A 57,671-nucleotide genomic window follows, 5' to 3' on the forward strand; every position below is an offset into this window, starting at 1 on the left:
GGCGTTGCCGATTTGGAGGGTAGCGCCACTGTTAATCGTGGTGGTACCGTAACTGTTATCTGCGGTCAAGGTCACGGTGTCGGTACCAGCCTGCACCACACTACCGCTACCACTAATCGCATTGGCTACCGTCATCGCATTGCTGCGATTGAAGGTCAAGGTACCGTTATTGGTAACAGCGCCACTGCCTAAGGTGCCGGTGGTGCTGGCGTTACTGATTTGCAAGGTAGCGCCACTATTAATCGTGGTGGTGCCATAGCTATTATCTGCGGTCAGAGTCACGGTATTAGTACCAGCCTGCACCACACTACCGCTACCGCTAATCGCGTTCGCTACCGTCATGGCATTGCTACGATTAAAGGTCAAGGTACCGTTATTGGTAACGGCGCCACTGCCTAAGGTGCCGGTGGTGCTGGCGTTGCCGATTTGTAATGTAGCGCCACTATTGATGGTGGTGGTACCGGTGTAGGTATTGGTTCCAGTAAATAATTCAGTGCCTGAAGTAATCACGAGAGCACCACCAGTACCGTCAATTGCGCCAGCAAATGTTCCGGCAGCATTGCTCAGGGTTAAGGTTTTTGCGCCCAAGGCAACAGTGCCTGCGCTATTGCCAGTCAGACTAATCACCGTAATGCCCGAGCCACTCGCACCACTGATATCGAAGTTTGCATTGTTATTGACCGTACTGTTGGTGATCGAGCCACTGCCACTGATGCTCAGAGTACCTGCAGTAATCGTAGTGCTACCGGTATACGTATTGGTATTCGTGAGAGTTACAGTATTTGCGCCCACTTTATTCAAGTTGTACGCATTGCCACCATCACCAATTGCGCCACTAATCGTGAAGTCGTGGGTACCGCCCAAGGACGTATGCCCCGTGAATGTGAGGCTACCGCTTGCCACACCGGTCGTGCCGCTGGTGCTGGTGAGTGCGCCAACCGTGGCACTGGTGCCAGTACCAATCAAGTTGAGATTATTCGCAACGGTATACCCTGCTAAATCTAAAGTGGCGTCACTAGCAATCGTAATTGCACCGGTACCAAACGCGCTGGTGCTAATCGAGCCACCACTCATCACACTGCTAACTCCAGCCTTGAGCGTTCCGCCATTAACAGTGGTACCACCGGTATAGGTATTGTTAGCCGCCAAGGTTTGTGTTCCAGCAGTAAGCACGATGCCGCCACTACCACTGACCACACCGCTGAGTGATCCACTTGCACTAGCAATAGTCAGAACCTTGCTACCGAGCGTAGTGGTACCGGATCCCGCAATACTCGTCACAGTGGCGCCGGATGTGCTCGCACTAATGTCAAAGTTGGCGTTATTGGTGAGGCCACTCGAGCTTGCAATACTTCCCGATCCCGACAGCGCTAAAGTACCATCACTGATGGTGGTGGCGCCATCAAAAGTATTGATATTGGTAAGCGTGAGCGTGCCTGCTCCCGATTTTGTGAGGGTTGCGGATGTGCCTGCCAAGATGGCGCCAATTGTGATTGGATTAGCTACGTTGTTGTTAATGGTGAAGGCGGTACCCGTTAATACGCCCGAGGTGCTTAGGATTTCACCGGCACTAATCGTGAGGTTACCCGCGTTGAGGTTGGTTGTACCCAAATCCAATTCACCACCCGCAATCGTGACATTACCACCCGTGGGCAAGACACCGCTGCCCGAGAGAACGACTCTACCGGCGTTAATGGTGGTAGTGCCGGTATAGGTGTTCACGCCTGTGAGGGTTACGGTACCAGTACCATTGTTGACCACATTGGTGCTGCCACTAATTGCCCCAACGATTTGGTTAGAGGTGCTCGACGAGTTCATGGTAAGTGTTGCAACATTCGCAACCGTACCGCTCATGGTGATCGCACCAGAACCTGTTTGGATACCTAAATTGCCATATGTCGCTGAGCCACCCGTTAACACGATTGAGCTCACCCCACCAATACCCGAAGAGATATTAAATGAACCGCTCGTAAAGGTTTCACTACGACCTACGGTAACTTGATGCTCCCACACGGTTGCTGAGCCATTCGATACCCTGATGGACTGAGCGCGATCATTCCAAACAATTCCAGATACAGGACGATCAAAGTATGGGTTGTAGTCGTAACTGCCAGCACCAGTAAAGACATAGGTATTACCGGTTTGATTTAAACCATCATACAAAGTCACTGAAACCGTTCCAGATGAAGCAAGTGTGGCAATCACATTACCCCCCACCGTCACCGCACTATTGGTGGTGTTAAGGTTGATGTCTGCTCCAGTGAGTGTGAGATTGCCGCCGTAGTTTTGAACACCCGTGGTGGTCACATTACCAGCGAGCGATGTCGCACCACTGCTGGTGAGGCTTGCTAGAGCTTGGGTAGCACCTACCGTACTACTGAAGGTGGTGCTACCAGTACCGGTAGTGGTAGTGAGGCTGTAGTTGTTGCCACTATTACTGTTGACCGTACTACTAAAGGTAATCGTGCCATTGCCAGCACCACTATTGGAGATGAGGCTGGTGTTCGCCAGTAAGGTGCTTGCACCGGTATAGGTTTGATCACCACTCGTGGTGATCGTGCCGGCTAGGCTCGATGTGCCATTGACCGTGAGGCTTGATGTACCAGTGCTATTGGTGATGGTGTTGCCACTAGCGAGCACCAGATTCGCCACCGTGAGGCTCTTTTGTAGATCCAGCGATGCCGTGCCACTCAAGGTGAGATTGTTCGTGCTGGCACCTAAGCTACCGGAACCACTCACAACCACCGTACCGGCATTGATGGTGGTGCTGCCACCGCTGTAGGTATTGGCACCGGTGAGGTTCAAAGTACCGCTACCGGCTTTGGTGAGGCTATACGCACCACCGATGGCACCCGAGAGGGTTAAGGTACCATCAGCAGTGATGGTGCTATCACTACTGAGGGTGATGGTGCCAGCAATCGCACCCGTACCGGCGGTGGTTTGTAAGGCACCGCCACTGAGGGTAATCGGCTCAGACCCGATGTTGGCTTGGAGATCCAAGATACCGCCACTCACGGTGGTACCGGTTCCCGTACCACCCAAGGCGTTGTCATGGGTAACGACTAAAGTACCCGCGCTCACGGTGGTGAGTCCCGTATAGGTATTGGCGACCGAGAAGGTGGTGCTACCACTACCGGTTTGATTGACGGCACCTGTACCACCGATCGCGTTCGCTACCGTCATGGCATTGCTGCGATTGAAGGTCAAGGTACCGTTATTGGTAACGGCGCCACTGCCTAAGGTACCGGTGGTACTGGCGTTGCCGATTTGGAGGGTAGCGCCACTGTTAATCGTGGTGGTACCGTAACTGTTATCTGCGGTCAAGGTCACGGTGTCGGTACCAGCCTGCACCACACTACCGCTACCACTAATCGCATTGGCTACCGTCATCGCATTGCTGCGATTGAAGGTCAAGGTACCGTTATTGGTAACAGCGCCACTGCCTAAGGTGCCGGTGGTGCTGGCGTTACTGATTTGCAAGGTGCCAGCACTAATGGTTGTGGTTCCAGTGTAGGCGTTATTGGTGTCGATACGTAAAGTACCTGGGCCTGTTTTTGCGAGTGAAGTCGCACCGCCAATGCTACCTTCCATCGTACTGGTTGATGTCGCCTTATTCGTTTGGAAGGTCAGTACCTTACCCGTACCCAAGGTAATCGATGTGCCACTGTACATATAGATCGTCGAGTGCGCGAGGGTCAAGTTGCCAAGCACGTCGGTCGCCGCAATCGCGATGTTATGAGTGACTTGCATAAAACTGTTTTCACCACAATCGCTTAGGCAACCGTAGGTCAAGGTATTGCTCGCACGTAAATTACGCAGATCGCTCAAGTACAAACCGACTGTATCGTCGTATTTAAGTCCCAAGAGAACGTTCCAGGGTCCTACTGAAACTGTGATGTTGGGGGCGGTCACACCGCGATTAGCAAACTTCAGATGGTCGTTCGATAAATTACCATTGGGCGCAGCTGTGAAGGTAATCGTGCCGTTGGTCGAACTTGCTATATCGCCAGAGCCACTGCGAATATAGATGTATCCCGTGCCACCCGTGACGTTAATCGCTCCACTGCTACTAGTGAGACTTGCACCGGAGGTCAAATCAACGGTTGTGGCAGCCACTACATTAATGGCATTCGAACTCTGAGTGCTAATGGCACTGTTAACGGTAATGGTGTCGCCATAGAGCGTCACTGGACCGGTAATATTGATGGCGCTCGAGAGGGTCAGGTTCGAGGTATTCGAACTCTTACCGAGGGTTACGCCCGCCAAGGTACTATCAAAGGTGATGCCACTGACGGTCAGGGTGCCACTGAAGCTGGTACCGACTGGTTCAATTGTGAGACTACCTGAACCCGAATACGTACTGGTGGATAAGCTTGGGGCATTGTTACGAATAATGAGTGCACCACCACTAATTGTCGTGGCTCCTGAATAGGTTTGGCTACCGGTTAAGGTGAGCGTATTGCTACCGAGTTTGCTCACAGAACCGGTGCCACTGATATTGCCTGTATACGTTTGGCTATCCGAGCGGTTCAATTGCAACACTGAATTGTTCACAATATGACCGGCCACAGAGCCAACAGTACCGCCCGCACCCAATGTGAGCGTTCCAGCACTAATGGTGGTGCTGCCGGTATAGGTTTGATCGGCGGCAAAGATTAAGTTGCCGGTACCGGTTTTCACCAAGGTGCCGCCGGAACTGGTGAGCGCAGTAGCTAAGGTCACAGTCTCACCATTGGTATCAATCGCATAGGCTTGATTGGCCGCATTACTAAAGCGTGCCGAGTGATCAGCGGTGTAGCTTGCGGTGTATTGCAAGGTACCGCCAGCAAATGAGATCGTACCGGTGCTACCTAGTGCGGTGTTTGCAGCGATGCGTACTGTGCCACTACTTAAGATGGTGTTGCCATAGGTGTTATTGCCCCCAAGCACTACGGTGCCAGTTTGACTGTTGCCGTTGATAGTGAGGGCATAAGTACCACCCGTAATATCACCTAAGTAGGTGAGCGTCGCTCCAGAAGCCGCTTGCAAGCCACTCGCAGCGGTCAACGTGAGTGCACGATTGGCATGCAAGGTGAAACTTGCATTCGCTAAAAGTGCGCCACCGTTTAAGGTAAGGCGACCGGCACTAGCACCGAGGTTGGTATCAGCGCCCACCGAGAGCACTCCGCTATCGACTGTGATTGCACCCGAGAAAGAGCTATCGTTTGCAGCGCTCAGGGTCACAGTGGCAGAGCCGATGAGCGTCAAGTTAGCCGAACCCGTTAACGCGCCACTCATGAGAATGTTGCCAGCGCCACCGACTGAGGCGTTGGCGGCTAAGGTCACCGTGCCACTAGCCACACCCTCTGCGCTCGTTACGGAATTGGTAAGCGCACCAATGGCACCATAACTACCCGATAAGTTGAGTGCATTACCAATCGTCTTGCCATAGAGATCAATTGCACCGCCACCGGAAACGGTAATGAGGCCCGTTCCAAATGGACCGCTGGTGACAGGCGATCCCGTTGAGTTATCGCCCGCTTGCAAAGTACCCGCGGATACGATGGTGCCGCCCGAGTAGGTGTTGGCGTTCGTTAGCACTAAGATACCACTACCCGTTTTGGTGACGGAGCGACTACCACCCGTTTCACTAATCACGCCAGAGATTGTCAAGGTACCGCTCGCCACATCAAAGGTGGTATTCGTTGAAAGCGTTAAGGCTCCCGAGAATGCGCCCGACCCCGAGGAGGTCGCAAGCGATCCGCCATTGAGAATAATCGGCTCTGCACCAACATCCGCCTGCAGATCCAAGATGCCACCATTCACGGTAATGCCTTGGCCGCTGGAACCTAAGGCAGAAGCATTGGTTACGATGAGCGTGCCCGATGTGAGCGTCGTTAAGCCTTGATAGGAGTTCGTACCCGACAGGGTATAGGTTCCAGATCCAGCAAACTCCACCGTACCCGTTCCAGAAATCGCGCGACTAATGGTTTGTGCGCCCGCTAAATTAAAGACGAGGTTGCCATTATTCGTAATCGCACCCGTGCCCAAGGAGTTGGTACTGCCACCATTGCCTACTTGTAAAGTACCGCCACCAATGGTGATCGTACTCGCGCCATTGGTGCCCGTTAAGATCACGGTGCCCGTTTGACCGGCGCCATTGATCGTGAGCGGATTGTTACCAGTAATCACGCCGCCGTAGGTTAAGGTCTTTGTCGCACTTGCCGCGAGTCCGCCACCAGAAGTTCCCAGCGTAATGCCACGATTGCTATCTAAGGTAAATGTTTCGCTGGCTTGTAAAGCGCCATTGTTGAGTGTGATCGCAGCCGCATTCAACGTACTAATCGTACCGAGTGCAGCATCCGCATGAATCACCACAATACCGCCATTAATCGTGGTTGCGCCTGTAAAGGTGTTGTTCGCGCTCAAGGTTAAGGTACCGTCACCCGACTTGGTCAAGGTACCACTGCCAGTGGCAATACTTGAACTAATCGTGGTGTTGCCTGCACCACTGATGGTCAGATTTTTGTCACTGCCACCCACTGCGCCTGCAATGGTGAGTGTGCCGCCAGTGTTCACACTGAGAGTCGCAGCACTACCCAAGGTGATCGCGGTATTACTGTCACCCAGCGAACTGGTTCCGCCCAGTACGAGACTGCCATTGACGGTGATGCCCGAAGGTGCGACGGCAGTCAAACCATTGCTGTAAGTTTGCGAACCACCGCTTGCTCCCAATGTCAGCGCACCAGTGTTACCAAAGGTCACCGTATCCGTAATCGTGCCAGTAGCTCCTAATAACTCAAGATTATTAACGCTACTTGCCACAGTCAGAGCTTGTGCAGTGATACCTCCTGTAAAGCTCGTTGTACCACCAATGTTCTCAAGGGCTAAGGCTCCAGTGCCCGAGAAGCTGGTACCAGTCACACTTGCGCCTGCCGCACTACTTCCAGTTGACAGGGTTAAGTTATAGGATGAGCCAGTGACTGCACCCAAGGTAATGCCGGCTGTATTAGCGCTTGCATTGGTGTTAAGAACGGTATTTGCGCCCAAGGTAACAGCACCGAAGGTCATCGAGCTATTGGTGCTGTTAATTGTTCCCTTTAAGGTCGTGGCCGATGGACTCGTTGCAGTTATTCCACCAGCATAGGTTTGTGTGCCACCCGATGCGCCCAAGGCGAGTGTGCCGGTATTGTTAAATACCACTGCATTGGTAACGCTTGTATCACTTGCATTTAATGCAAGGTTGTAGCTTCCCGTAGCAACGCTTAAGGATGGTGTGCTTAAGGCACCATTAAAGGCGACTGTGCCAGTCGTGGCGCTGATCACGACGCCGCTCGTTACGGTGACGTTGCCACCAAAGGTTCCGCCACCGGAATTGGTCAGAGTGAGAGTGCCGATATCAGTGCCAATCGCCCCGGTAATGCTTACTGCACCGGTCGTATTAATCACAACATTTGAAGGCAATCCACCCGCTGTGCCCGTAATCGAGGCCACCGTAATCGCCCCCGAATTACCACCGCCTAAATTGAGTGTGACACCGTCGCCCAATATCACATTATTGAGCGTGATCGATGAGGTACCAAAATCAAAGGTGCTAGTTTGATTGAGGAAGCTTGTCGTTCCGCCCATATTGAACGAGCAGTTCACGCTACTGGTACATTGTGTGGGATCGCCCGCAGTGAAGGTACCCGCGAGAATATTATTCCCCGTGGTATGTGTAATACCGCGTGAGAAGGTTAAGGTATCACTCGTGCTATCGCCAAAGTACACATCACCGGTAGTACTCAGAGTCACAGCACTCGTCACATCGGTCACCGAACCAAAGAACTTAATATTAGCCGTGCCGCCAGCGTTACTCATAGCGCCGGCATAGAGGTTATTGCTAAATTCAATAGTGCCGGAGCTCGTGGTCAATGCAAGCGTTGAGATGCGATCACCACTACCACCAACGGAGCCGCTAAAGGTGACGCCGCCCGAGTTGGTAATAGTGAGGGTACCAATGTCCGTGCCAATGCTGCCACTTAAAGTAACCGCATCACTGGTATTGATCGTGATGTGCGATTTAGCACCAGCGGCAGTTCCAGAAATCGAACTTAGGGTCATAGGTGTGGCCGCACCAGCACCAAGCGTCAAGGTGGCGCCATCATCCAAAGTCACCGCCCCTAAGGTAATTCGGCCCGTGGTGGGGCTTAGGGTTGTGCTTACCTCAAAGCGAACTGGCACATTGATAAACAACTCACTGGCAGTAGCTGAAATTGTCTGGGCTTTAATCGTAACGGCAGAAGCATTGGCGATCGATAAGCCGCCCACAAAACTAAAGGTATCTGTCGCAAAATCACCCAACCGAATCGTGCCTGTGTTGTAGAACGTGGCAGTTGTTGTAATAGTTGTAGCACCAACTGCTAAGGCAATATTGTTTAGCATAATGGCAAAAGCATTGGAACCGCTACTTGCACCAACGACCAGAGCTTGTGCAACGATGGTGCCATTGACCGTAATGGTTCCAGTCTGACTAGCATCGCCCAATGTAAGAGTACCAATTCGGGTGGAAGACCCGATCACACCAGAGAGCGTGATCACTCCGCCTTTGGATTTAAGAGTAAGCGTCTCAACCCCAGCGGTAGTTCCTTGAATCGGTCCATGGATCGTAATCGCTGCACCGGCGCCTGCATTGGCGTAGGTATTGATCGTGGTGTTTGCTGCTAAGGTGGTGGTAACGGCCGTCGCGCCAATCGAAACCGCCGCACTATCGGTATTGATCGTTCCAGCCATTGTGATAGCCGATGGTGCAGTAGCGGTTAACGCAGCACCAAAACTGAGTGTTCCCCCACTCGCACCAAGCGTTAAGGTACCGGTATTACTAAAGGTGACCGCATTGGTGATCGTGCCACTCGTGCCATTGAGCGCTACGTTATACGCTTGGGCTGCGGTATTGAGTGTGGTCGCAGTCAACGCACCATTAAATGCGATCGTGCCAACAGTGTTGGTTAGTGTTACGGTAGTGGCACTCACTGTACTGCTAAAGGTCGTACCGCCCGAGTGAGTGATCGTGAGTATTCCCACGTCAGAGACCGACGAGCCACTAATTTCTGCGCCAGCTACACCACCAGTTACTAAGGTGAGGTTATATGTTGCACCAGTCACTGCACCGATGGTGAGATCAGCGACGTTGGTGGTGGCATTCGTATTGAGCGTCGTCGCAGCACCTAAGGTAATGGAACCAAAGCTCATGGCCCCATTGGTGCTACTAATGGTTCCTTTGAGTGTTCTTGAACTTGGTGCGGTCGCTGTTAAACCACCGGTGAAGGCTAAGGTCCCCCCACTCGCGCCAAGCGTTAAGGTGCCGGTGTTACTAAAGGTCACCGCATTGGTGATCGTGCCGGTGGTAGCGTTGAGCGCCAGGTTGTACCCTGCACTATTGGTGTTCAGGGTAGTCGCAGTGAGTGCACCATTGAAGGTGATCGCACCGGTGGTATCGGTCAAGGTGACGGTGGTGGCATTCACAGTGCTACTGAAGGTAGTGCCACCCGAGTTGGTAATGGTGAGTGTGCCGATGTTGGTACCAACGGCACCACTGACAGTGACTGCACCCGTAGTGTTAATGGTGAGGTTTGCGCTACCAGTGGATGGTCCAGTCACGGTAGTGAGGCTAATCGGTATAGCCACACCCGTACCGATGGTGAGGTTGTTATTGAGATTAATCGCACCGGTGGTAATTTGACCGGTCGAAGTACCGCCAATCGTAGAGGTACCACCAATGGTCAGTGCGGTATTGCTATCACCTAAGGTGATGACACCAGTACCGGCTGCACTCACCGTACCGTTGACAGTAATGGCACTTGGGGCGGTTGCGGTGACGCCACCGGTAAACGCAGTGGTATCACTACCATTACCCAAGGTCACTGTACCGGTATTGGCAAAGGTGGTTGCACCGGCGATGCTATTACTTGAACCATTGAGTGCGACGTTATAAGCCGCAGAGCCAGCACTGACGGTCATGCCGGTACTAACGGTGAGGTTGTCACTGAAGGTGATGGTGTTTGTAGCGGAAGTACTAGTGATGGTAAGTGTTGCGATACTCACCGTACCACTCAACGAAGTACCACCCGAGTTGGTAATGGTAAGCGTACCAATATCGGTGCCAATCGTGCTCGAGACGGTGACAGCACCGGTGGTATTAATCGTCAGGTTCGAACTCGTACCATCTGCAGTACCCGCAATTGAGGAGAGGCTAATCGCGTTGGCAATGCCCGTACCAATGGTGAGGGTCACACCATCAGCGAGCGTAGTGGCGCCTAGGGTAATGGTGCCGGTGGATCCCCCTCCCAATGCCGTATTGGCCAAAACACTCACTGGGGTCGTGCCCAAATTGAGCGCGCTGGTACCGTAAGTAATCGAAATCGTTCCCGATAAATACTTGGTACTTGGTGCGATGGCCGTGACGCCGTAACTAAAGACTAAGGTTCCCCCACTCGCGCCAAGCGTTAAGGTACCGGTATTACTAAAGGTGACCGCATTGGTGATCGTGCCACTCGTGCCATTGAGCGCTACGTTATACGCTTGGGCTGCGGTATTGAGTGTGGTCGCAGTCAACGCACCATTAAATGCGATCGTGCCAACAGTGTTGGTTAGTGTTACGGTAGTGGCACTCACTGTACTGCTAAAGGTCGTACCGCCCGAGTGAGTGATCGTGAGTATTCCCACGTCAGAGACCGACGAGCCACTAATTTCTGCGCCAGCTACACCACCAGTTACTAAGGTGAGGTTATATGTTGCACCAGTCACTGCACCGATGGTGAGATCAGCGACGTTGGTGGTGGCATTCGTATTGAGCGTCGTCGCAGCACCTAAGGTAATGGAACCAAAGCTCATGGCCCCATTGGTGCTACTAATGGTTCCTTTGAGTGTTCTTGAACTTGGTGCGGTCGCTGTTAAACCACCGGTGAAGGCTAAGGTCCCCCCACTCGCGCCAAGCGTTAAGGTGCCGGTGTTACTAAAGGTCACCGCATTGGTGATCGTGCCGGTGGTAGCGTTGAGCGCCAGGTTGTACCCTGCACTATTGGTGTTCAGGGTAGTCGCAGTGAGTGCACCATTGAAGGTGATCGCACCGGTGGTATCGGTCAAGGTGACGGTGGTGGCATTCACAGTGCTACTGAAGGTAGTGCCACCCGAGTTGGTAATGGTGAGTGTGCCGATGTTGGTACCAACGGCACCACTGACAGTGACTGCACCCGTAGTGTTAATGGTGAGGTTTGCGCTACCAGTGGATGGTCCAGTCACGGTAGTGAGGCTAATCGGTATAGCCACACCCGTACCGATGGTGAGGTTGTTATTGAGATTAATCGCACCGGTGGTAATTTGACCGGTCGAAGTACCGCCAATCGTAGAGGTACCACCAATGGTCAGTGCGGTATTGCTATCACCTAAGGTGATGACACCAGTACCGGCTGCACTCACCGTACCGTTGACAGTAATGGCACTTGGGGCGGTTGCGGTGACGCCACCGGTAAACGCAGTGGTATCACTACCATTACCCAAGGTCACTGTACCGGTATTGGCAAAGGTGGTTGCACCGGCGATGCTATTACTTGAACCATTGAGTGCGACGTTATAAGCCGCAGAGCCAGCACTGACGGTCATGCCGGTACTAACGGTGAGGTTGTCACTGAAGGTGATGGTGTTTGTAGCGGAAGTACTAGTGATGGTAAGTGTTGCGATACTCACCGTACCACTCAACGAAGTACCACCCGAGTTGGTAATGGTAAGCGTACCAATATCGGTGCCAATCGTGCTCGAGACGGTGACAGCACCGGTGGTATTAATCGTCAGGTTCGAACTCGTACCATCTGCAGTACCCGCAATTGAGGAGAGGCTAATCGCGTTGGCAATGCCCGTACCAATGGTGAGGGTCACACCATCAGCGAGCGTAGTGGCGCCTAGGGTAATGGTGCCGGTGGAGGCTCCACCAACGGTGGTGTTGTAATTGACCGTAACGGGTGCACCCAGATTAATCACACCGGTTGTTGCGCTGACCGTACCACCTAAGTAAATACGACTTGGGGCAGTAGCAACGACACCGCCCGTAAATGCACTGGAATCGGTTGCACTATTTCCGAGGGTCACCGTACCGGTATTGGCAAAGGTAGTGGTGCCAGCAATCGTATTACTAGAGCCGTTTAGTGCAACGTTATATGCGGCCAAGCCAGCACCCACGGTCATACCGGTGGTTAGGGTGAGATTGTCACTAAAGGTAATGGTGTTTGTAGCGGTAGTACTGGTAATGGCAAGCGAAGCTGCGCTTACTGTTCCACTAAAGGTCGTACCACCCGAGTTGGTAATGGTAAGGGTGCCAATGTCGGTACCAATCGTTGTTGTCACACCTACCGTACCCACTGAATTAATCACTACATAAGACGGTGTTCCGCTTGCAGTACCGGCTATGGAATTAATCGTGATCGTGGCTGGGCCACCATTACCGAGTGTAAGGGTGACACCATTGGCTAAGGTAATGTTGCCTAATACAACCGCATCCGATGGGTTAATGTAAGTTGTGTCCGCACTCAGCGTTAAGCCACGGTTCGCACCCAAGTTATAGCGATAGGTAGTATCGATACTTCCGACCACTGTATTGCCTGTGCCAGTGAGGGTTAATTCATAGAGCGCGATCGTGCCACCAACATTTCCAAGCGTAATGGTTCCGGAACCGTTGGCGATACTTAGCGAATAAGTTCCCGCAAGGGTTCCAGTTCCGCCATCAACGGTCCCAGCAGTGACGTTGGAATTAGTGGCGGTGATGGTTGGACTAAAGAACAGTTGGGTAGTACGTGAGGTACCCTTCAAATCAATCGCACCAGTAGTAGTTAAATTACCACGCAGCTGGTTAATACCGGTGCCATATAGAGTCAGGCTAGCAAGGCTTGTGCTATTTCCGACATTGGCCAAATCAATCACGCCAGCACCATTACTAATGCTGAGAGCATAAGCGCCGTTCGTATCACCTAGAGTAATGGTGCCTGCTGAATTACTGGTAAGCGTTGTCGCGGCTGCCAGGGTATTGGTTCGTGAAGTTCCCTTCAGATTAATCGCGCCAGTTGCGGTGATTGCGCTCGGTAGGGTATTGACTCCGGTTCCCTGTAAGGTAAGGGAACTAATGGCAGTAGTGCCGCCCACAACCCCACCAAAACTAATCGCTCCAGAACCAGGATTGATGGTGAGCGCTTGTGCGCCATTAATGGTAGTGGTCGAACCGCTAAAGGTAATAGTGGTATCGCTCGCCGTCAGAGTAATAGCTCCTGTAGACAGAGTAATCGGACCGGTGTAGGTTTGCGTGCCGCCCGATGCGATGTTTTGTGCGATGGTGTAGCCAGCCGTACCACTCAAAGTTAAATTACCGGTGGTGGTGATACCCACGGTCGTCACGGTGCCCACGGTGTACGCTGTATTTTGGGCAAACGTTAAGACACCGGTATCGGCTGCTAGGGTCGTAATCGAATTACTGGTGCGACTTAAGGTGTAGGTACCCGCTCCCAGTAAACGCAAACTACTGGCTGAAATATTTTGACTTTGCGTTACCGTTCCTGCGGTATTGAGTGTCAAATTACTACCAGTGGTGAGCCCCACAGTATTAACGGTACCAATCGCAAAGCCAGAGGTCTCGGCAAATGACACCGTACCGGTATTACCCGCCAATGTGGTAACCGCATTCGCGCTATCAGTGAGGGTATAGGTAGCGCCAGTACCTAACAGTTCAAGACCTGCGGCAGTGAGTGTTGCACCGCTATCTTGGGTCACGGAGCCGGTGGTGTACAGAGTTAAATTGTTAGCACCAACCGAGACCGCGCCCGTAAATTGCAGACCGCCACTGGATGCTCCGTAATTGAGGAGTTGGAGGTGATCCCTAAAAGTATATGCACCCACCGTGATCGTACCGGTCGCACTTGCGCTACCAATCGTAATGGTGGAGAAACCATCTTGCAGGTAATCAAGCTCAGCACTAAGGAGATTCAACGTGCCAGTGGCTCCAGCCAAACCAATTGTCGTGGTTGCGGTACGAGGCGCAATCGTTAAAGTACTCGTACCTGATATATTTGCACCGATACTTATTGCATCGGTGGTAATCGATAGAGCGCTACCTAGCATCCGTATGCTACCACTTGCTCCAGTCACCACTGAGCCAGCAGTAATCGCGGTGGTGCTCAAAATATTCGTACCACCAACGGCGCCGTTCATGCTGACTGTTCCCGAACCCGCATCTACTGTGAAGGTTTTGGCAGTGCTCGTTGCGCTATTGACGGTTGAGCTAAAAGTAATATCGGCATTACTCGCCGTGAGCGTGGTGTTGGTACCAATGGTCAGAGCACCGCTATAGGTTTGTGAACCCGAAGTCGTGATTGCATTGGTGTTAATCGTGGTCGTGCCACTGATGGAGAGATTTTTAGCCGTACCTGTGAGGGATACCGTATCGGCATCCGCATTCCCAAATACCGCATTGCCAGTAATCGCTAAGGCATAAGCCCCGGAGACCGTGCCATTAAACGTGGCGGTGCTCGCTGCGATCGCTGTATCCGCACCCAAGGTGACATTGTTGCCATAGGTTTGTACGCCTCCCGTGGTGCTAACACTTCCTCCATTGAGGACGGTAGTTCCCGATGCGCCATTTTGTACAACGCTCGCCGCATTGACTGTGCCAGTGAACGTAGTAGTTCCGGTACTGGTTAGGGAGATATTGCCAAGTCCTTGAGCACCACCCACTGCGCCTGTAAAGGTGATGTTCGAGGAACTGGAGTTCACGGTTAGATTTCGAGTCTGTCCACTATCACTATTGACCGTACTATTGAACGTAATGTTTCCATTGGGCAATGAAATAATGATCGTGCCCGGTGCACCATTGGTTACCGTGGTGGTTGTATCGGTGACACCGCTCACGATAACTCCAGTCGTAACACCATTACTGCCCCGATTACCTCCCAAGCCTCGCCATTCACCAGCAGGACGTGATCCGAAGGAAGTAGCACCGCCTTGTAATCCGCCACCGCCACCGCCGCTACCGCCACCGTCATAGCAGCAACTTGCAATGGTAAGTGTGGAGGTTTGTCCCGCGCCTGGGCCAATTTGACCGTTATAGGTTCCCGCACTTAAATAATTTCCGGCATCTGCTCCGGTGGTTTCACCATCACCACCCGTATTGTTCGCACCAGCACCACCACCCGCGCCACCGGCAAAAATGTATTTCGTTCCCGTATTGCCAATTTGCACCACCGAGGCCGCACCACCGCCACCGCCACCGCCTGACCATCCATAGGGTCCTGCGCCACCGCCTGAGCCACCATTACCAACACCCAGCGCGTTGGTTCCACCAGCGCCAGCGCATGAGGAATTGGAGCATGAACCACCGCTGCTGCCGCCAGCACCCGGTGCAATTCGAATCACGGTTCCTGGATCAACCGTCACAGTGGCTGTGTAAGATCCAGCGACGCCTGTGTCCATTCCAATATTGCCGTCATCACCCCCCTTACCCCCAGCGGCACCGACTAAAGTCACGGTAAATGAACTGCCACTAATGGTGATTTCTTGCACCGAGGACGAATAGTTATAGGTCGTAGAGGTTGCGCCACTGGTGGTTAACGTCACATTATTGTTTAACTGAACTGGACCGTTGTAGGTTTGGTCACCAGTTGTTGAAATGTTAGCGTTCAAAATAATCGAGCCACTACCGGGAATGCTTAACGATAGTGGTCGTGTAGTTGCACCTACCACCCCATCAATTTGAACCGTCCCCGATCCGGCATTAATCGTGAGAGCCTGCGCCCCATTGATGGTAGTGGTCGAGCCACTCAACGTAATGTTCGCATTGGTCGCAGTGAGTGTGATGCTTCCAGTCGATAGGGTAATTGGGCCGGTATAGATCTGAGTACCTGCACCTGAGGTGATGTTCTTGCTAATCGTCATGCCACCGGTACTGCTCAAGCTCACATTACCGGTGGTGGTTATGCCAGTGGTATTGACAACCCCTACTGTATAGCCTGAGTTTTCGGTAAACGTTATTTCTCCGGTGTTCGCTGCCAAGGTAGTAATCGCATTACTGGTATTCGTCAGTGTGTAAGTTCCACCGGTACCTAAGAGTTCGAGACCCGCAGCACTAATGGCTTGGCTTTGTGTGACGCTACCCGTGCTGCTTAAAGTCAAGTTACCAGTGGTGGTGAGACCTACGGTGTTGACGGTGCCAATCGCAAAGCCCGAGTTCTCGGTGAACGATACGGTACCGGTGCTACCGGCCAAGGTGGTAATGGCGTTACTAGTATTGGTCAGTGTGTAAGTTCCACCAGTACCTAAGAGTTCGAGGCCGGCGGCGGTAATTGCTTGACTCTGTGTGACGGTGCCAGTACTACTTAATGTCAGATTGCCGCTGGTTGTAAGACCTACGGTATTGACGGTACCGATGGCAAAGCCCGAGTTCTCGGTAAACGATACGGCACCGGTGCTACCGGCCAAGGTGGTAATGGCGTTACTGGTATTGGTCAGCGTGTAAGTTCCTCCAGTACCTAAAAGCTCGAGACCCGCAGCACTAATGGCTTGGCTTTGCGTGACAGTGCCGGTGCTGTTTAGAGTCAAGTTACCAGTAGTGGTGAGACCTACGGTGTTGACGGTGCCAATCGCAAAGCCTGAATTCTCCGTAAAGGAGATCACTCCCGTATTACCTGCTAAGGTAGTAATCGCATTACCGGTATTGGTAAGGGTATAGGCGCCACCCGTGCCTAAGAGTTCGAGACCGGCGGTAGTGATATCTGCCCCGCTATCTTGAGTCACTGCGCCTGTGGTGTACAGGGTTAAATTATTAGCACCCACAGAGACCGCACCGGTCAATTGCATACCATTACTGGAGGAGCCGTAATTGAGAAGTTTTAAGTGATCCCTAAAGGTATAAGCACCAACGGTGATCTTGCCAGTGGCACTCGCATTACCAATGGTGATGATTGAGAAACCGTCTTGCAAATAATCCAACTCGGTACTTGTGAGGCTCAGGGTACCGGCTCCTCCGGCAAGTCCAATAGAGGTAGAAGCTGTTTTCGGAGCGATGGTTAAGGTATTAGTACCCGATATATTGGCACCGAGACTAATTGCATCGGTGGTAATCGAGAGTGCGCTTGCGCCCATCGCAATCGTGCCACCCGCCCCGGTTACCACGGAGCTCGCGGTAACAGAGGTCGTACCCAGCACTTTCACGCCACCGACTGCGCCATTAAAAGTAGTAGTGGCTGACCCAGAATTAATCGTGAGCGTTGGCGTAGTGGCCAGCGAATGAGTGTTAACTGTAGAACCGAAGGTGATGGCCGAGTCGGTTGTTGAGATCGTAGTATTTTGCTTAATTAATAAAGCATTGTTATAGGATTGCGTACCTACCGTCGCAACCGTCGGTGTATCAATTACCGTAGTTCCACCAACCCCGGTATTAATTGATGCAGTATTCACCGGGGCGTTAATCGTATATGTTCCGGTACCCTCTAAGGTAAAGATATTTAAATCGTAGGTACTGCCGATCGCACCATTGAATGTCACGCTACCAGCACCAACACTTAAAGTTAAGCTCTGACCATATTCGGTTGTGCCGTCAAGGGTACTATTAAAAGTAACTGCCTGATCAGCTGTTTGTACCGTAACAGTTGTAGCAGTAATAACTACCTTGTCACTGAATGTGAATGCCGATGTTCCGCTTCCAGTTAAGTTTCCTCCCAAATAAATCGCAGCAGTGCCATTAGTATCAAAGGTTACTGGGCTATTAAAGGCTAAATTAGAAAGCGTGCTAATGGCACCTGTAGTTGATGATCCAAAGGTTACCCCACTAAAGGTGGCATTTAAGTACCCTAATGTATTGAGGTAGCCCAATTCAGTCACTGTGAGATCGAGCACTGTATCGGTGTTGTTATTGGTGCTATCTGAGGCACCAAGCACCATTGTGTTGCCAGATGTATAAGGCCTAACAATAAGCGTTGATCCACCATAAATGCTTGCTGTCGGATTAAATTCATCGGCTGTAATTGTTATCGCACCCGATCCAATGGGATGACCCTCACCAATCTGAGCAGTAGTTAAAACCCCAGTACCGGAGATTAACGTTAATGCTTGGTTATAAAGCCCAGAGAGTCGTACCGCGCCGCCCAAGGTTAAATTGCGCGATCCCGATGCGGCCCCAGAGGTATCAATTGTGGTGTCAGCGCTTAACGTAATGGCTGTTCCACTATCACCAATGGAGGTAGTACCATTACTGGTGATCGTTCCTGCAAGAGTGATAGAGCTTGGTGCAGTGGCAGTAAATCCAGCTGAGAAAGTATTGGCGCTTGTACTTGATGCTCCAATTTGCAATGTTCCGATATTGCCAAACGTTGTGCTATCCGTAACCGAGTTACTGCTACCAGTAAGACTTAGGTTGTAGTTCCCAGAGCCTGTCGATAAACTCTTAATCTTGGTGTCATTGCTAAATGTGACCGCCCCAGTCTGCAAATTATTAATTGCGATGGAAATAGGTCTTGAAGAGGCCGTTTCAATGAGACCCCTCATTCGACAACCATCGCAGTCATCCCAACCACCCCTGCTACCGGATTGGTTGATAACAACGGATACCCCATTACTAATGGTGGTCCGGTTTCCTGACTGACCAGCGGTGGCCCACATCCAAGCGCCGCCGTAGGTGCTGCTTGCATTACCATTTGGCTCTCCACCCGACCAGTTCGTAAATGTAAGGGTTGAGCCATCGACCCATCTCCAGTCACCACCGGTTGCGGAGCCGCTATTTAACCGTAAGCCGATCCATAAGCCACTAGCACCACTAAACGTGTCGTAAATATATGAATTTTCTGTAAGGTCGTTAATGGTAACCAGGTGACCCCCAGCAGCAACTGCTGCAGCCTCAGCCTGCTCCCAACTTAAACCGTCGGCGGTTAATTGATAGCTAGACCCTCCAGTTCCCCCAATTGCACCGCTGAATGTAATAGTTGCAGATCCTGCATTAAGGGACAAGGTCGGAATACTCGAATCAGAAGCAGCTTGAACTGTTCCCGAAACAGAAATTGCAGCGCCTGCTGCCCCACCGCTGACACCCAAACCATTGGCAGTAGTATCCAGTGTGACATTGGTACTGATAACAATATTTGAGCCGATTGTGATGGTTGAGGCAGTTAAGATCGTGCCACTAATTGTCACGGAACTGGGAGCCGAGATCGTCAGCGATCCTAAAACGATAAAGGTATCACCAGCAGTGCTATTGATAGTCAAGGTGCCAGTGTTATTAAACGTTAAGGCATAGCTGACTGAGCCAGACGTTCCAATTGTGGTGGTTCCATCCGTACCATTATTTAGAGTTAAGTTATAAGCGCTGCTACCCGTTACTAAACTGGTGGCAGTAATTACTCCATTAACTGTCATTGCTCCTGTTTGCGAACTGGTACCCAATCCCAGCGCACCAATATTATTGAGTGCGGCATTAATCGTGGTAGTGGCACTTCCGCTGTTGATCGTCAGATTGGTAGCATTTCCGGTGATGGCATCACTTGTAGCATCGCCCACGGTAACGATACCGCTGGTACTAGAAACCGTCCGGGTACCCGAACCACCCAAAGTGATATTGCCATTGAGACTAATCAAACCGGTACTGGTGGTAATGTCCCCACCGTTCCAAGTCAGCGGTCCATTGATCGTAAATGCTGCGTTGGTTGAAGAGGCAGCAGCAAGGTTATGACTTAAGGTAAAGGTTCCTGAAGAGGTGAACGTAACCGGATCTTTAAAGCTTAAGTTGGCTTGTGAGCTGTAATTACCTGTATAGCTAGCGCCACCAATCGTAATCGCCGAGAATCCGTCTGCCAGATACCCCAGTTCGGTTGTTGTTAAGTTCAGAACCGAGGTATTGGTTGTATTGTCAGCCGAGCCTAAATAAATATCCCGCGATAGTGTGGCAGGCACAATCGTGAGTGTTCCAGATCCGCCAAAGCTACCGGAGAAATTGATTTCATTGGCTGTTAATGAGGTATTCCCCAGGCCCGAGGCCGTACTACCAAACGTAATAGTGGCTGTACCAGCATTGAGCGTGAGTGTGTAGGTGGCGCCTGTCACTGCACCGCCTAAGGTTAAATTGGCATTTGCTGCAGCGGTGGTAATCGACGTATTAGCTGCTAGAGTAACTCCAGTATTACTATCACCAACACTCCAGGCATTACCACTGGTAAAGCTTCCGGCTAAGGTAATGCTGCTTGGCGCCGTGGCAGTAATACCACCGCTAAAGGTGAAACTGTCGCTTGCCGCATCACCCAAGACTAAGGTTCCGGTATTTGCGAAGGTAACACTATTGGTAACCGAATTTGTTGCGCCAATTAAACGAACATTGTAGGTATTGGCAGTACCGCTGACGGTGAATGTCGCGGTTGTGAGGTTGTCATTAAACGTGACTAAGGTACCCGACGAGCTGTTTGTAATAATAATGCTCGTACCTGTGGTGACACTTCCAGTAAATGTCGCACCGCCCGAATTGGTAATTGTTAGCGTCGATAAAGAAGTTGCTCCAACAGCTCCACTCACGCTGATGGTTCCTGATGAACCACTATTGATCGTTAGTGCTTGAGTATTGGCACTTGCCCCATTGACCGTACTACTAAACGAGATATTGTTTCCAGTAGAAGATGCGCCTGTAGATGCAGCTGTGATGGAGCTGCCTAAGGTCACCGCTCCGGTATAGCCTTGCGTACCACTGGTGGTGATGTCACCGTTAAGGGTAATACCAGTACCGGTGACCGCTAAGGTGCCGGAGGTAATCGTTGTTAAGGTGACTGCCCCACCGCTGCTGATCGTTAGGCTGTTGGTGCCGGTGTTGAGTGCACTAGTGGCGGTGATGGTGCCTGAGCTACTGCGAATAGTCAGTGGATCATTAAAGGTGTAATTGGTGGAAGTGGTATAGGCGATCGCACCAGTACCGGTAGCACTACCCAAGGTGATCGATGAGAAGCCATCGCTTAGGCGAGCTAACTCGGTATCATCAATCGCCAAACTACATACTGCCCCACCACACGAAGTGGAGGTAATACCGCTACCAAGACCAATCGTCGTACCATTACTCTTCGGTTGAATGACCAAAGCGCCGCTACCACTGACATTACCACCTAGAGCAATCGCATCAGTAGTGAGCGTCAGAGCAAAGGTGTTGGCAGCGAGTGTCGAACCAGTGGTGATCGCAGAAGCCGACAAGGTGGTCGCGGCAGTGAGTGTCGCGGCATCGTTATAGGTTTGTGCACCAGTGGTGGTGATGTTGCCACCGAAGGAGACCGTACCACCCGCATCGGTGGTAATCGAGGTGAGATTGGTGGTGGCTCCTACGGTGCTGGCAAATACAGTAGCGCCGGAGGTGTTCACGGTTAAAGTCTGTGCCCCGTTAATGGTCGAGGAGAAGGTGATGTTGCCCGAAGCCGAGCTAGTCAGCGTAGTGGCTGCACCTAAGGTGACGGCATTGCCGTAGGTTTGCACACCACTGGTACTAATCGAACCACCATTGATCGCGGTGGTTCCCGTACTGGAGTTTTGCACCACACTGCTAGCGACTACCGTAGAGCTAAAGGTCGTGGTGCCGGTGCTGGTTAAAGAGATGTTACCGAGTCCTTGCGCACCGCCCACTGCACCCGTGAAGGTGATGTTGCCGGAGCCGACACTGGCGGTGAGGTTGCGTGGTGTACTGCTATCGCTATCGACCGTACTACTAAAGGAGATAGCACTATTGGTGGTTGCCAAAGTCACAGCGGCCCCTAAGGTCACTGCTCCGGTGTAGCCTTGGGTACCGGTGGTGGTGATGTTGCCAGTAATGGTGGTACCCACAGCGTGGGTTGAGGTGGTGGCTAGACTGGTTAGTGCAGCACTATTACCCACCGTACTATTGAAAGTAATGCTTCCCGAACCAGCGGTAATAGTGAGTGCATATGCGCCATTGACTGCTCCACCAAACGATACAGCACTATCTGTGGTTGCCAAAGAGACAGCAGCACCTAAGGTCACCGCTCCGGTATAGCCTTGAGTACCGGTGGTGGTGATATTGCCATTAATGATAGTTCCTGAGCTATGCGTCGACGTAGTCGCAAGACTTGTAAGTGCTGTTCCATTGCCCACTGAGCTACTAAAGGTGATACTACCTATACCTGAAGTGATCGTCAGCGCTTTGGCACCATTGACCGTACTACTAAACGAGATATTGTTTCCAGTAGAAGATGCGCCTGTAGATGCAGCTGTGATGGAGCTGCCTAAGGTCACCGCCCCCGTATAGGTTTGCGTACCACTCGTGGTGATATCACCATTGAGGGTAATACCCGTGCCGGTGACCGCTAAGGTGCCGGAGGTAATGGCCGCTAAGGTGACTGCTCCACCACTGGTAATTGTTAAGCTGTTGGTGCCGGTGTTGAGTGCACTAGTGGCGGTGATGGTGCCTGAGCTACTGCGAATAGTCAGTGGATCATTAAAGGTGTAATTGGTGGAAGTGGTGTAAGCGATCGCACCAGTACCGGTAGCACTACCCAAGGTGATCGATGAGAAGCCATCGCTTAGGCGAGCTAACTCGGTATCATCAATCGCCAAACTACATACTGCCCCACCACACGAAGTGGAGGTAATACCGCTACCAAGACCAATCGTCGTACCATTACTCTTCGGTTGAATGACCAAAGCGCCGCTACCACTGACATTACCACCTAGAGCAACTGCATCAGTAGTGAGCGTCAGAGCAAAGGTGTTGGCAGCGAGTGTCGAACCAGTGGTGATCGCAGAAGCCGACAAGGTGGTCGCGGCAGTGAGTGTCGCGGCATCGTTATAGGTTTGTGCACCAGTGGTGGTGATGTTGCCACCGAAGGAGACCGTACCACCCGCATCGGTGGTAATCGAGGTGAGATTGGTGGTGGCTCCTACGGTGCTAGCAAATACAGTAGCGCCGGAGGTGTTCACGGTTAAAGTCTGTGCCCCGTTAATGGTCGAGGAGAAGGTGATGTTGCCCGAAGCCGAGCTAGTCAGCGTAGTGGCTGCACCTAAGGTGACGGCATTGCCGTAGGTTTGCACACCACTGGTACTAATCGAACCACCATTGATCGCGGTGGTTCCCGTACTGGAGTTTTGCACCACACTGCTAGCGACTACCGTAGAGCTAAAAGTCGTGGTGCCGGTGCTGGTTAAAGAGATGTTACCGAGTCCTTGCGCACCGCCCACTGCACCCGTGAAGGTGATGTTGCCGGAGCCCGTTGTTATATTTAAGTCAAATGTATTAGTCGCTGTGCTGTTTAGCGTGTTATTGAAACTAATTACCCCATTACTTGAAGAGCTATTACTGTTAAACGTTAAATTATTTGTTTGAACCTCTAGTGCTCGATAGGTTTGTGCACCTGCTGTGGTAATTGATGAGCCAATCTTGAGTGAGCTACTTGCGGTTGCGACTAGTGCACCGCTTACTGTCAAGGTGCGAGTTGAGCCCGCCGATCCAATAGTTAATGCGCCGGTGTTATTGAATGTGGTAGCAGATCCAATAGTCGAATTGCTATTTGCAAGACCCAGGATTAATTCATATCCTGTATTCCCTGTTTTTAATTCACTGGTATTGAGAGACCCATTAATCTGAATTTTTCCAGTCTGCGATCCTGAAGAAAACGTTACTGTAACGCCGCCGGAACTCGTTAATATTAATTGGCCATTCCCAGACCTAGATCCCTGAGTATGGCTTACTCCCGTCATGAGCGACGGGCTTGTATAAGAGGACCCCCCTGCGCCACCGGCCCATGTTCCGCCGCCACCGCCATAATAACCACCTCCACCGCCAGCACCACCGCCATTCGTTCCGCCATCGCCTCCTTGACCAAGGGATCCGGATTGGCCCGAGTTGTAACCGCCAAGCGATCCTCCATTACCCCCTGCCGATTGAGTTCCACCAGTTGGCTCTATTGTTGACCCATTATTTCCCTGAGCAGGGGTTGCTCCAGTGAGCCCCCCACCATTACCCCCTGCTGTAGATCCCCCATCATATCCAGCGCCTCCGCCTCCGCCAGCAACTACAACACGATTGCTATAGTCAGTTCCTCCTATTCTGATATCAGAGGCTCCTCCACCACCGCCAGCTAAATATCCGCTACCGCAGCAATTACCACCATTCCCACCACCATTAAAGCCTCCAGTACCCAATGAACCCTGACCACCAATATATATATATAAAGTTTGACCTTGGGTCACACTTATGGTTCCTTGTACCCTTCCGCCTAAACCGGGTGTGCCGCTGTTATAAGCAAGCCCACCACTAGCACCACTTAAATCAATATCAACAGTTGTAACACCAGCCGGGACAACATAAGTTTGCTGCGATCCTGAATATGAAAAAGTCTGGGATATTGGAGCTGTATTTGTGTATGTTCCAAGTCCACCTAAGCCAAAATAACCAAGAGCGGTAGTATTGCCAACGTTACCGCTAATCATAATTTCGCCATTACCACTCAATAAATACAAATTGTTAGCATTGGCATCAGTACCATTAATGTTTCCACCAAAGCTAATATTCGCACCAGTACTTGAATTACCCATGGAGGACAAATTCACATTTGTACCAGTAATCACAACATTACCTGTGTAGGACTGAGTCCCGGAAGTTGTAATATCAGCTGCAATCGAAGTAGTCCCCGAAACACTCAGGATGGTCACACCCGTAATCGCGCCACCAAAGACCGCATTACCAGTAATCGTGAGTGCATTGGTTCCACCAGCAATGGTGGAACTCGTGGTGGCTGTGGTGCCTTGCAGGGTACGGTCACCGCCAGAGAGAGTCACCGCCCCCGTATAGGTTTGCGTACCACTCGTGGTGATATCACCATTGAGGGTAATACCCGTGCCGGTGACCGCTAAGGTGCCGGAGGTAATGGCCGCTAAGGTGACTGCTCCACCACTGGTAATTGTTAAGCTGTTGGTGCCGGTGTTGAGTGCACTAGTGGCGGTGATGGTGCCTGAGCTACTGCGAATAGTCAGTGGATCATTAAAGGTGTAATTGGTGGAAGTGGTATAGGCGATCGCACCAGTACCGGTAGCACTACCCAAGGTGATCGATGAGAAGCCATCGCTTAGGCGAGCTAACTCGGTATCATCAATCGCCAAACTACATACTGCCCCACCACACGAAGTGGAGGTAATACCGCTACCAAGACCAATCGTCGTACCATTACTCTTCGGTTGAATGACCAAAGCGCCGCTACCACTGACATTACCACCTAGAGCAATCGCATCAGTAGTGAGCGTCAGAGCAAAGGTGTTGGCAGCGAGTGTCGAACCAGTGGTGATCGCAGAAGCCGACAAGGTGGTCGCGGCAGTGAGTGTCGCGGCATCGTTATAGGTTTGTGCACCAGTGGTGGTGATGTTGCCACCAAAGGAGACCGTACCACCGGCGTCGGTCGTAATCGAGGTGAGATTAGTGGTGGCTCCTACGGTGCTGGCAAATACGGTGGCACCTGAGGTGTTCACGGTTAAGGCGTAAGCGCCATTGATGGTCGAGGAGAAGGTGATGTTGCCCGAAGCGGAGCTAGTCAGCGTAGTGGCTGCACCTAGGGTGACGGCATTGCCGTAGGTTTGCACACCACTGGTACTAATCGAACCACCATTGATCGCGGTGGTTCCCGTACTGGAGTTTTGCACCACACTGCTAGCGACTACCGTAGAGCTAAAGGTCGTGGTGCCGGTGCTGGTTAAAGAGATGTTACCGAGTCCTTGCGCACCGCCCACTGCACCCGTGAAGGTGATGTTGCCGGAGCCGACACTGGCGGTGAGGTTGCGTGGTGTACTGCTATCGCTATCGACCGTACTACTAAAGGAGATAGCACTATTGGTGGTTGCCAAAGTCACAGCGGCCCCTAAGGTCACTGCTCCGGTGTAGCCTTGGGTACCGGTGGTGGTGATGTTGCCAGTAATGGTGGTACCCACAGCGTGGGTTGAGGTGGTGGCTAGACTGGTTAGTGCAGCACTATTACCCACCGTACTATTGAAAGTAATGCTTCCCGAACCAGCGGTAATAGTGAGTGCATATGCGCCATTGACTGCTCCACCAAACGATACAGCACTATCTGTGGTTGCCAAAGAGACAGCAGCACCTAAGGTCACCGCTCCGGTATAGCCTTGAGTACCGGTGGTGGTGATATTGCCGTTAATTGAGGTGGTGCCCGAGACACTGAGGTTGGTCAGTCCGGTAATCGCGCCACCAAAGACTGCGTTTCCAGTAATCGTGAGTGCATTGGTTCCACCAGCAATGGTGGAACTCGTCGTAATCGTCGTGCCTTGTAAGGTTCGGTCACCGCCAGAGAGGGTCACTGCACCGGTATAGCTTTGTGTTCCCGTAGTGGTGATGTCGGCGCCCAAGTTGGCCGTACCGGAGACTGAGAGATTGGTAATACTGCTGAGCACACCATTAAATACTGCATTACCCGTGATCGTCAGAGCATTCGCACCGCCGGCGATGGTCGAGCTCGTCGTTACTGTTGTGCCTTGCAGGGTGCGGGTAGCACCAGTGCCTGTGAGGGTCACTGCTCCGGTATAACCTTGCGTGCCAGTGGTGGTAATGTTTGCTGCAATCGAGGTGGTACCCGAGACACTTAAATTTCGCACACTGGTGATCGCGCCACCAAACACGGCATTACCCGTAATACTGAGATCGTACGCAGCAGCACTCACGGTCGTGAGCGTGGAGCTGGTGGTCACTGTCGTCGCGGTCAACGTCCGAGAGGCACTTATTTGTACTGGACCAGTTAGGTTGAGTGAAGCACTACCAATACCGGTGAAATTACCCTCAAGATAAATGACGCCTGAGGTTTGCATAGTGGTAGGCAAGGAACTAGCAAGATTTGCCTTCAAGAAAATATTACCGCTTTGCGATGCGCCACCAAAAGTCAAATCACTAAAGCTGGTTCCCAAATTGGCCAGTTCAGCCGCAGTGATATCAAGGATCGTGCTGGTGGCATCGGTCGAGCCATTGATGTGTATTAGATTAGTCGTTGTCGTTGGCTTTAAAGTAAGAGAGCCAGTTCCAGACAGAGTCGAGGACCAATCAATCTTATTACCCGTCAAACTGATGTTCCCCATTCCGGTGATGGCTCCAGTTAACGAAATCGCGCCCGTACCTGAATTAATCGTCATGCTCTTTGTGGCGCCTGCGATAGCCCGAGCCACGGTAATATTTGAATTGCTTGCACTACTGTCTAACGTTAGATCCGAATGCAAGGTCACTGGGATGGTACTACCCAAGGTAATCGCGCCACCAGCAGATGTACTCGTGGTTGTGGCGATCGTGCCGCCAAGACTGAGCGCAGATGGCATAGTGGGCGCAAAAGCGCCGCCGGAGTAGGAGAATGAATCGCTGGCTGAGTCACCAATCGTGACACTTCCTGTGGTTTCAAACGCAGTTGTTGTGGAAAAACTCGCAATCGAATTGCTCGAACCTAAAATGCTCAGGTTATAAGCAGCACTTGCATCGGATTTGAACTGAGTAATTTGTAAGTTACCCGCAAAGCTCACATTACCCGTGGTCTTATTAAGCCATAAAGTACCAATGCGCGTGGTAATGTCACCACTCACGGTCACTGTACCACTATTACTAAAGGTCACATTGGCGTTACTTCCCGAACCCGGTCCCGTAATGCTAGTTACAGCAATATTGCCAGCGCTTGCATCTAAAGTAAGGGTCGAACCCGCCGTGAGATTTATGAGTCCTGCGGTTAAGTCACCGCCAGCACTAATCGTGTAACTTGCCCCCACGTTACTGGTTCGGGTACTACCTAAATCAATGGCTCCCGTACTGCTGATACTGCCACCCACAGTATTTGTTCCAGTCCCCGAAAGTGTGAGGTATGCCAGAGGGGTAATGCCACCAATTGCAACCGTACTGACCGTGCCGCTACCCGCGGCAACGGTCAAACCAAATGCGCTATTAACAAGTCCAAGCGTGACGTTTCCGTTAACAGAACTCGTAGTGATGGTGCGGTCCGCCGAGAAAGTAGAGGAACGTGAAGTGCCTCTCAAATCCACATTGCCTGCAACTACCAGATCCCCATTGAGTGTATTGACTCCGGTTCCAGCGAGGGAAAGTCCAGTCAGCGGTGTGGTGCCGCCAATCGTACCTAAAGTAATAGAACCACTACCATTACTAATGGTCAAACCAAATGATCCGTCAATCGTCGATAAAGTGATAGTGCCATTTGATGTGGAGGTGAGTATGCGGTCAGACCCCGTTAAAGTAACCGACCCGATATAACCTTGCGTACCGCTGGTGGTGATGTTGCCACCGATTGAAGTGGTGCCCGAGACGCTTAAATTAGTTATATCAGTGATTTCCCCACCAAAAACAGCATTACCAATAATTGTCAGTGCATTTGAACCACCAGCAATGGTGGAGCTTGTGGTGACGGTGGTGCCTTGTAAGGTTCTCGTTGCACCGGCACCAGTAAGCGTCACCGCTCCGGTGTACTCTTGCGTACCGCTGGTGGTGATATTGCCACCAATCAAGATGGTGCCAGCAGTGACGCTAAAGGTGGTGGTGTTATCGACCGTACCCAGAGTGACCGCACCACCAGTTCCACTCGTACCGCTCGTGAGCGTAAAGCTACCAGCGCCCATTACTGAAGAAGCACCGATATTGCCCATGGTAATGTCGGTGCCAGCAGTGACGCTAAAGGTGGTGGTGTTATCGACCGTACCCAGAGTGACCGCACCACCAGTTCCACTCGTACCGCTCGTGAGCGTAAAGCTACCAGCGCCCATTACTGAAGAAGCACCGATATTGCCCATGGTAATGTCGGTGCCAGCAGTGACGCTAAAGGTGGTGGTGTTATCGACCGTACCCAGAGTGACCGCACCACCAGTTCCACTCGTACCGCTCGTGAGCGTAAAGCTACCAGCGCCCATTACTGAAGAAGCACCGATATTGCCCATGGTAATGTCGGTGCCAGCAGTGACGCTAAAGGTGGTGGTGTTATCGACCGTACCCAGAGTGACCGCACCACCAGTTCCACTCGTACCGCTCGTGAGCGTAAAGCTACCAGCGCCCATTACTGAAGAAGCACCGATATTGCCCATGGTAATGTCGGTGCCAGCAGTGACGCTAAAGGTGGTGGTGTTATCGACCGTACCCAGAGTGACCGCACCACCAGTTCCACTCGTACCGCTCGTGAGCGTAAAGCTACCAGCGCCCATTACTGAAGAAGCACCGATATTGCCCATGGTAATGTCGGTGCCAGCAGTGACGCTAAAGGTGGTGGTGTTATCGACCGTACCCAGAGTGACCGCACCACCAGTTCCACTCGTACCGCTCGTGAGCGTAAAGCTACCAGCGCCCATTACTGAAGAAGCACCGATATTGCCCATGGTAATGTCGGTGCCAGCAGTGACGCTAAAGGTGGTGGTGTTATCGACCGTACCCAGAGTGACCGCACCACCAGTTCCACTCGTACCGCTCGTGAGCGTAAAGCTACCAGCGCCCATTACTGAAGAAGCACCGATATTGCCCATGGTAATGTCGGTGCCAGCAGTGACGCTAAAGGTGGTGGTGTTATCGACCGTACCCAGAGTGACCGCACCACCAGTTCCACTCGTACCGCTCGTGAGCGTAAAGCTACCAGCGCCCATTACTGAAGAAGCACCGATATTGCCCATGGTAATGTCGGTGCCAGCAGTGACGCTAAAGGTGGTGGTGTTATCGACCGTACCCAGAGTGACCGCACCACCAGTTCCACTCGTACCGCTCGTGAGCGTAAAGCTACCAGCGCCCATTACTGAAGAAGCACCGATATTGCCCATGGTAATGTCGGTGCCAGCAGTGACGCTAAAGGTGGTGGTGTTATCGACCGTACCCAGAGTGACCGCACCACCAGTTCCACTCGTACCGCTCGTGAGCGTAAAGCTACCAGCGCCCATTACTGAAGAAGCACCGATATTGCCCATGGTAATGTCGGTGCCAGCAGTGACGCTAAAGGTGGTGGTGTTATCGACCGTACCCAGAGTGACCGCACCACCAGTTCCACTCGTACCGCTCGTGAGCGTAAAGCTACCAGCGCCCATTACTGAAGAAGCACCGATATTGCCCATGGTAATGTCGGTGCCAGCAGTGACGCTAAAGGTGGTGGTGTTATCGACCGTACCCAGAGTGACCGCACCACCAGTTCCACTCGTACCGCTCGTGAGCGTAAAGCTACCAGCGCCCATTACTGAAGAAGCACCGATATTGCCCATGGTAATGTCGGTGCCAGCAGTGACGCTAAAGGTGGTGGTGTTATCGACCGTACCCAGAGTGACCGCACCACCAGTTCCACTCGTACCGCTCGTGAGCGTAAAGCTACCAGCGCCCATTACTGAAGAAGCACCGATATTGCCCATGGTAATGTCGGTGCCAGCAGTGACGCTAAAGGTGGTGGTGTTATCGACCGTACCCAGAGTGACCGCACCACCAGTTCCACTCGTACCGCTCGTGAGCGTAAAGCTACCAGCGCCCATTACTGAAGAAGCACCGATATTGCCCATGGTAATGTCGGTGCCAGCAGTGACGCTAAAGGTGGTGGTGTTATCGACCGTACCCAGAGTGACCGCACCACCAGTTCCACTCGTACCGCTCGTGAGCGTAAAGCTACCAGCGCCCATTACTGAAGAAGCACCGATATTGCCCATGGTAATGTCGGTGCCAGCAGTGACGCTAAAGGTGGTGGTGTTATCGACCGTACCCAGAGTGACCGCACCACCAGTTCCACTCGTACCGCTCGTGAGCGTAAAGCTACCAGCGCCCATTACTGAAGAAGCACCGATATTGCCCATGGTAATGTCGGTGCCAGCAGTGACGCTAAAGGTGGTGGTGTTATCGACCGTACCCAGAGTGACCGCACCACCAGTTCCACTCGTACCGCTCGTGAGCGTAAAGCTACCAGCGCCCATTACTGAAGAAGCACCGATATTGCCCATGGTAATGTCGGTGCCAGCAGTGACGCTAAAGGTGGTGGTGTTATCGACCGTACCCAGAGTGACCGCACCACCAGTTCCACTCGTACCGCTCGTGAGCGTAAAGCTACCAGCGCCCATTACTGAAGAAGCACCGATATTGCCCATGGTAATGTCGGTGCCAGCAGTGATTGTTAAATTTCCCACGCCGTCAACTGTGCTTAGGTTTATTGCTCCTGTGGTACTTGTCAGAGTCGTGTTTGCTTGAATATTACTTACACCGTTAAAATTTTGAGTACCTGATGTGGTAATGCTTCCGCCTAAATCTGCAGGACCGGATATTTCTAGACTTGAGGTTCCCGCTCCATTGATAATTTGATTACCTGCAGTCATACTGAGGCTTGCAATTGTTTGACTTGTTTGTAAATCCCAAATTGCTGAACCGGTCATTATGATATTGGTGGTAGTTGCGAGACTACCAGTAAGAATCAGAGTACCGGCATTAATCGTGGTCGTACCGGTGTAGGTGTTGTTGCCAGCGAGGACTAGGGTGCCACTGCCAGTTTTGGTCAAGGCTCCGGTACCAGCCATGATGCCGCCATAGGTTAAGGTCGTGGCGCTATCGGTATCAATCGTGCCCCCCGAGCTACCGAGGGCAATGCCACGGTTAGCGTTCAGAGTTAAGCTAGCGGTGGTATTTAAGGTACCACCATTGAGAACTAGGTGACCCGCTGTTGCACTTGAAGGAGCTGTACCTAAATTGGTGTCCGCACTAATGATCAGGGTACCCGCATCAATGGTGGTGGTACCGGTGTAGGTGTTGTTGCCAGAGAGGGTGAAGGTACCAGATCCTTGCTTAACCAGCGAAATCGCTGCAACGGCATTATTAATCACCCCTGAAAAAGACGAATTTGCCGAGGATCCTAACGTTATCGTTGCTGGAGAAATCGTACGATTGACTTCCGTATTTAACGCAGAAATTTGCGCGACAGATAGCGGTCTTGCGTACAGTAAAACAACTCCAACATCACCAAGCATTAGAGAATCTGCTACCCAGTTACTTTCACCAATGAAGTTCGAGCTACGAGCAATATTGGTTGGTACTGTGTTAGTGCCAGTAATAATTGAGCCCCCTGCAGTCCCGTTGACATAAGCGGCAGGAACACCCGCTGCCGATAATGTTGCGGCATAGGTGGTAAGCGTGTTATTGACCACTCCATTAGTAATTACGTAGTCTAGCGATATTGCTTGATTCACGCCGTTATAGACTTGGAATGCTAAATTATTTGTTGTACCAGCGCGTGCTAGGAGAATATTGTTGCTATTGCGGGCATTTCCAATGTCAATAATCCGCTCCCAATCATTTGCCGTTCCAAGATTAACTTTCGAAAAAATGGTGAGGCCGGAGGTAAAGTTTGTTAATCCCGTTGCGCCCACCGTTACAAAGTCATCGCCTGAAAAGGTAATGGTCTTATTAGAGGCGTTATAAATAGGAGTACCAGAAATCGTGCCATTGGATCCAGCGCTACTCAAATTGGTCCATGTGCTGCCAGAGCCTGAGTATGATTGATTATTACCGGCATCAAAATACCAAATCAAACTGCTCATGGAGATATTCAGAGCGTTTGTAATTGTGCCGGAGCCTGATAAGGAACCAACCGTTGCCGAATAGCCAGCAAGATTGAGGGTGCCATTAAGTACTAAATCACTGGCTGAGGAAAGTGCATTATTTGCACCGAGCGCCAAATAACCTGCGGAGATAGTAGTCGTGCCGCTATAGGTATTAAGACCCGATAGTGTCAATGTGGAGTTTGAGTCTGTATCTTTGGTTAAAGCGCCCGTCCCACTAATGGCTCCCAATAGGGTTTGATCAGCGCTTGATGAATACAAAAGGATACCGTTATTTGTGATTAAGCCAGAGTAAGATCCGGACCCTAGTTGACCAGAGCCACTAATTTGAAGAGTGCCCGCACTGATCACTGTGTTACCACTATAGGTGTTGGTGCCAGAGAGAATCAAAAGACCAGTTCCGGATTTGGTCAAGTTGTTACTACCGGAGATCACTCCGCTTAACGTGAGTTGGGTGCCATCCACAGTAACGGTACTGTTTCCACCTAAAGCTATGGTTCCAGAAAGACTACTGGTGCCCGTACTTGTGAGTAAGGTGCCGCCATTAATAGTGAATGCTTCGGCACCTACACTGATATTACGGATATCGAGTGTGGCACCACTCGCAATCGTAGTACCAGCGGCAGTTGTTCCTAGAGCGGATGCATTGGTAATCGCTAAGGTTCCGGCATTAACGGTGGTAGCACCGGTATAGGTATTGGTGCCGGAGAGCGTTAAGGTGCCAGAGCCCTCCTTTATTAGGCTCAGTACCGTTGGGCCGTCAGTGGTAGCTGAATTAGCAATTGCGCCACTAAAAGAACCAGTGCCATTGTCGTTACCTAAGGACAGACTAAGAGCTTTGCCACCTCCGCCGGATGCAAAATCAATCGTGCCGTTTCCGGTAACAGTGCCCGCTCGAATCGTCACCCCGGCTGCTCCATAAAGACGTAGGTAGGTATCAGTGCCGTTGAGGTAAATCGCTGAAGTGCTATTAATTGAAGAACCCTCAAGCCAGAAATTGCCATAATTGGTGACGGTGACCTGGCCTGATGTTGTCGTGTTGCCTCTAAAAATAAACCGATTAGTAAATGTTGTCGTACTGCTACTAGCGCTGTTAATTAACCATGTTCCCGATCCAGAGATTGCGCCATCTAAAAATAGCGAAGAAGTATTGGCTCCCTCGTACTCAACGTTTGCGTTATTTGCAAAATTACCACTCAAAATCATGGTAAATCCAGACGAGGGAGCAAACCGTAGGGTGCCGGTACTAATGGTTGCGGCACCGCTATAGGTGCTGTTACCAGAAAGCGTCAAGGTACCGGTACCAGATTTTGTAAAGTTGCCCGACCCTGCCATGATGCCGCCATAAGTTAAGGTGGTAGCACTATTGGTATCGATGGTGCCGCCAGCGCTGCCAAGGGTAATTCCCCGGTTGGCATTGAGCGTAAAGCTAGCGGTGGTATTCAATATGCCGCCATTGAGGGTCAGCTGACCGGTGGTTGCTGATCCGGGTGCGGTACCGAGGTTAGTATCCGCACTAATAATCAAAGTACCCGCATTGATGGTGGTGCTACCGGTGTAGGTGTTGTTGCCACCCAAGGTGAGGGTGCCATTACCAGATTTAGTTAAAGATGTTGTTTCTGAAATAACACCACCTAAAGAACTATTAACGGAGTTATTGATTGATATTGCATCACGAACTGAAAAAGTCGAAGTACCTGTGATTAACTGACCAGAGGTGATGTTTAATGATTTCAAAATCGAAGTTTGTACTTCAAGAGTCAAACCCGAAATAATTGGATTTTTATCCCCAGTGCCGACTCCCGTGAGTATTAAAGTCGGAGAGGTGGTGGACGCTTGAAATGAGTAAGTCATTCCATATCCAGCATTGCTAAAAGAGCTCCCTTGGGTTGTATATGTATTTAAACTGGATACCAATGATGTTGAATCTAAGAAAACACTAAAAGCACGGTTTGTACAACAATTTTCCCTCCCGAACATTTGAAGCTTGTAGTTAACTCCAACAATCAGACCGGAAAGATTGATTCGAACAGAAAAGGGATCGGTGTTATTAGCATCAGACCAACGTATGGAACTAAGCACTGTTGCCAAAGCTGTATCGTGAGATGAATTAACACTTCCAGAAAGAGTGGGGCTACCCCAACTTCCAGCTAGTATTTCTTTATTTGTATTAATGGTAAGTCCATTAACCGGACTGCCACTTGGAACATTTGTGGAGCTATAACTTCTAAAAACAGCATCCTTGATGGTTACAGCAGAACCACCAAAATTAGCGCCATAAATAAATACGCCTGAAAAATCAGCGCTTGCATCCGCGCTGACTACTTGTCCGGTTGAGGCACTACCCGTAGAAATTAGATTATCTTTACCAACCTCTGAGCCAGAAAATTGAACCTGTCCAGAACCAGCATTAACGGTAAGGGCATTAGCTGTAGCACCAAGAGAATAAATGCTGTTCGCAAATGATATTGCACCGCCATTGGAACTGAGGGTTACATCTTTTCGAAGAAAAACAGTGCCTTCATAGACCTGATCACCGGTAGTGGTTATGTTTGCATTTAAATTGATAAACCCGGTAGTAGTTAGCTTCAAACTTGCAGAACCGCTAGCAACAATATCGCTGTTAACCGATATGAATCCTAGATCCCCCCCATTAGTCCCTGTAGTAATAATAATTTGTACATCATTTTTTAATGCTGCATTTATTGTTGCGACGTTAATGGTTGCTGGACTAGCTGTACCAGTGAATGTCCCAGAATTATTGGATGAATTGCTATCAACTGAACTAATAGTAAGGTCATAAGGGTCAATTAACCACATTCCTCCGCGGCCCGTATTGATACTTCCCAATAGGTTTAAGGTGTGAGCGGACGTTTCAATAAAGCCGCCGAGGTAATTACCAATACCATCATCCAATCCATTGGTACTAATACGTGTCAACGCATCTATGCTTGTATAAATAGAAAACGGCAATGTGCCATGTTGCGCATCATTGCCGATTAGAATTGTTCCACCTTGAATCAAACCACGCGCTTCGATTGTTGCACTCGAAAGAATAGTTTCATTAAAGGCTGCAAGACCAATACTTCCACCGCGACCATTGCCGCCATTGGTTTGGATGAGTGAGTCGTAGAGATTCATATTGCCCGCACGACTCAAGACACGAATAGATCCACCATCGGTGGTGCCATTGGCTTGTAATTGGGCACTGTTGATTTGCAAATGATTCTCAATATCGACGTTGATCGTACCGCCAGGCCCCGTACCACCATTGGTTTGGATGAATGCGCCACTATCGAGTGTTGCAGTATCAGCAGAAATGGCAACAGAACCTCCACTGCTTCCATTGGCAGTCACGGTTCCCGCTAAGTTAATTTGATTTCCAGTAAATGCAATCACGCCACCCGGCCCGTTATTACCATGCGCTTGAATTAAAGACCCATTTTGGGTGTTGATTTGTGGTGCAGAAAAATTAATTGCGCCACCAGTTGTGCCATTCGCACGAATCTCTGCACTACTTGTCACAGTGATGTGTTGTGTTGCGAACAACTCAATCACATTACTGTGCGCATTGGTGATATTCGCATCGTTCGCAGCAATCGTGGCGTACACGATTTCATTGAGATCAAATGTATTGTTTTGTTGTGTGAGGTATTGCGGTAAATCTTCACGGCGTACCACGGTGCCATTAATGGTGAGTGCAGTCGATGTGGTTGATGTATTCGTATTGCTGCTCGTTTGTGTGGTACTTAGACGTCCTGAGATGTAGAGCGCTTGCGCTAAGAGCTCAATCGCAGCACGAATGCTGTTGTTGTTGCTGTTGTTATATCCACCACGTGCGGTGATGTTGCCGTTCGCATAAATCGTTTGTGCTTGTACCGTCACTTGATTGACATCAATACTCGTACCAACATTCAGATATGCAATCGAGCTATTGATGATGACGTTTAGATTCGCTCCGCTGATATTCGCATTGAGATTAAATATGCCCGATGCAGTGAGCGTTAATGTCGTGAGTGTTGTACCTTCTTTAAGGATGTCTGCGCCACTGGCAAGCGTTAAGCTACCAGAGCCATTCTGGGTGCAGCTTCCCAGGCTTGGACACGTATTGCCGTTCACCGCAATACTCACGTTATTGTTAGTCAATGCTGCAGAAATGACATTCGCGGCAGTGCGATCAATCGTGAGATCAATGGGATCTAAAAGCCAACGACCCGTTTGTCCGCGAGATGCGTTGGTTTGCACAGTAAATGTTTTACCAAGGAGTACTTCACCTTTAGAGCTCGTCTCAATAAAGCCACCATTGCCACCATTCTTACCACCGAGTGCTTGTAAGAGTCCTGCAACTGCAGTCTTCGTTTCACTCCAAATCACAATCGAGCCACCATTACCCATGTTGGTTGCCGATGCATTAACACGTGCGCCACTTTCAATCGTGACGGTCTTGGCCATTTGCTTAGCATCACTCGCGGCTTGCGCTTTCGCAAGCGCTGCTGCTTGGAGTTGATCTAAGCGTGATGTTTGTATTTGAGTTTGTGTTTGTGTTTGTGTTTGTGTTGCTGCTGCAGTTACAGCGGTGTTCGCAGAATTATTAATTACATTATTTGCAACGGCACTTGCCAACTGGGTTTGAATTTGGACTTGGGGTGCGCTCGTGACATTCGTTGCAATCGTTTTGCCCACACCGATTTCAATCTGACCACCACCAGCTTTACCGGTTGCCGAGGTCACGGAGTTTGACGCAAGCGTAATAGTCTCGCCGACGATATTGATCTGACCGCCAGTGCTGTTCTCGCCTTTGCCATTGGCGCTCACTCTTCCAGCTTGGGTCACGTTGGCAGCGACGAGTTCAATGACGCCGCCGTTCTCAACCATATTACTAGAAGTAATGACTCCTTTATTGTTTATTACTGAGTTCATCAGGTTTCTAGCAGATCCGGCGGCAACAATGATTAAGCCGCCCTTGGTCTCGACCACGCGCTTGTTCTCGATCAAGGCGTTATAGGTAGGGATATCCACGGAGACACGCATTAAGCGATCCCCCCGAAAATCCAGGGTAATTTGCTCACCGGCAGCCATGGCAATGGTGTTATCGGGACCTTTTTGGGCCAATAAATAGCCTTCGTTACGGACCTCAGGCGCCAGGAGAGCTATATAGCCATTGGGGTCATTGGTACTAATGGTGCCCTGGTTATGGACCTTGCCCTTGCCATTACCCGCATAGGTGGATTTACCCTCCATAAAGTCCTTATTGGCCATATCCATGGTGGTGGCGACCACCCCGGCGGCGTTCACTTGGGCGCCCTTACCAAAGGTCACTCCGTTGGGGTTCACTAAGACCACTTGACCGTTGGCTTTGAGTGCACCATCGATCACCGATGGGCTCGCACCAGTGCTGACGCGATTAAGAATCACTGCACTGCTATTCGGTTGATTAAAGTTCACCTGCGCATTGCTACCAACGTTAAATGAATCCCAATTAATCACCGCACGTTGCGATGTTTGATTGATGTTCATCGTCGCCGATGTCGCATTTGATGTTTGCGAAATCGTTGCCGATCCAGCGACAACCTGTCCACCCGTTGGCAAAGTGTTTGAATTATTTTGCGCGATCGCAAAATGCGTTTGTGAACCGATCAAGAAAACAACAAAAATTTCTTTTTGACGTTTTTTAGAAATTGAAATGGATGAAATGAAATTTGCGACTGAGAATGAATGACTACGATTTGAAGAAAATAAGAGGAAGACATCTCTCGCGCTACGCAGAGAAAAGTGATACGTCTCCATCAGAAAAGTTACAGCGTTTGTCTTCAAATAATTCGTACTTTTGGTTCATTAACTAGATTAAAAAACTCACTGAATTTCGTCCGCAAAACTAAGCTGGATATGGCTTGCTAGCTATTGGGACTACACCCTAAGGTTAACAGAAACGACACGCAAAAGCCATCCCAGTGAAAGGGTAAGCGCTAAGCCTTGTAGTATCAGGTTTGGGCAAATTCATGAGATTTCTAGATGGGGCTGATTTTTGTGAAAAAGGACAAAAACGAGTCCATTAAAGCTGCTTAAAATTTAAGCAAATTAAGTCTTAAAATCAGCAATTTTTTACCCTCATTATTTGCAAAAATGAACGCTATTTTTAGTAAACAAATGAGTTGCTTTATGTAACCGAATCTTTCGCATTGGGTCGAACCGGTTGCGGTATTTTTGGAGGTGATGGTTGCGCCGGAGGCGCTACTTTTGGTACTGCTTTTTGGGATGAAATTTGTAAGGCTTGCGTCACTGCTTGGCGAGCTCCTGACAAACTAAAACGCGCCGTGATGAATTCATTCGACTGCAGCGAGACAGCAAAACTAATTTGCTCACCAATTTGCGTTGCCTGCAAAAGTGCATTAAAGGGCTCCAAAATCAGGAACAATTTATTACCCACAAGTGTGCACTTCATGGTGATGGCTTGCGCTTGAATTTGATTGCGAACCAATGCGGGATAGCGTTGATTGGGTAAGCATGCTGTGGGTTGATGCAGATAAAACATGCATTGATTTGCTGAGCAAAAAATTCCGAAAGTGGTATTGGATTCACTCGTGGTGTACGCCTCGGTGATGATTTCTTTTGACTCCAAGGTCCAACGATCAAAGACGGTTTGAGCGAGTACAAAATCGGGTAAAAACCAGCCCAAAAAGACCAGCAAAAGGGTCAAAATTGACTGCATTTTAGGACTTAAAACTGGTAGCTGGCGGTGACCCAGCCGCGGGGGTTGGTGGTGGTGCCATCGACCGCTACTTTTTGACCAGTATAGGTATACAAGGGGTTTTGGCCAACCTGCCAAGCCACCATAGCGCCTAGGTTCCAGCCCTCATAATTCCATTTGGCTCCAAAACCAGCGCCTTTTAGCCAATAGGTGTTGTTGGCGTTTGTTGCCCCCTGCCAATTCCCGGCAGGGGTATTTTTATATTGTTGGACGACGCCCGCATCAAAAAAAATGGAGCCTAAGACGTTATAGGGCAGTTGTTGGCGCAGCTCAATCGTGCCCAAGCCCCCTTGGGAGCCACCCCCTTGGGCGACCGGATAGGCGCGTACCCCATAAGGCCCACCCAAATAAAATTGCTCTGCAGAGTTCAGATTGACCGATGCCACTTGCCCAGAGATCCCAACATATACCGTGGTTCCGGTTGCGCTACCGAGTTGCTGATTCCGGTTTGCGGAAAATGTCATCTTAGTAAAGGATGTGGGGGTATTAGAGCCATAACCTTGGCCACTGGTTGGCGAGATTGCTAAATTACCAATGACGAAACCAAGCGAGCCGGCACTAATGGCCCCACCACCAAACCCATCGTAGTGGTTACCAGAAATTCCAAAGGTAATGTTTTTGATGTCATACGCACTAATCACGGCATTGGTCAGAAAACTTTTGTTCATGTAACTTTTGATGTCATAACCTAAGGTCGTGTTCACATTGGTGCCTTGGCGACGAATCAGTGGATAGGCTAAATTCACGCCCGCGGTCCAGGCATCACCATATCCGCCATTGGGATAGCCATAGTTACTAACATTTTTATAGTTCAAATAAGTACCCGATGCACCAAGACGCAAACCGGTGCGTGTGACTGGGAGCGAATATGCGCCCTGAACGTATTGCGAGCCCTCGGAGTAGATGCCATTGACTGAAGCCTGATCACCAATCCCCGTGGGGTTATTGAGGTTAAAGGCCACAATCCCTTGGTTCTGGCCAGTACTACGGCTACCGTAGTTGTTCGCCTCGGCCTTCCCCTGTATCAGTGGGCCATCGGCCAAGTCCATGCGTAAGGCGGTATCTCCCGGATTTTGGCCAGGCTCTAATTTGCTCTCGACTATCACACCGGGTGTTTCATTCAGAATCAAGGAGGCCCGCTCAATCGCCTGGGTATTTAATGGTGAACCAATCGGATTCACATCAGTAATATACGCACGCACGCTATCTTTACTAAAACGCGTCGGACCCTTGGTGGTATCGACAATCACGTCGCTTAACTTCGCTTCGGTGATCGCAATGCGTACCACACCATCAGCAATGCGCTGCGGTGGCAAGGTGGCTTGCACGAGTAATCCATTTTGACGGTAAAAATCAACGATCACATCGCAGACTTTTTGCAGTTCATCAAAGGTCAAGGATTTATTGAGGTAGGGTTTCAGAATCGCCTGCACTTTTTCTTCAGGAATAGTTTTGATGCCTTCAAGCACAAACCGTTTTACATCGACCCGCACTTCTTGAGCCTTAGGATCCTTTGGCTTTACAGGCTCTGGTGCGGGCTGCGGAAGCTGCAATGGAGACGGCATGGGTAACTGCCGCTCAAGGCCCTGCTGCAAGGCACCAGCATCAATCGGGGGTTGATTGGCTTGAGCAAACACAAGGCTGCTTCCCAAAAAACTCAGGCAGGCAACTAATTGACATGAGGGGCGGTAGATAGTTTTCATTGGCAGTATGAGATTAAGCATTGATTCTAAAGCTATTCTGGGTATTTTCTAAAGGCAACAATCCCCAATTTGGATCAATTTTCCAGACACTTACAACGATTGAATGATTGGGATTCTAATTTAAAAAGTTTAATTTTTTCAATAGGATACGAAGTTCGTTTTGCAAAAAAGGTGTTTTACTGTGGAATTGCTTACAAAATTTCAAACGATCAGCTACGCTAATTGCTATTAACTTCAATTCATCGAGATCTGCCATGAAAAAAGCAACGGCTATTAAGAGAGTAAGCGGCCCCAATACAGAAAGGGGCAAACTGATTAGCTCCCAAAATGCAATTAAAACGGGCTTGACTGCTAAGCAGCTTTTAAATGAACAGGAGTTCAGGCGCTTTAGTGAAATTAAAGAAAATTTAAACAATTTCTTCTCTGGAGAAAATCCGTTAATTGGCTTACAAACTGAACGGGTTGCGCGCATTCATATTCAGCTAGAAAGAATTCAAAACGCCATTGATATTCTGTACCGAAAAGTTGAATCCAGTCCACCCCAAAATTCATCAAAATTTGATCGTAGCGCTGACATTATTTTTAACTTGGAGTTAAAAATAATGGGAAAAGTTTTGGATAAATCAGTATTGGATGATATTTTGGAATCTTTAATCGCAGAAAAAATTGCCAAACTCTCGTCACAAAACTCCGATGAATCAATATTAGATAAAAACGGTGATGAGATCCCTATAATCACGCAGAAAAGCCTATTAGGCTGCTATTTAGCGTGCGAATCAGAATTTTATAAATTAGATGTGAATGACTATCTGCAGGAAAAAATAAAAGCGATTAAAAATGCAACCGATGCAAAAGAGCTATACAAAGATATTAACTTAGAAGTTTTATATCGTGCAACCAAAAAAATCAAAGCACCCGATCTAAAAGAAAACATTTATCCGGATGATTTTTATGAATACCGCCTTTTTCAGAATTGGTTTGATAAGGAGCTTTCAAAAGTATCCGGATATTTAAAAATTCTGGAGGACTCCATGAATCCCGATCACGAAATCCTAAATATTCCCCTACCAAACTTTGAAGAACTTGATCGACTCATGCGTTATCAAACAACCTTGACGCGACAGCTCTCAACTGCAATTGGCGAATTAAGAATTCTTGCTGCCTAAGAAATAATAAGGCTAGCCAACCTTCCACCGCACCCCAGCACCTGACTCTGGGGTGCCGATGAATTCAATTCCAACCTCTTCAAAAACTTTTTTAACGGTATCAATCGTTTTGATATTGCCCGCAGGTATTTCATTGCCCGCAGATTCCAATCGAACAATTGTAGAAAAAGCTATCTGAGAGCGTTCAGCCAAATCCCGGACGGTCATCTCTGTTAAAGCCCTAGCGGCCCTAATTTGATTACTTGTAATCAAAATCAATTTACCCTAAAATAGGATCAATGAATTTATTTATAGGTTCATTGAATTTATTATGGAGATAAAAAATGCTTAATAATCAAGATTTTACACATAATCGCTCCAGTTTCCTAGGTGGCAGCGACATTGGAGCGATTCTGGGGGTCTCGAAGTACCGCTCAGCGATGGATGTATGGCTCGAGAAGACTGGTAAGCGTATGGATACTAAAGATAGTTTTGCCTTGCGCTTTGGTTCATTTGCCGAGTCCTTTATTGCCGATGAATATGCCTTACTCACGGGTGAGCATCTGATTGAACATTCACAGGGTCTAATTCATCCACAGCATTCCTTTTGCGTGGGACATATTGATCGCTTTGTGTTGGAGAACAAAGAGTTACCCCTCTTTCATTCTGACGGAGGTCTTAATGCGAAAAAGCTTTTGGAATGTAAGACTGCTAATCACTACAGTCAAAGTGATTGGGGTGAACCTGGGACAGACGCCATTCCCCTACCCTACCTCTGTCAATGCTTGTGGTACTTAGGGATTGCCAATCTATCAGAGATTGATGTTGCTGTTCTCTTGGGAGGATCGGATCTACGGGTCTATACGATTACCAGAGACTTAGAGCTGGAGTCCTTATTGTTTGAGAAAGCCGTCCTCTTTTGGACCGAGCATGTTCAAAGGGATATTCCACCCAAACCTCAATCGATTACCGATTGCCAAGCTCTCTTTCAGCGAGCGAGTTCGGGTAAAACGCTGGAAGCTTCCTCGGAAGTATTGAATCTCATTCGAAAGCTCAAAGTCTTAGAGTCTCAAGCCCAGGTGGAGGAGGCGCAAATTGATGCGATTAAGCAAGTGCTCATGGAACGCATGGCGGATGCCGAAGTGCTTACATACCTTGGCAAGCCTGTAATCACTTGGAAAGCTCCCAAACCCAGCTATCGGATTGATACCAAACGCTTGGGTCTTGATCATCCTGAACTCATCAAGGCTTACCAAAGTCCGATTCAGAGTAGTCGGCGCTTTGTGGTGAAGGATTTACCGGAGGAACTGATGCCGCATGAACCAATCCTTAGGGAGAAGACTTTGGAAGGAGTTACCTCATGAAGAAAGCATCCATCCTAGATTTACCCGAGGATCTTTTGGATGAGGATCCACCCAACCCACCCAGCGAACCCACTCTCGATAGATTGGTGACGGAGGTAGCTAACACCCTCGGGATAACTTCCCAGGAACTCAGTCATTGGGCTAAGGAAGCTGTGGTTCCCGAGGAGGTCTTAAATTTGATCTTAAGAACGGCTTTACGCTTAAATCTCAACCCCCTATTGGGTCAGATTGATTGGGAACTCAATTTGGATGGAAGTTATGAAGTCTACATTCCGATTGATGGATGGATTGCCATGATCCACCGGGAACCCAGTTTTAAGGGGTTAACGTTTAGCCAAGCCACTGAAACTGAAGAGGGTGTTCCCCTTTGGATGGAATGCTCCATCTATCGCGCAGATCTTATCCAACCCGTTACCGTTCGGGAATACTACGCAGAACTCAAAACCGACCATCCCATCTGGATGCAGATGCCCAGGCGGATGCTACGACACAAAACCCTACAACAGTGCGCACGTTTGGCGTTTGGGATTAGTGTGCCGGAATTGAAAATACCGATAACACCACCAATGATGGAGAAGACTGCGATGCTGCAATCAAGTCAGAGCGCACCGGATCGTAAAGAGTTACTGAGACAAAAACTAGCTAGCCCGTCTCCCGCTCCAGCAATTGCTCCCAGCGCGCCATTAGCACTTTGAGTTGCGCATCAATCGCCAGTGCCCGCTCTTTGAGTGCAATGCTCGCACTCGGATCGCCCTTGTAAAGGGCAGGGTCAGCCAATTGTTCGCTTAGCATCACTTGCTGCTCTTCAAGCGCCTCAATTTGAGTGGGTAATTTTTCTAGCTCAATTTTTTCCTTACTACTTAGTTTTGGCTTGCTAGCAACGATTGGGGTCGATGATTTACTGGGGGCCTTACTTTCAGCCACTTTCATGAGAGGACTTGGTATCACCGCATCCGAGCGTGCCTTTTGTACTTTGTAATCTTCATACCCGCCCTCGTACTCACGCCACACTCCATCGCCCTCATAGGCAATCATGCTGGTAACCACGTTATCTAAGAAGGTGCGATCGTGACTGACTAAAAAGACAGTTCCCTGGTAATCCTGTAAGAGCTGCTCCAAAAGATCCAAGGTATCAATATCCAGATCATTAGTGGGTTCATCAAGGACCAGTACATTCGCAGGTCTAGCAAAGAGTCTTGCGAGTAACAAGCGATTGCGCTCACCACCCGAGAGGGTTTTGATGGGGGAGTTGGTGCGCTCAGGTGCAAATAGAAAATCCCCTAAATAGCTCTTCACGTGCTTGCGCTGATTGCCAATCTCCACCCACTCGCTACCCGGGCTAATGAAGTCCTCCAGCGTCGCTTCAAGATTAAGGCTCTCGCGCATCTGATCAAAGTAGGCTACCTCAATGCGTGTGCCCAATTTAGCGACTCCGGTATCGGGGGTAATTTCTCCGAGGATTAATTTCAGTAGGGTCGTTTTACCTGCTCCATTAGGACCCAAGATGCCGACCTTATCGCCCCGCAAAATCGTGGCGGTGAAATTTTTCACAATCGGTTTTCCGTAGGACTTGGAGATGGTACCGAGGTCTGCCACGATCTTGCCGCTGCGCTCACCCGATGCAATCGAGAGCTTGACCTGGCCCATGGCATTGCGTCGCTCAGCGCGCATCGCTCGAAGTCTCTCAAGCCGCGCCACGCGCCCTACACTGCGCGTGCGCCTGGCTTCCACGCCTTTGCGAACCCACACCTCTTCTTGCGCGAGTAATTTATCGGCTCGCGCATTGGCAAGCGCTTCGGCGTTGAGCTCTTCCTCCTTAACAAACTCATAACGGCTGTAGTTGCCAGAGTAGCTGCGTAGCACCCCACGATCGAGCTCCACAATACGTGTGGCGACTTGATCTAAGAAGCTGCGGTCATGGGTAATAAAGACAATCGATCCAGCGTACTCATTCAGAAGCCCTTCAAGCCACGTAATCGAATCCAAATCCAAGTGATTGGTGGGTTCATCCAACAAGAGTACATCCGGTTGGGTGACCAAGGCTTGCGCAAGCGCCACGCGTTTTTTAGTGCCCCCTGAGAGAGTTCCAATGGTTTGATCGGCATTGAGATGCAAGCGGTTGAGGATTTCGCTCACTCGCTGCTCCCAGTTCCACCCATGCGTCGCATCGAGCTGGGATTGCAGGGCATCTAAGCGCTCTTGATTGGCTTCGTTCCAATCGGCTTGTGCAAGCGTTTCATACTCCGATCGGATTTGCTTGATGGTGGCCAAACCTTCGGATGCTGCCTCAAAAATACTGCTATTGGTATTTAGGATCGGTTCTTGCGCAACATAGGCAATGCGCAGTTCCTGCTGTACCTGAATCAAGCCATCGTCGAGTTTTTCAATGCCAGCGAGGATCTTTAGAAAGGAGGATTTCCCGGTACCATTTCGCCCAATGAGACCCACACGCTCACCCGCTTCAAGTGCAAAGTTGGTGCGGTCTAAGAGGGGGTGATGACCGAACGCTAGCTTGGCGTCTGTCAGAGTAATGAGTGCCATAACCTGCCATTATCAATGGTTTATTCGTCTATGCGTCTTATAATGATGCTTTTCCTGAGGTGCCTCTATTAACTCCCCCGATTCACCCTCTGCCTTATCCACTTTGGATGAGGTTGCGCGCCGCCGAAGCTTTGCTATCATCTCGCACCCAGATGCGGGTAAGACGACACTCACTGAAAAATTACTGCTCTACGCGGGTGCCATTCAAATTGCTGGCAGTGTGAAGGCTCGCAAAGCCAGTCGTCATGCCACATCCGACTGGATGGAAATTGAAAAGCAACGTGGTATCTCCGTTGCCAGCTCGGTGATGCAGATGGAATACCGCAATGCCATCATTAATCTTCTGGATACCCCCGGTCACCAAGACTTCTCCGAAGATACCTATCGGGTCTTAACTGCGGTCGACTCCGCTCTGATGGTGATCGATGCGGCCAATGGTGTGGAGCCTCAGACCAGACGATTGATTGATGTGTGTCGTGCGCGCCATACCCCTTTAGTGACCTTCATTAATAAGCTCGATCGTGAGGTCAAAAAGCCACTCGATCTCATGGATGAGATTGAAGCGGCACTCGGCATGGCCGTTGTGCCATTCACCTGGCCGGTGGGCATGGGTAAATCCTTTGCCGGTGTGATCGATATCATCAACAATCAAATGCGCCTCTTTAAAGCCGGCGAGGATCGCGTTACCGAAGACTCGAACCTCGTCGTGTCTTTAGATGATCCCATGCTCAAAGAGCGCTTTGGTACGGAGCTCGAAGAAGCTTTGGCTGAAGTTGATCTTGTCAAAAATGCCATGCCTACTTTTGACCGCGAGGCATTCTTAGCAGGCAAACAATCACCGGTGTTCTTTGGCTCAGCCATTAATAACTTTGGCGTACGTGAGATTTTGAATACCTTGGTGGACCTCGCTCCCGGACCCGGATCACGCAAAGCCGTGCAACGCCAGGTCGACCCCCATGAGAAAAAATTTACGGCCGTGGTGTTTAAGATCCAAGCCAATATGGATCCCGCGCACCGTGATCGCGTTGCATTTTTGCGGATTTGCTCGGGTCACTTTGAACGCGGCATGAAACTCAAGATTGTGCGCAATGGCAAAGAGATTCGCACGAACAACGCACTTTCCTTTTTGTCGCAGCGGCGTGATATTTTGGATGAAGCCTTTCCGGGTGACATTATTGGTTTACCCAATCACGGACTTTTACATTTAGGGGACACGCTCACGGAGGGAGAAGAATTACAATTTACGGGTCTTCCCTTTTTCGCTCCGGAGATTTTTCGGATGGTTGAAGCAGCGGACCCCATGCGCAATAAACAACTTCGCACAGGTCTCATGCAACTCGGGGAAGAAGGCGCCATTCAAGTCTTTCGTCCCATGAGTGGCGGCACGATGCTCTTAGGCGCTTTTGGTCAGTTGCAGTTTGAAGTGGTGGCGCACCGTTTGCAATCCGAATATGGCGCTGAGGTGAGGCTATTGCCTGCGCGCTACACCATGGCGAGGTGGGTGACTTCCGAAGATCCTGTGGCTCTGAAAAAGTTCATGACGGAGAATAGTCACCGCATGGCCGAAGATGTGGTGGGCGCCTCGGTCTTTTTAGCTGCTCACAAGTCCGAGCTCGATGTGGCGCAGCAACGCTGGGAACAGATCGAGTTTCATGCGCTGCGCGAACATGCGGGTCTCATCTATCAGACTGAGATGTGAGCATTAAAAACTGCGTATTAAACAATTAGTCAGCCGTTCACCAGGCTTAGTTTTGACTTAATTTAGGCTTAGTTAGTTTTTTTGGGTCCCCCAAGGATCTCTGGGTACTGCAGCTTATAACGATAGATAGCTAGTCGCAAGCTAACCAAGAAGATAAATGTTAATCCCACGGTCAGCACAACCGGTGCCGGGCTTGATTCATAGTAATTGGCAATAAAGAGCCCTCCAGTGAGCACCAAACCACCTACGACTGCCGCCTCCTCATAAATCACGCCTTTAAAGGTATGCGGCTCTTGATTCACCAACACGTCGCGTAAGACACCACCACCGGCGCAGGAGAGCGCCGCACAAATGGGCGCCCAAAACCAAGCCACTCCCGCAGCAAGGGCCAGCATTGCGCCCAAGGTGGCCAAACCAGCAAAGCCAATCACGTCGGTGTATTTTTTAACGGTCATAAATGTCTCCGAATGATGAAAATCCCGATAACGTAAGCCCATCAGACTAGCAGCCAGAACAATCAGCAAAATACCGGTGGGGTAGACGACGTCACGCACGTAATAGAAGTCTAAGCGCTCTCCCCCAATAATGATGTCTCTTAGGGTTCCACCGCCGAGGCCCGATAGGAAGGCCAATACCAACCGCCCCCACAGATCGTAGTTGCGATTCATGCCCTCTAAGGTTCCCGATAGAGCAAAAGTAAATACGGATAAATAAATGAGTAACTTAAACCAAGTGGACTTCACAATCTCCGTGACATAAAAGCGAGTTGCTTCAGTGAGTGGTAATTTTCGACCGTCTTCTTTTTGCAATTGATTCCATATTTGATGGGTCCACAGTGAACGAGGATCTATATCCGAATTTTTCGATACAGTACTTAAGCGACGCACACTTTTATCAAAATAGGCGAGGTTAAATAGTCCAAACTGTTTATTCTCTTTGGGGACTAAATCCAATACCACTTGTAACATGTGCAGCTGTTGAGCCGGATCCAAATGGGGAGCAATTTTTTGCACGGATTGCGCGGCAAGCGTTGGGGCGATGCGAGCTTCAGACCACCCTTTGCGTAGCGCCCGAATCAGACGAACCATTTGCTCTCGAAAGATGGGATCTTCGAGGCGATCGCTCATCACATACAATCCGTCTTCAATATTGATGGTGCCATATTTTTGCGGATCCACCACCACCAAATCTGCACTTGGAACACCCGAGTGCAAAATTTTCCAATACTCGTTATAGGACATGGCAGTAGCGCACGCTACATTCCCATCGATTAAATCCTCACCATTGGAGCGCTGCATCACGACTTCGACTGAATTTCTTGGAATACTGAGTTGATCTAAAAGCTCATAGAGGATCTCTTGATCCCCTACACCCCAGACTCCAATGCGTTTGCCTTGAACATCTCTAGGCACATAGACGCCCGCACTGATTCGGCAAATAATATTGAGTGCCGACCCCGAAAATAACTGCGCAATATTAATCACCCGCTGACCAGACTTGGAAAGCTCAAAGGCATTGTTAAACCAAGAGATGGCTACATCGGCGTTACCATTTTGAAGCTCCTGGAGAGGATTGATACCTGACCCTCCAGGAAATGTAATCACATCAAGCCCTTCGTTTTCAAAGTGCTTACGAATTTGCGCAACATAGACGCCAGCGAACTGACTTTGATGCGACCATGCTAATTGCAAACGAATGGATGCTGTTGTATTTGGCTGGGCCCAACAAATGCCGGCATTCAATAAAACCATGCTTAGGATTAGTCGTAGCCAGATCATGAAATCTCCGCCTCTAATGTTGATTTAGATACTTTTACTATATTAGTTGAATTTAGCTCCCTCAATGCTGATTTTTCTACCTAAATGGTGAGAGCAATACAATCTACTCTATGAGGCAACTGACCAAAATCTGTTTTGTTCGTCACGGGGAAACCGACTGGAATGTTGAGAAACGCATGCAAGGTCATATTGATATTCCGCTGAATGCTCACGGCGTAATACAGGCCGAACGTTTAGCTAAGGCATTGCTTCGCACTGGGTATCGATTTGATCGCATCTACTCGAGTGATTTGAAGCGCGCCTTTCATACTGCCAGGGCGATTGCAAGTCCTCAGTCTTTGAATATCACCGTTCACCCAGATTTGCGTGAGCGCCATGTCGGCAAACTTCAAGGAATGCTTTTGGGTGATGCGCCTCAGGTGGAGCCGGAGCTGTGGCGGCGCCATCTTGCTCGCGATTTAGACTTTGATCTCGGTGGGGGCGAGAGTATTGTGCAGTTTCATGATCGGATGAAACGTATGCTCGATCATCTATTAATGAAGCATACGGGCGAGCAGATTTTGGCAGTGAGTCACGGTGGATCACTCGATATGATCTACCGCATCGTCACCCAGCAAGCTTTGGATGCTGAGCGTGTCGCCGTGGTTCCCAATACCTCACTCAATTGGATCGTCCATGATGGTAATAGCTGGTCGATTGAGCGCTGGGGCGATACCAGTCACCTCACGGATTCCGTACTCGATAATATTGAAATCTAATTAGGCGCTTACAAGATCGAGCGCAATCGCTTCAGCGACTTTGATGCCATCAATTCCAGCGGACATAATTCCACCGGCATAGCCCGCGCCTTCTCCGGCTGGGTAAAGGCCTTTGGTATTAATGCTTTGGTAATTGGGTCCGCGCTTAATCTGCAGTGGCGAGGAAGTACGGGTCTCCACACCGGTCAGCACTGCATCGGGCATGGCAAAACCCTTAATCTTTTTCTCAAACGCGGGGATCGCCTCCCGAATCGCTTCAATCGCATAGCTAGGTAGGCTCGTGGCGAGGTCGGTGAGATGCACGCCAGGCTTATACGACGGAATGACCGCACCAAATTCCGTGGACGGCTTTCCCTTTAAGAAATCGCCCACCAATTGTCCAGGGGCCTCATAGGTGGATCCACCGAGAGTAAATGCTCTTGACTCGAGTTCCCGCTGAAAATCAATACCGGCCAGCGGCCCACCGGGATAATCACTCGGATCAATCCCCACCACAATCCCGGCATTGGCATTGCGCTCATTGCGAGAGTACTGACTCATTCCATTGGTGACCACTCGATTGGATTCGGAGGTCGCGGCTACCACCGTACCGCCCGGGCACATGCAAAAGCTATAGACCGAGCGTCCGTTCTTAGCGTGATGCACGAGCTTGTAGTCTGCCGCACCTATGAGTGGATGACCGGCATGCGGCCCCAAGCGAGCACGATCAATTACGGATTGGGGATGCTCAATGCGAAAGCCAACCGAGAACGGTTTGGCTTCCATATAGACTCCGGCATCAAATAGTTCTTGGAAGGTATCGCGTGCACTATGACCAAGTGCGAGGACGACGTGATCGGCCGCCAGATACTCGCCACTCTCCAATTTCAAACCTTTGAGTTGATGTTGATCAATATCAAAGCCCACCACCTTTTGGCCAAAGCGCACTTCACCGCCCAGATTAATTATTTCTTGGCGGATCTTCTCAACCATTCCGACTAAGCGAAAGGTACCAATGTGGGGTTTTGAGACATACAGAATTTCCCCTGGAGCGCCGGCTTTCACAAACTCGTGTAAGACTTTACGACCATAAAACTTGGGGTCCTTCACTTGGCTCCATAGCTTGCCATCCGAGAAGGTGCCCGCCCCACCCTCACCAAACTGGACATTGGATTCCGGGTTCAATATCTTTTTGCGCCATAGCCCCCAGGTATCTTGAGTACGTTCACGTACCGCCTTACCGCGCTCGAGCACAATCGGCTTCAATCCCATTTGCGCCAAAAGGAGTGAAGCAAAAATACCGCAAGGGCCAAAACCAATCACGACGGGTCGCAATGGAGATTTGGTTAGCTGATTATGACCGTGCTGAACAACGAAGTGATACGACGTATCAGGACTCGGTCGTACATGGGGATCATGTGCATGCTTCTTGAGAATGCCAGCCTCATCACGCACGGATACATCGAGGGTATAGATAAAGGTTAGCGCACTATTTTTGCGAGCATCGTAACTACGCTTAAAGACCTCAAACCGCACGAGATCTTTGGGCGCAATGGCAAGCTTCTTTAGAATTTCTACTTCAAGCACTTCTAGCGCATGGTCAATTGGTAGGCGGAGCTCAGTAATACGAATCATAGGCCATAACGATAGCAGTTTATGATTTATCCATGCAAGAAATCAGGATCATGCAATGGGATGAGGCGAAAGACCTTGCCTACCCGATTCGATTGACCGTATTTGTTCATGAACAAGGAGTCCCCGAGGCACTTGAGCTCGATACCGATGATGCATTAGCTTGGCATGCGGTTATATTGGATCATGGCAAAGCAATTGCAACGGGTCGCTTACTGAAAAATGGCAAGATTGGGCGTTTGGCGGTGCTCAAAGAGTATCGAGGTCTGGGTCTTGGAAGTGAACTACTAAAGACTTTAGTGTCTTATGGCCGCCAAGAAGGAATCACGCAATTCTTTTTGCACGCACAGACAACCGCTATTGGCTTTTATGAACGTCATGGATTTAATGCAATCGGCCTCCCATTTGAGGAGGCCGGCATTGATCACATCAAAATGGTACTAACACCCCATTAGAAATACGTTTTAATCTCTTCGTCGTCTTTGGATCGGAACCAGGCCTGATAGAACAGGATCAGAAAACCAATCGCAAAATAGATCACGTTGCCCGTGGTGACATACGCAATAATGCCACCGATGGTAGCGAAAATACCTAGTAAAGCCCAGAAAATAGACATGATGATCTCCCTCGTTTTTCTATTTTATTCGGTTTTGGGGAAGGTGATTTCAAAGGCAGCGCCACCTTGATAAGCGGAATCAAAACGAATCTTGCCGCCATGACGACTAATGATGTATTCGCATAACCAGAGTCCTAGACCCATTCCCTCACGCTTGCTGCCCGAAAATAGATCAAATAGGTGTTGTGCCTGATCCCGAGGCACTCCTGGCCCATTATCTTCGCTACGGATCATGATTTGCTCAGCATCCTCTTGTCCATTAATACGAATAATTCGCTCTGCTTGGATGCTAACTTGCAAGGCCTGAACAGAGTTATTGATCAGATTTAAGAAGATTTGTTGCGCCTCCCCAAAACTCATCGGCATGCTTATCGAGTTGGGAATATCGACTTCGATACGAACATGCTTTTCAAATAGGTCGGATTTAGATAACAAAATGACCGATTCAATTGCCTCGACGGCTGAGACTTTTTCGGAGAAAGAATCGTATTTCTCAGAGAAGATTGCTTTTAGGGTTCTAATAATGCGGGCAGCCCGCATATTATCTTTGGCAATATCGTCTGCAAGTCTTTTAATTAAATCCCGATCAACCGCTTCCTCAGAAATCTTCTTTTGCAGATACTCACTATTAATCTGAATTGCCCCTAGTGGCTGATTAATCTCATGAGCGATCGAGGCAGTTAATGCCCCCGTAGTACTACTCTTGTTAGCCTTTAGTAATGAACTAATGAGGGTTTCACGTTCATCGAGTAATTTCTTATAAGTTATATTTTGCGACTCGGTCTGACGGCTATCCATTGCCAACTTCTCAGACCAATAGCCCCAGATTGCAATAAACGATAAGGTGTTCATCAAAATCTGGCCAAACGTAAAGATGATGAGAAGCTGCGGCAATTGCTCCATCGAACGAATCGGGAAATTGGTTTCGAACAAGACAACCAGTCGCGGTGCCAGGAAAAGTGCCTCTCCTATTGCAGCGTATTGAAAATACCGCAATTGCTGCAGACCCAATCCACGATTGACCATACGGGCTTCTCGAATTTGCCAGGCAAGAATAATGGCGTAAGTAGATACTGCAAAAACCGTACGGGCCTCAAAGGTCCAATTCAGGCGTAAGTATTCAAAGAAGATACCGTAGCAAAGCGTTGAGATTCCTAGGGCCCATTTCAAGGATTTACTGACGGGATGATTAAAGGAGTAAAAAAATAAGCCTTGCAGAATTGCTGCCGCATAAAACAAAGTGTTGGCGAGCGTAAAGATAGGTGGGACTTTCTGAATATCATCAGTTAACAAAATCCCGATTGCAAATAATCCTAAACCGATAACATTTGAAATCAATGCTCCAAGCCAATACGGATTCGGTTTTGATTTGGACTCACCCTGAAGATAATGAAGAATTCCAAAGAGTAATCCAAGCTGAATTGCTGCGAAGATAAAAAAATTGAGAGCGAGTAAAACTTTCATTGACTTATCGTAATAGTATTACCCGTGTAATCGATCAATAAATTGAATGCTAGAGCTATATCTTTAACAAAGGCGGTGCACTGAAATTACTTTGGCTCGCGTGAGCCCCAATACTTTTGCATTTCTATAAATAGGAACGATGCAGACCAGGTAATCAGAATCAGACCGGTGAGTGCCTCAACTCCAGTTAGATAGCGAAGATAACCGTCTACCACAATGTCACCGTATCCTACAGTGGTATAGGTGACAAACGATAAATACGCACTATCGAGCAGCAAGCCATGATCAGAGGCGGCCCCAATCACACTTCCAAGGTTGGGAAATATCAGCATGAGGTAATAAGCTAATGCAAAGATCCAAATCTCAATGATGTGTGCAATAAAAATCACACCGACTGCGATCAATACCTTATAGCGAGCATGAATGTGCTTAATCGCCGGCATGGCACTGTTTAGTTTGTACAAAACTTCATAATGAAATACGATCGCCAAAAGTGCAATCAGTGTATTGAGTATGAAGGTAATCAATAGAAGCATGCGAGGCTTTCAGGATACTGGCGGAGAGGGTGGGATTCGAACCCACGGTAGGCTTGCACCTACGCCTGATTTCGAGTCAGGTACATTCGACCACTCTGCCACCTCTCCGATACTCGATGGCTCAATTATAGCGAGCGAATTACCTCTAAGCCGCCCATGTAAGGCTGCAATACCTTAGGGATCCGGATACTGCCATCAGCTTGTTGATAATTTTCCAGTAGAGCTACGCCAGTTCTACCAACCGCAAGACCCGAGCCGTTTAGAGTGTGAAGTAGTTCGGGCTTGCTCTGACCGACTTTATAACGCGCTTGCATCCGCCTAGCTTGAAAATCTCCCATGTTGGAGCACGAGCTAATTTCTCGATAGGCATTTTGTGATGGGATCCAGACTTCTAAATCATAGGTCTTAGCACTTCCGAAGCCCATATCACCAGTACATAAGAGCATGCGGCGGTATGGCAGCTCCAAGAGCTCCAGAATTCTCTCAGCATGCGCCGTCAATTCTTCTAAAGCCTGCATCGATTTCTCGGGATGGCTGATGTGCACCAACTCGACCTTGTCAAATTGGTGCTGGCGGATCATGCCGCGCACATCACGCCCATAACTGCCTGCTTCCGAGCGAAAACATGGGGTATGGGCCACATACTTGAGTGGTAACTGGTCTGCATTAATAATTTCATCACGGACCAGATTCGTCACCGGCACTTCAGCAGTGGGGATGAGATAAAAGTTTTCAATGCGCTCACCGCCATCGTCGGGATGCTCGCCACCCATCTTGCGTGGCACTTTAAATAAATCAGCCTCGAACTTGGGTAGCTGCCCGGTTCCCTGCATCGCTTGCGCACTAACCATATACGGCGCATAAACCTCTTGATAGCCATGGTGTTCGGTGTGCACATCCAGCATGAATTGCGCGAGCGCCCGATGGAGCTTCGCAGCGTTGCCTTTGAGAACCACAAAACGCGCGCCACTGATTTTGGATGCTGCATCAAAATCTAGTCCAATGGGAGCGCCTAGATCGACGTGATCCTTGGGGGTGAAATCAAATTCTGTTGGTTTTCCCCAAACCTTCATCTCTTTATTTTCGTCGGCCGTCATACCAACCGGCACGCTCTCATCCGGTAAGTTCGGGATGTTGAGCATCAAGTCTTTGATTTGATCTTGTAAGGTCGATAAACGAGTGGAGTTTTTCTCAAGCGTATGGTTGACGCTGGCCGACTCAGCAAGTTCCGCATCCGCATTCTCGCCCTTGCCTTTTTTCATGCCAATCGCTTTGGCTAATTGATTGCGTTTGGCTTGCAACTCTTCGGTACCTGCTTGAAGCTGTTTGCGCTCATTCTCAAGCTGTGTAAACAGGTTGGTATCTAGCTCAAACTTGCGCGTGGCCAAGCGTGCCTTGACGCTCTCTAAATCTTTACGAAGCAGTTGGGGGTCCAGCATACGATTCCTTCGGGTTCAAGCCATTAGTTTAGTCGCAAGACCTCGGCACCCTGCGGTGGCTTAAATTGAAAGCGGCTGGCATCCACACTGGGATTGATTTGCATCTGATTAAACACAACGAGCACCATACTGCCAAATCCGTCGGTCAACTCCAAGGCCTTGGGTAATCCAGAGCCCATACCAATCGCAATTTGGGTATAGGGCAGATCGCCCTGCCCGGGTTTAGATTTGGGCTTGAGATTCACCCACTGCAAATTGGTTTTGGTGCCTGCTTCCTCTAAATCAAACTGCTGATCAAGAGCGACATCCCCAAACAGGATGGCGGCAGGCGAGGCGGCTAAGGCCTGATTGGCTGATCGGATGGTTAATTGATTGAGGTCCTTATCCCACATTAAGAGTTGCTTACCATCCATGATGAGTTTTTGCTCATACGGCTTTTGGGTATCCCAGACAAAGCGCCCCGGGCGCTGGAAGATAAATTGCCCTGAGGTTTGCCGAATCATTTTTAGCTTATCTTGCGGCTCATTGGGCTTTGGGGTACGCATTTGTTGCTGGACAAACTCGCCTTGGGCAGAGCGCACGGTCTTCACAAATTGCTTGAGCTGTTCAATCCCCGAAGGAGTTGTGGGTTGCGCATGAATCGCATTTGGAATAGCCAATGCTGCGACGACGAAATAGAAAATAAAGCGCTTCATTCTTTAGAGTTTGGCTTATTCGCTGGGGCGAACCAGAATCTCACGGTTACCATTGCCGCCCATCTTCGAGACTAGGCCCGCTTTTTCCATATCCTCTAAGAGGCGCGCAGCACGGTTATAACCAATGCGTAAATGCCGCTGCACGAGCGAGATCGAAGCACGCTTGTTCTCAAGGACGATAGCAACGGCTTGATCGTAGAGTGGATCGGCTTCGCCACCGCCATTACCGCCACCATTTAAGGCATCCATGGTGGACTCATCGGCCCCCTCGAGGACGCCCTCGATGTAATTGGCTTCGCCCTTCTCTTTGAGCCAGGAAACCACACGATGCACTTCATCGTCGGATACGAATGCGCCGTGCACCCGGATCGGTAATCCAGTCCCTGGTGGCATGTACAACATATCACCCATTCCCAACAGCGTCTCAGCGCCTTGTTGGTCTAGGATGGTACGGCTATCGATCTTGCTACTCACCTGGAAGGAAATTCGGGTGGGAACGTTGGCTTTGATCAAACCGGTGATGACATCCACACTCGGACGTTGGGTTGCCAACACTAAATGAATTCCAGCGGCACGTGCTTTTTGTGCAATCCGCGCAATCAACTCTTCAATCTTCTTGCCCGAGACCATCATCAGATCAGCAAGCTCATCGATGATCACCACAATAATGGGGGCTTTGTAGAGTGGCTCTGGATCTTCAGGGGTGAGACTAAATGGATTGGTGAGTTTCTCGCCCTTGGCTTCGGCCTCCATAATCTTTTTATTAAAGCCGGCTAAGTTACGCACTCCAAACTTGCTCATGAGTTTGTAGCGCCGCTCCATCTCGTTGACTGCCCAATTGAGCGCGTTATAGGCCTGTTTCATGTCGGTTACTACGGGGCACAACAGATGGGGCACCTTCTCATAAACGGACATCTCTAGCATCTTGGGATCGATCATGATGAGTCGCACTTCATCCGGCTTGGCTTTAAAGAGGATCGACAAAATCATGGCATTGATTCCGACCGACTTACCCGCG

Annotated in this window: 19 protein-coding genes and 1 tRNA gene (2 of these 20 only partly in view); 6 read left to right on the top strand and 14 right to left on the bottom strand. The window is 49.8% G+C overall.

Annotated features, from left to right (window positions below):
- The 3 genes from QUE64_RS06805 to QUE64_RS06815 form a co-directional block, all read right to left on the bottom strand.
- A protein-coding gene (locus QUE64_RS06805) for an autotransporter-associated beta strand repeat-containing protein (protein WP_286225074.1) crosses the window boundary here: on the bottom strand, positions 1 to 38,370 show its 5' portion. 7,647 nt of this gene lie to the left of the window's left edge; only the first 38,370 of its 46,017 coding nucleotides appear in the window; it begins with the start codon at positions 38,368 to 38,370; its stop codon lies off the left edge, out of view.
- 343 nt (positions 38,371 to 38,713) lie between these two features.
- Positions 38,714 to 39,265, bottom strand: coding sequence for a hypothetical protein (locus QUE64_RS06810; protein ID WP_286223321.1), 552 nt, complete (start codon positions 39,263 to 39,265; stop codon positions 38,714 to 38,716).
- Between the two features lie 8 nt (positions 39,266 to 39,273).
- Positions 39,274 to 41,007 carry a ShlB/FhaC/HecB family hemolysin secretion/activation protein gene (locus tag QUE64_RS06815; RefSeq protein ID WP_286225075.1) on the bottom strand — a complete coding sequence of 578 codons (1,734 nt, stop codon included), beginning with the start codon at positions 41,005 to 41,007 and terminating at the stop codon, positions 39,274 to 39,276.
- Positions 41,008 to 41,261: 254 nt separating this feature from the next.
- Between QUE64_RS06815 and QUE64_RS06820 the strand changes: the two genes are divergently transcribed.
- Positions 41,262 to 42,173 (top strand): hypothetical protein, encoded by a 912-nt coding sequence (locus QUE64_RS06820; protein ID WP_286225076.1) that lies wholly within the window; start codon positions 41,262 to 41,264, stop codon positions 42,171 to 42,173.
- Between the two features lie 12 nt (positions 42,174 to 42,185).
- Here the strand turns inward: QUE64_RS06820 and QUE64_RS06825 are convergent, their stop codons facing one another.
- Positions 42,186 to 42,425 (bottom strand): helix-turn-helix domain-containing protein, encoded by a 240-nt coding sequence (locus QUE64_RS06825; protein ID WP_286225077.1) that lies wholly within the window; start codon positions 42,423 to 42,425, stop codon positions 42,186 to 42,188.
- Positions 42,426 to 42,496: 71 nt separating this feature from the next.
- Here QUE64_RS06825 and QUE64_RS06830 point away from each other — a divergent pair, with 71 nt between their 5' ends.
- Positions 42,497 to 43,516: a YqaJ viral recombinase family nuclease gene (locus QUE64_RS06830; RefSeq protein WP_286225078.1), complete on the top strand. Its 1,020-nt coding sequence runs from the start codon at positions 42,497 to 42,499 to the stop codon at positions 43,514 to 43,516.
- The gene (locus tag QUE64_RS06835; RefSeq protein ID WP_286225079.1) at positions 43,513 to 44,211 is read left to right on the top strand and encodes a recombinase RecT; all 699 of its coding nucleotides are present in this window, start codon (positions 43,513 to 43,515) and stop codon (positions 44,209 to 44,211) included. The genes QUE64_RS06830 and QUE64_RS06835 overlap by 4 nt, the downstream gene beginning before the upstream one ends.
- Here the strand turns inward: QUE64_RS06835 and QUE64_RS06840 are convergent.
- The gene (locus QUE64_RS06840) at positions 44,159 to 46,057 is read right to left on the bottom strand and encodes an ATP-binding cassette domain-containing protein (protein WP_286225080.1); all 1,899 of its coding nucleotides are present in this window, start codon (positions 46,055 to 46,057) and stop codon (positions 44,159 to 44,161) included. The genes QUE64_RS06835 and QUE64_RS06840 overlap by 53 nt on opposite strands.
- Before the next feature lie 103 nt (positions 46,058 to 46,160).
- Here QUE64_RS06840 and QUE64_RS06845 point away from each other — a divergent pair, with 103 nt between their 5' ends.
- Positions 46,161 to 47,756: a peptide chain release factor 3 gene (locus QUE64_RS06845; protein WP_286225081.1), complete on the top strand. Its 1,596-nt coding sequence runs from the start codon at positions 46,161 to 46,163 to the stop codon at positions 47,754 to 47,756.
- Positions 47,757 to 47,824: 68 nt separating this feature from the next.
- Here QUE64_RS06845 and QUE64_RS06850 read toward each other — a convergent pair whose 3' ends face one another.
- Complete coding sequence (locus tag QUE64_RS06850) at positions 47,825 to 49,534, bottom strand: ABC transporter substrate-binding protein (protein ID WP_286225082.1); 1,710 nt, start codon at positions 49,532 to 49,534, stop codon at positions 47,825 to 47,827.
- Between the two features lie 110 nt (positions 49,535 to 49,644).
- Between QUE64_RS06850 and QUE64_RS06855 the strand changes: the two genes are divergently transcribed.
- Positions 49,645 to 50,292: a histidine phosphatase family protein gene (locus tag QUE64_RS06855; protein ID WP_286225083.1), complete on the top strand. Its 648-nt coding sequence runs from the start codon at positions 49,645 to 49,647 to the stop codon at positions 50,290 to 50,292.
- Here the strand turns inward: QUE64_RS06855 and QUE64_RS06860 are convergent, their stop codons facing one another.
- The gene (locus QUE64_RS06860; protein WP_286225084.1) at positions 50,293 to 51,906 is read right to left on the bottom strand and encodes an NAD(P)/FAD-dependent oxidoreductase; all 1,614 of its coding nucleotides are present in this window, start codon (positions 51,904 to 51,906) and stop codon (positions 50,293 to 50,295) included.
- A gap of 32 nt (positions 51,907 to 51,938) precedes the next feature.
- Here QUE64_RS06860 and QUE64_RS06865 point away from each other — a divergent pair, with 32 nt between their 5' ends.
- Entirely contained in the window at positions 51,939 to 52,358 is a 420-nt protein-coding gene (locus tag QUE64_RS06865) for a GNAT family N-acetyltransferase (RefSeq protein ID WP_286225085.1), read from the top strand.
- Here the strand turns inward: QUE64_RS06865 and QUE64_RS06870 are convergent.
- The 7 genes from QUE64_RS06870 to QUE64_RS06900 form a co-directional block, all read right to left on the bottom strand.
- Entirely contained in the window at positions 52,355 to 52,519 is a 165-nt protein-coding gene (locus tag QUE64_RS06870) for a hypothetical protein (protein WP_159074921.1), read from the bottom strand. The genes QUE64_RS06865 and QUE64_RS06870 overlap by 4 nt on opposite strands.
- A gap of 24 nt (positions 52,520 to 52,543) precedes the next feature.
- Positions 52,544 to 53,983, bottom strand: a complete 1,440-nt coding sequence (locus tag QUE64_RS06875) for a sensor histidine kinase (RefSeq protein ID WP_286225086.1) — start codon at positions 53,981 to 53,983, stop codon at positions 52,544 to 52,546.
- A gap of 86 nt (positions 53,984 to 54,069) precedes the next feature.
- Positions 54,070 to 54,519, bottom strand: a complete 450-nt coding sequence (locus QUE64_RS06880) for a potassium channel family protein (protein ID WP_286225087.1) — start codon at positions 54,517 to 54,519, stop codon at positions 54,070 to 54,072.
- An 18-nt stretch (positions 54,520 to 54,537) separates the two neighbouring features.
- Positions 54,538 to 54,627: transfer RNA gene (locus QUE64_RS06885), tRNA-Ser, on the bottom strand.
- 17 nt (positions 54,628 to 54,644) lie between these two features.
- The gene (gene serS, locus QUE64_RS06890) at positions 54,645 to 55,958 is read right to left on the bottom strand and encodes a serine--tRNA ligase (RefSeq protein ID WP_286225088.1); all 1,314 of its coding nucleotides are present in this window, start codon (positions 55,956 to 55,958) and stop codon (positions 54,645 to 54,647) included.
- Between the two features lie 23 nt (positions 55,959 to 55,981).
- Positions 55,982 to 56,653: an outer membrane lipoprotein carrier protein LolA gene (locus tag QUE64_RS06895; protein ID WP_286225089.1), complete on the bottom strand. Its 672-nt coding sequence runs from the start codon at positions 56,651 to 56,653 to the stop codon at positions 55,982 to 55,984.
- 15 nt (positions 56,654 to 56,668) lie between these two features.
- Positions 56,669 to 57,671, bottom strand: the final stretch of a protein-coding gene (locus tag QUE64_RS06900) for a DNA translocase FtsK (RefSeq protein ID WP_286225090.1). It continues 1,304 nt past the right edge of the window; only the last 1,003 of its 2,307 coding nucleotides appear in the window; its start codon lies off the right edge, out of view — the gene reads right to left on this strand; its stop codon occupies positions 56,669 to 56,671.

The sequence above is a fragment of the Polynucleobacter sp. HIN7 genome (genome assembly GCF_030297595.1).
Taxonomy (GTDB): Bacteria; Pseudomonadota; Gammaproteobacteria; order Burkholderiales; family Burkholderiaceae; genus Polynucleobacter.

Coding starts and splice junctions, on each gene's coding strand:
- QUE64_RS06840 (WP_286225080.1), bottom strand. CDS start 46,057: ATGGCACTCATTACTCTGACAGACGCCAAGCTAGCGTTCGGTCATCAC.
- QUE64_RS06830 (WP_286225078.1), top strand. CDS start 42,497: ATGCTTAATAATCAAGATTTTACACATAATCGCTCCAGTTTCCTAGGT.
- QUE64_RS06820 (WP_286225076.1), top strand. CDS start 41,262: ATGAAAAAAGCAACGGCTATTAAGAGAGTAAGCGGCCCCAATACAGAA.
- QUE64_RS06875 (WP_286225086.1), bottom strand. CDS start 53,983: ATGAAAGTTTTACTCGCTCTCAATTTTTTTATCTTCGCAGCAATTCAG.
- QUE64_RS06880 (WP_286225087.1), bottom strand. CDS start 54,519: ATGCTTCTATTGATTACCTTCATACTCAATACACTGATTGCACTTTTG.
- QUE64_RS06895 (WP_286225089.1), bottom strand. CDS start 56,653: ATGAAGCGCTTTATTTTCTATTTCGTCGTCGCAGCATTGGCTATTCCA.
- serS (WP_286225088.1), bottom strand. CDS start 55,958: ATGCTGGACCCCCAACTGCTTCGTAAAGATTTAGAGAGCGTCAAGGCA.
- QUE64_RS06860 (WP_286225084.1), bottom strand. CDS start 51,906: ATGATTCGTATTACTGAGCTCCGCCTACCAATTGACCATGCGCTAGAA.
- QUE64_RS06850 (WP_286225082.1), bottom strand. CDS start 49,534: ATGATCTGGCTACGACTAATCCTAAGCATGGTTTTATTGAATGCCGGC.
- QUE64_RS06865 (WP_286225085.1), top strand. CDS start 51,939: ATGCAAGAAATCAGGATCATGCAATGGGATGAGGCGAAAGACCTTGCC.
- QUE64_RS06855 (WP_286225083.1), top strand. CDS start 49,645: ATGAGGCAACTGACCAAAATCTGTTTTGTTCGTCACGGGGAAACCGAC.
- QUE64_RS06815 (WP_286225075.1), bottom strand. CDS start 41,007: ATGAAAACTATCTACCGCCCCTCATGTCAATTAGTTGCCTGCCTGAGT.
- QUE64_RS06870 (WP_159074921.1), bottom strand. CDS start 52,519: ATGTCTATTTTCTGGGCTTTACTAGGTATTTTCGCTACCATCGGTGGC.
- QUE64_RS06835 (WP_286225079.1), top strand. CDS start 43,513: ATGAAGAAAGCATCCATCCTAGATTTACCCGAGGATCTTTTGGATGAG.
- QUE64_RS06810 (WP_286223321.1), bottom strand. CDS start 39,265: ATGCAGTCAATTTTGACCCTTTTGCTGGTCTTTTTGGGCTGGTTTTTA.